The organism is Fuscovulum ytuae (genome assembly GCF_029953595.1).
GTDB classification, from domain to species: domain Bacteria; phylum Pseudomonadota; class Alphaproteobacteria; order Rhodobacterales; family Rhodobacteraceae; genus Paragemmobacter; species Paragemmobacter ytuae.
Genome location: NZ_CP124535.1, coordinates 1,438,952 through 1,496,015, shown reverse-complemented (window position 1 = coordinate 1,496,015; position 57,064 = coordinate 1,438,952). Strand labels below are relative to the sequence as shown.

The window sequence follows — 57,064 nt, the reverse complement described above, 5'->3', positions numbered from 1 at the left end:
CGAAGTCGAAAGCAATACGATCGAGGTTCATGTCAGCCGCCTGCGCAAAAAACTGGGCGCGGATGTCATCGTGACGGAGCGGGGTCTCGGCTACCGTCTGGGCGGCGCATGACGGGTGCCTCGATCCGCCTGCGGACGGCCGTCGCGCTGTCGCTGATCGTGACGCTGCTCTGGCTGGCCACGGCGGCGGTGACCGCGCGCCTTCTGTCCAGCGAATTGGACGAGGTGTTCGATTCTGCCCTTCAGGAAACCGGGCAACGCATCCTGCAACTGGCCGTGGTCGATATTCTGAACCGCGAAGAGGATGGCATCACCCGCCGCATCACGGGTTTGGCCGAACATGAGGAACATTTCACCTATGTCATCCGCGACGCCAACGGGGCCATCCTCCTGACCTCCCATCGCGCCGATCCTGCGGCTTTTCCAGCCTTCGATCAGCCGGGTTTCCATTCCGATGCCGACCGCCGTTACTACCACGAGGCAGCGGTGCGCGGCACGATCCTGCTGACGATCTCGGAACCCCTGTCCCATCGGCGCGAGGTTGGGGTCGAAACGGCGCTTGCGCTGGGCCTGCCGCTTTTGGTCACCATCCCCCTTAGCCTTCTGGCGATCTTCTCGGCGCTGGGCATCGGCCTGCGCCCGCTTGACCGGCTGCGCGAACAGGTGTCGCGGCGCGGAGCGGGGGCGCTGTCGCCCCTGCCGATGGACGGGCTGCCGGCCGAGTTGCAGCCCATCGCCGCCACGGTGAATGATCTTCTGGCCCGGCTCGACCGCGCCTTTGCCGCCGAACGCAGCTTTGCCGCCAATGCCGCGCATGAATTGCGCACCCCGCTTGCCGGTGCCTTGGCGCAGGTCCAGCGCCTGCGCCAGCAGACGCAGGATGCCGAACTGCGCCGCCGCGCCGACGAAATCGAGGCAACCCTGAAACGCCTGACCCGGCTTTCCGAACGGCTGATGCAACTCGCCCGCGCCGAAGGCGCACGCCTGCTGACCGATCAGCCCGCCGATATCCGCCCGGTCCTATCCCTTGTCCTGCGCGATTTCGGCCATGGCCCCGATGCCGCGCGCCTGCACCTTTCCCTGCCGAATGCGGCTATGCTGTCGCGCATCGATCCCGACGCGCTGGCCATTCTTGCCCGCAACCTGATCGAAAACGCCCTGCGCCACGGCGACGGGGGCGATGTTGATGTAAGTTTGGATGGCGGGGGACGGCTTTCCGTCACCAATGACGGCCCCGTTGTGCCCCCCGATCAACTGGCCGCCCTGACCGAACGCTTTGTCCGCGGCAGTCGGGCAGGAGAAGGCAACGGCCTTGGCCTTGCCATCGTGCAAACCATTGCGGGCCGGATCAACGTTCGTCTCGACCTCGTCTCGCCCGTGCCGGGGCGCACAGGGGGCTTTTGCGCCACCATCATCCTACCCGGTGCAGCACAGGTCCCCAGCTAAGCCGCCTTAGCCCGGCCCTTCCGACGCGCCCACGATGCCCCGCAACCCTTCCAAGGTCGTGGTGTAATGATCCGTCAGCAGCTTGCAGGCCAGATCGGCATCGCGGTCGATGGCGGCTTTCAGGATCGCCTCATGTTCCGCCGCTGCCCCCTCGCGCCGTTGCAGGCTGGGATGCACATTCATCGACAGGCTGCGATAACGCACCGCCTGATCCATCATCGTGGAACAGAACCCCAAAAGCCAACCCGACCCGCACCGATCCAACAGCAGAAGGTGAAATTCCTTGTGGCGCTGTTCCCATTCCTCGGAAAGCTCTCGCCCCGCCTCGGCCGGCATCCGCCGCGCCGTCCGCGCCAACCGATGGTATGACAGAACGAGCGCCTCCTCCCATGCCTCATCCGCCCGAGCGATGGATTCCCGCAGGGCCAGCGTCTCCAGCCAGATCCGCGTCTTCACCAGTTCTTCCAGCGAGGTCATGGAAATCTCGGCCACGAAGAACCCGCGCTGGCTCTTGCGTTCCACCAACCCTTCCGAGGAAAGCCGGTTCAGCGCCTCGCGCACCGGGGCGATCCCAATGGCATAGCGCTCCGAGATCGCCTCGATCTGCAACTTCTCACCGGGAAACAGTTCGCCATTCAGAATGTCCCGCCGGATACGCTCATGCGCCTGTTCCGACAGGTTTCTGGGATCGCTCAACCCCTTGTCAGAGGCATTCATCGTCACATCACTCCACCGGGCCGATCTGCCTTGTTCCAGAACACAAGCTTCTTCTGCAACCAGACGACCGTGAAATAAAGGGCCAAGCCCAGCAGGCTTAGATATAGGATCAGCGCGAACACACGCGGCGTATCCATCTGGCTGGCCGATTGCCGGATCAGCGCGCCAAAACCCTGCCCGCCGCCCAAGAACTCACCCGTGATCGCCCCAGCCATCACGCCGACGGCGGCGATCTTCAACCCCGTGAAGATATGCGGCAGGCCTGTGGGCAGCTTCAGCCGCACCAAGGTCTGCCAGCGCGTCGCCCCCATGGATTTGAACAACATGCGTTCATTCTCGCTCGCGGCATAAAGGCCTGCGGCGGTGGACACCACGATGGGAAAGGTCGCGATGAATGCCGCCAGCGCCACCTTGGATGAAATGTCGAACCCCAGCCACGCAATGAACAGTGGTGCGAAGGCCACTTTCGGCATGGTGTCGATGGCCACCAGATAGGGCATCACCGCCCGCTCGCCGAATTTCGTCTCGCCCACCAGAACGCCCAGCGAGAACCCGATCGCCCCAGCAATCAGAAAGGCCCAGAACACCGTCCGCGTCGTCGTCCATAGCGCGGCCAGCATGTAATCGCCCGACAAAAGGTTCTTGCCCACGAAGATCAGGTCCGACAGCGTCTCGGCCGGGCTGGGCAGGATGATGGGCGACACCCATCCCATCCGCGCCGTGGCCAGATCCCAGATCGTGATCACCACCACCGCCAGGGCCAGCATCGCCACCCAGCGCGGGATACGGTCAATAAAGGATTCGCGCTCTACCCAGACGGTATCGGCATTCGGATCGGGCAGGGTTGTCATTCATGGGCCTCCTTCCCCAGAAGGTCACGGATATGGGCAACGATCTCGCCAAAGCGCGGGGTGTTGATCATCTCCAGCGTGCGGGGGCGCGGCAGATCGACCACAATCTCCTCCACCACCCGCCCCGGACGCGGCTTCATCACAAGAATGCGGTCCGACAGGATCACCGCCTCGGCCAGCGAATGGGTGACCAGGAAGGCCGTCGCATTCTGTTCTGCACAGATGCGCTGCAATTCCATATTCATGAAATCGCGCGTCAATTCGTCCAGCGCCGAAAACGGCTCATCCAAGAGCAGCACCGCCGGGTTCGAAATCAGCATTCGGCAGATCGACGCCCGCTGCGCCATCCCGCCCGACAACTCGCCCGGATAGACATTGGCGAAATCGCCAAGCCCCACCAGCGTCAGCAAATCCTGTGCGCGGGGCAGGGCGGCTTTGGCCGCCGCGCGCCCTTCGCGAATTTCGATCGGCAGGACGATATTCTCGATCGTCGTCTTCCACGGCAGCAATGTCGCCTGCTGGAACATCATCCCGATATCGTCACGCGGGCCTGTGACGGGCCGCCCCGCCAACATCACCCGCCCCGTTGTAGGCGGCAAGAGCCCCGACATGATCTTCAGCAATGTCGATTTCCCGCAGCCTGACGATCCGACGACCGACACGAACTCCCCTTCATGCAGGGTCAGGTTCACATCGGTCAGCGCCGTCAGGCGGTTGCGGGCATAGGTCTTCGACAGCCGCGCGATCTCATAGACCGGTCGCCGCGGGGCGACCGGTTCTGCTGTCATGGGTCGGGGCTCTGCCATCGTCATCAGGCGTTCCAGCCTGCCACGAAATCATTCGTGTAGACAGCGGAAAGGTCCTCCAGCGGTGCCTCCAGCGCGCCCGAAGCCACGGCGCTGTCATGGATCTTCTGCCAATGCTCCGGCGGCTGATAGCCAAAGCCCTGCGCGGCAAAGGCCTCGGTCGGCGTCATGCGGAACACCACCCCGTCATAGAGCGAGGCCGCATAATCCTGTTCGCCTTCCTGCGGGTTGCCTGCCGCACAATGCGCCAGCGCCTTTTCCTTGTTCGCCGGATCGGACGCAAAACGCATCCCCCGCACCAGCGCTTTGCCGAATTTCGGCGCAAGATCGGGTGTGGCGGCCATCTGGCTTTCCAGCATGGCAATGCCGTTGCCGAAGAAGCCCAGATAGGCCTCGGGCGTGATTTCGCGCAAGGTCAGCCCGCGCGAGGCAAGGATCGCCGCATCCGACACCGCGCCCGCATAGGACCCCACCTCGTCACGCAGGAAGGCCACCGCCGCGGTGCCGCCATCACCGACGGGCAAGAAGCTGTAATCCGCGCCTTCTGCCATCCCCAGATCGGTCATGATCGCGCGGGTGAAGGACACTTCCGCCCCATCCGCCGTGCCCACGCCGATCACGGTTCCCTTCAGATCAGCCGGGGTCTGATAGGCGCTTTCATCCTTGACCAGCAGGCCGAAGACCGACTTGGGATAGAGGTTGTACAGGAACTTCACATCCACCCCGCGCGACCGCGCACCAAGGGTCGGCCCCGGTCCCGGCGCGCCGATCTGCGCCTGACCCGCCGACATCGCCTGCAGCACGGCGGAAGACCCGTCAATGGCCTCAAGCCGCAGGTCAAGGCCTTCCTCCCCAAAATAGCCTTCGCCCACAGCGACCCAATAGGGCAGCCAAGTCAGGGCGGACGGGTTGGGCACCGCAAAGGTCACCGCCGTCTGCGCCCGGACGATGGCCGGTGCACCAAGCACAAGGCCCGCCGCCCCCCCCGCAGTCAGCAAGCCAAAGCCGCGCCGCGTCAGTCTTGTCGTGGTCATGATGTCTCTCCTCCCTTTTGTTTCTTCGTCTTGTTCCCTTGGAACGCCGGTCCGGGTGGGCCGTCCGCGCGCTCTCCACCTCACGCTATACGATTCGTTGTGAAAATCAAAAAAATATACAAAACATCCGAAAATCAGTTTTCGTATCTTGATCTGCGCGGCGAAGCGGGAAATCCTTGCCCGAAGATTGAAGCGAATCCTCGGGCCGCCCGGCCCCCCTTTGCAGGAGACAGACATGGCGGCATTTGCCCTTACCCCCCCGGCGCAGGCCCATCTCGACATCACCGGATCGGATGAAAAATTCCCCGTCCGGCGCATCTACTGCATCGGCAAGAACTATCTGGCCCATATCCATGAGATGAACGCAGACGAGCGTGACCCGCCGGTGATCTTCATGAAGCCGACCGATGCCATCGTGAAAAACGGCGGCGAAATCCCCTATCCGGTCTTCACCAACAACTTCCATTACGAATGCGAACTTGTGGTCGCGCTGAAGTCGGGCGGCTACAACATTCCGGTCTCTGAGGCGAACAGCCATATCTACGGCTATGCCGTCGGCCTCGACATGACCCGCCGCGACCACCAGCCCGAAGTGATGGCCAAGGGCATGCCGTGGGAGGTGACGAAGGGTTTTGACATGTCCGCCCCCATCGGCCCCATCACCCCCGCCTCGGCCTGCGGCATCCTCACCAGCGGGCATGTCACGCTCAAGGTGAACGGCGACGTGCGGCAGGATGCCGATATCTCGCTGATGATCTGGAAGGTCGATGAGATCATCTCGAAGATCTCGGAACAGCACCGCCTGATGCCGGGTGACATCATCCTGACGGGCACGCCCGCAGGCGTAGGCGCCGTGGTCAGCGGCGATGTGCTGGATTGCTCGGTCGATGGGCTTGAACCGATGCAGGTCCGCATCGGCGGCAAGGCTGCGTGACCGATACCGCCATGACGGGCGCGGCCGATCTTCTGGCCCATGGGACGGCCACGCTCTGCGAGGCGTGGCCCTCTGCCACCCTGATCGACCGCCCCCTTCGCCCCCTTGCCCCCGGCATGGCGCTGGCAGGGCCAGCCCTTCCCGTGATCTGCCAGCCGGGGGACAACCTTGCCCTGCACCTTGCCATCGCCGCCGCCCGTCCGGGTGACGTGCTGGTGGTCGATTACGGCGGCAGCCTTGCCTCCGGCCCGTTCGGCGAGGTGATGGCCCTTGCCTGCACCCTGCGCGGTATCGCAGGCCTTGTCATAGACGGCGCCGTGCGCGACAGCGCCCAGATCGCCGCCATGGGCTTTCCCGTCTTCTGCGCAGGCCTGAACATCCGCGGCACAACGAAACGTCACCCCGGCACCATCGGCGCACCCATAACCCTTGGCGGGGCCACCATTCGCCCCGGCGACATCATTCTCGCCGACGCCGATGCCTTGGTCTGCCTGCCTGCTTCTGATCTTGCCCCCGCCCTCGCCGCTGCCGCCACCCGCACGGAAAAAGAGGCCCGGATGATGGACCGCCTCCGCGCCGGAGAAACCACCCTGCAAATATTGGGATTGAACGGAGCCACGCCATGACACAGACCATCGGCATCGCCGGAACCGGCCGCATGGGCACCGCCTTCGCCCGTCGCCTGATCGAAACGGGACATTCCGTCCGCATCTGGAACCGTAGCCCCGACCGGATGGCCGAGGCGATGGGGGCAGGGGCCGAGGCGGTCGATATCCCCCGCCTCGCCGCCTGCGACGCGATCCTTCTTTCGCTCACCGATGCCACCGCATCGACGGCTGTGATGGACGCCCTTGCCAGCGCCGGGATCAATGGGCGGCTTGTCATCGACATGTCCACGCTTCCCCCCGCCATGGCCGAAGCGCTTGCCGCGCAGGCCACCTCTGCCGGCGCGGATTTTGTGCATTGCCCCGTCGGCGGCACCGTGGCTCCCGCCCTCAAGGGGCAGCTTCTGGGCATGGCGGGCGGCACGGATGCCGCCATCGCCCGCGCCCGCCCGATCCTCGATAGCCTTTGCCGCCGTGTCGAAGCCGTGGGCAGCCCTGCCGCTGCTGCCCGCATGAAACTCGCCGTCAACCTGCCACTCGCAATCTATTGGCAGACCTTGGGCGAAAGCCTGCGCCTCTTGCGCGGCGCGGGCATCGACCCGGAACAGGCCATAAGCCTGATTGCCGACAGTTCCGCAGGCCCCACCGTGCTGAAGAACCGTGCGCAGATCGTGGTCGATACGCTGCGCGGCACCGATCACCCGGGCACCTTTGATCTGGCAGGGCTGGCCAAGGACTTGCGTCTCGCGCTCGATCTTGCCCAATCCGACGGCGCGGGGCTGCCTTTGGCCGCCGATGCCCTTGCCACCTATGAGGCCGCAATCGCCTCCGGCCTGTCCGGCTTTGACGGGGCCAGCCTCACCCGCCGCATCGCAGAAGGCTGATAGGGCAGAGGGCCACACGCCCCCCCCCCCAATCCAACCACCCTAATATTTCAAGCTTGAAGTTTCCGTTGACAGATCCGCCGCCCCCGTGAAACCTTAACTGCAAAGTTAAGAAATTCGCGCATGCGAATCGAATGAACAGGGATGGTGGCGATGCTTCGGGAACGCATCGAAGGCAAATGGCTTGCCGCCTTTCGGCGTGTCTTTGCGCTGAACGGCATAGGGCAGGGGACAGAGGTCGCGATCCTTTCGGAAACGCAGTCGCGCCCGGTTCTGGTGCATCTTTCCGAACTGGCCGCCCATGACCTTGGCGCGTCCTTCTGCATGATCTCCATGCCCACGCCGCCGCAAACCGCCCCCGTCCCGGTGAAATCCACCGGCACCTCTTGGGCGATCCAAGGCAACCGCGCCGTGATCGAGGCGCTCAAGCGTGTCGACATCATCGTCGATTGCACCGTCGAAGGCCTGATCCACGCCCCCGAATGGCCCGAAATCGAAGAGGCAGGCCGCACCCGCCTGCTCGTCATCACGAACGAACATCCCGAAATCCTTGAACGCACCGAACCCAAGGCCGAGGATGCGGTGAAACTCCAGATCGGCATCCAGATGCTGCGCGAGGCGTCCGAAATGCGCGTCACCTCCGCCGCTGGCACCGACCTGACCGTCAACCTGCGGGGCGCGCCCTGTGGCGGGACCGCAGGCTTTGGCACCACCGCCGGCGCGGTGGCGCATTGGCCGGGCGGCCTCTGCCTTGCTTTCCCCGGCAAGGATGCGGTCAACGGGCGCATCGTGATGGACGTGGGCGACATGAACCTGACGTTCAAAACCTTCCTCACCAGCCGCATCGATTTCACCATCGAAAACGATTTCGTCACCGCGATCCGTGGCGATGGCATCGATGCCCTCCACTTCCGCGAATATATGGAATCATGGGGCGACCGGAACGCCTATGGCCTGTCCCATGTGGGCTGGGGGATGAACCACGGCGCGAAATGGGTTTCCGCCGCGATGTATGACAAGCGCGACATGCAGGCCGTCGAATTCCGCGCCATTGCCGGATCGTTCCTCTGGTCCACTGGCGCCAATCAATATGCGGGCCGCTACACGCTAGGCCATTTCGACCTGCCGATGCGCAACTGCACCATCGCCCTCGACGGGCGCGTCGTCGTGCGCGACGGCGTTCTGCAAGGAGAGCTTGCCTGATGACCGAACAGCGCCCCATCGCCGCCGCCATGCCCATGAGCCATCCGGGCGATTACTACGACCTCTCGCGCATCCGGCCCGAAGTGCTGACAATGCTCGAAAAGGTCAATGCGATGGGCGCGACTTTCGCCGCCCGCGCCAAGGCCGTAGACGACGACGCCTCCTTCCCGGTGGACAATTACCGCGATCTGGCCGAGGCCGGTTTCCTCACCCTCTGCATCCCAGAAGAGTTTGGCGGCATGGGCTTTTCCATGTGGGAATACGCCATGGTCGGGGCCGAGATCGCGAAATATTGCGGGGCCACCGCACTGACCTTCAACATGCACAACTCGTCCATGGCATGGTCGCGCTTCATGTTCGAAATGCCCAATCTGACAGCGGAAGAGAAAGCCGCCTTCGCCCCCCTGCGCGAACGCCAGTTCCGCCGCGCCGTGGCCGAACGGGCGATCTATTCGCAGCCCATTTCCGAAGGCGGGCAGAACTGGACCTCGAAGCCGAACCAGACCCAATGCCGCGCCGTCGAAGGGGGATGGCGCATCAACGGCTTCAAGAAATTCGCCTCCCTCGCCGGCTATTGCGACTATTACACCATCGTCTGCACCGAAGTCTTTGAAGGTATCGAACCCCGGCACGAAGACACGATGCTTTTCGTCGTCCACAAGGATGCCCCCGGCCTGTCGGTCAAGGGCGACTGGGACCCGCTCGGCATGCGCGGCACCAACAGCCGCGACCTGATCCTCAAGGACGTCTTCGTGACGGCGGATGACCTGCTGATGCCGCGCGGCATCTTTGGCAAGACCCTGCCCAACTGGCCGCATATGATGGCAACCCTTTCGCCCACCTATATGGGCGTGGCACAGGGGGCCTTCGATTTTACCGTGGCCTATCTCAAGGGTCAGGTGCCCGGCCAACCCCCGATCGACCGTCGCATGTATGCCACCAAACGCATCGCGGTGGGCAAGATGTATGCCCGCCTCGCCAATATGCGCGCCCTCTGGTGGCAGGCCTTTTCCGAAGCCAAGGGCTTTCCGTCAAAGGCCGAGGTGATGCGCATGTACGCCGCGCAATATAACGTGATGGAGGGCGCGGCCGAGATGACCAGCATGGCCATCCGCACCTGCGGCGGGCAATCCATGCTGCGCTCTCTCCCCCTCGAACGGATGTATCGCGACAGCCGCTGCGGCGCGCTGATGCTGCCCTATACTTCTGAAATCATGGAAGATTACCTGTCCATCCTCACCCTCTACGACATGGACGAGATCGACGAAGCCCCCGGCGACGAAGGCGGCGCGCGCAACTCGCTCTGGCGCGGGGATGCGGGCGCTCTCAAGGGGCTGCGCTAGCGCCATGCCGCGCGAGGGCGTCCATGTCCACGGCCATTGCCCCGCCGACGCGGCGGCGGTCTGGGCCACGATCCGTGATTTCGCCGGGGCATGGCATCCATGGATCGACACGATCCGCGCCGAACGCGATGCGCAGGGCCACCTGATCCGCAGCTTCACCGTGAAGGGCGAGGCGACGCTTTACCGCGAACAGCGCAGCTATCTGTCCGACAGCGACCGCACGCTCGCCTATACCCATCTGGAAGGCATCGCCGGATGCGAGGCTTATGATGCCCGCGTCACCGTGACCCCGTCCGAAGCGGGTGGCTGCACCGTGACATGGACGGCCCAGATCGCCGCGCCCCAACCGCGCCTGCAAGCCATCTGCGACGGAACCCGCGCCGTGTTTCAGGCCGGGATCGCGGCCCTCGCACAGGGCGGGGGGGGGGGGGGGCCGCCCCCCCGGGGGGGGGGGGGGGGGGGGGGGGGGGGGGGGGGGGGGGGGGGGGGGGGGGGGGGGGGGGGGGGGGGGGGGGGGGGGTTGGGGGCCGCGGGGGGGGGGGGCGGGGGGGGGGGGGGGGACACCCCCCGGACCCCCCCCCGCACCCCCCCGCCCCCCCCACCCAGATCGAAGAGCGGGTGATCGACGATCTCCCCCGCCTCGGCCTTTCCCTGACCCCTGACCTTGGCGATGATCGCCTCTGCCTGTTTCTTCACGGCATCGGCGGCGGGCGCGGCAATTGGCGCGCCCAACTGGCCGCCGCCGCCCCCCATATCCGCGCCGCAGCGCTTGATCTGCGCGGTTACGGCGACAGCACGCTTGGCCCCCGTGGGTCCACCGTGGATGACTACTGCGCCGATATCCTGCGCATCTGCGATGTGCTGGGTGCCCGCCGCCTGACCTTCGTTGGCCTCTCCTACGGGTCGTGGATCGCCACTTCCTTTGCCATGCGCCACCCCGAAATGCTCGACGGCCTTGTCCTGTCCGGTGGCTGCACCGGCATGTCCGAGGCAGGGCCAGAAGAACGCGAAGCCTTCCGCCTGTCCCGCGAAGTGCCCTTGAACGCAGGCCAAGTGCCCGCCGATTTCGCCCCCGCCGTTGTCAAGGTGCTGGCCAGCCCCGATGCCACGGAAACGGTAAAGGCCGAACTTCTGGCCTCCATGTCCGCGATCACCGCGCCCACCTATCGTGACGCGCTCCTCTGTTTCACCAATCCGCGCGAACGCTTTGATTTCGCACGCCTCACCATGCCCGTCCTGATGATGACCGGGGAACATGACCGCCTCGCCCCACCGTCCGAGATTCGCGCCGTGGCAGGCCGCATCTGGGACAGCGCCCGCCGCCCCGATGTGCGGTTCGAGGTGATCCAAGGTGCGGGCCATGTCTGCAACCTTGAACAGCCGGGCCTCTATGCCCGCCACCTGACCGATTTCCTTCAGGGCCTGCCGAAATGACCGCCCTCTCGCGCCGCGAACAGAACCGGATGGAACGGACGCGGCGCATCCTCGACGGCGCGTTGCGCGTCTTTGCCGAGGCCGGCTATTCCGGGACCACCATGGACGCCATCGCCGCCGCCGTGGGCCTGTCGAAACCCACGCTCTACCAGTATTTCGACAGCAAAGAGACGCTGTTTCAGGCCATGATGCTGGGCCAGCGCGACCGCATGATGACTGTCTTCGAACACCCCTCAGCTCAGGGCATGGTCCATGACCTGCACGCCTTCGCATGGGATTATGCCGATGTGGTCATGCGCCCCGAAATGCTCTCGCTGGCCCGCCTCATCATCGGCGAGGTGCAGCGCTTTCCCGAAATCGGTCGCGCCTATCAAGCCAGCGGCCCGGATCGCCTGCTTGCGGGCATCATGGCCTATCTCGATGCGCAGCGCGCCGCAGATCGCCTTGCTTTCGACGATGCCGAACTCGCCGCGCAAGACCTGTGGGGTCTGATCCTCTCCGCCCCCCGCACACAGGCCCTCTATCGCCCCGATGCCATGCCGGGGCGGGATGATCTGGCACGATACATCACCAACGGCCTGCGCGTCTTCCTGCGCGCCTATTCCACCGATCCGCCACGCGATCTTGAACAGCTAGAGGCGCTTGCAAGCGCCCACACCACAGGGACAGGACCATGACACTCGACGACTATCTTTCCGATCCGTCCAGCCGCTTTGCCACCGTCGCCATGGCCGACACCAACGGCCTTCTGCGCGGGCAGATGGTTTCGGTCAAAAGCCTGCGGGGCATCGCGCAAAACGGCATGGGCATGGCCCCTGCGCAGCTTTCGCTCGACCCGACGGATGTCCTGCTCACCATCCCCGGCGTGAATGACGAAACGGGCGATTTCCACGACGACCCCCTGCAACTTGACCCCGCTACAACTCGCCGTCTGCCATGGTCGACGCCGGGGCATGATCTTCTGGTCCTGTCGAACTTCACCGGGGAAAGCGCGCGCCTCTGCCCCCGCGCGATCCTGAAATCCGTCCTCGCCCGCGCGGCCGAGGCGGGCTTCATCCCGAAATACGGAATGGAACTGGAATATACCCTCTTTGACGAAAGCGCCGAAAGCGCCCGCGCCAAGGGATACCGCAACCTCAAACCCGCGACGCAGCATGCCAGCCACGACCTGACGATCTATCAGGCCGTCCAGACAGAATGGTATGAATCCATCGCCCAGATGTGCGAGGCGCTGAAGATCGACCTTGCCAAGATGCATGAAGAGATCGGCGCAGGCTTCATGGAGGCCTGCATCGGCGCAGGCGAAGGGCTGGAACCCGCCGACCAGCTTGTGCTGCTGAAGAACTTCATCCGCGCGCTGGCCCTGCGTCAGGGAAGGTCCGTCACCTTCATGCCGCGCTGGAACGAACAGGCCGACAGCCAGTCGATCCATCTGCATATCAGCCTGAAAAACCGCGCGGGCCAGCCGCTGTTCCACGATCCGGGCGCGAAGAACGGCATCAGCCAGACGTTCCTGCACTTCCTCGGCGGCTTGCAGAAATACATCGGCGATATGACCCTGATCTTCCAGCCCACGGTGAACAGCTACCGTCGCTTTGCCCCCGGCACCTTCGCGCCCCCCGGCCTGACTTGGGGCTATGAAAACCGCACCACCTGCTTCCGTGTTGTGGGCCATGACGCGGGCAGCCTGCGGGTGGAAAACCGCCTGCCCGGGGCGGATACCAACCCCTATCTCACCACCGCCGCGACCCTTGCCGCCGGGGTGGCAGGGATCATCGAAGGGCTGGAGCCTGACCCCGAAACGCTGGGATCGGGCTATGCCCAGACACCGCCCCGCGATTTCGCGCGGTCGATGCCCGAGGCGATCGATCGCCTGCGGGGTTCCGATTTCGCCAAGGATTGGCTGGGCGCCCGCTTTGTCGAAGCCTTCACCTCCACCCGCGAAGGCCAATATGACGAATTCCGCCGCAAGGTTCCCGATGTGGAACTGGAACGCTTCTTCGATCTGGGATGACGGGTATGGAGGACCTCCGCGCCCGTTTCTTGGAAGGCATGAGCCGCGCCGCCACCTTCGTCGCCGTTGCCACCACCGATGGCGAAGGGGGTAGGGCAGGGGTCACCGTATCCTCGCTGACCTCCGTCGCGGCGGATGGGGATCAGCCCTCGCTTCTGGCCTGCCTCCACCATCAAAGCCCTGCCGCAGCCGCGATCCTGAGAAACCGCGCCTTCTGCGCCAATCTTCTGGCCGAAGACCAGCAGGCACTGGCCGACCTTTTCGCCGGGCGCGACGGCAAGGACCAATCCGCCCGCTTCGACCGCGCGGATTGGTCCCCCGGCAGGCTGGGCCAGCCCATCCTTGCGGGCGCGACCGCGGTTTTCGAATGCCGCCTCGCCACCACACTGCTGTGGGAGACGCATCACATCATCGTCGGGCGCGTCCACGCCGTCCGACTGTCAGACCACCCCGCCGCGCTGCTTTATGGCCAGCGCGCCTATCGCCGGGCGGTGCATCTTCCGGCACCCGAGGTCTGACGCAAACCATCCACCGGCCCGTCAGAGGCCGGGGTCACCCTGGGGCACGCGGCGCAAAGACCGTGGCCCATAACCAACAAGGAGCTTCGAATGGGACAAGGAACAGGGACTTCGGGAACAGGGACTTCGGGAACAGGGAACACGGGGGGCGGCGCAAACCAGTTGCGCCGAAACTCGCTGGGGCTATTGGCCGTCACCTTCATGGTGATCTCGGCGGCAGCCCCCCTCACCGGGGTGGCGGGGGCTGTGCCCATCGCCTTCCTCATCGGAAACGGCACGGGCGTGCCTGCGACCTTCCTTTTCATGACGCTGGTCATGCTCGCCTTCGCGGTGGGCTATGTGGCCATGTCGCGGCATGTCAAGAACGCGGGGGCCTTCTATGCCTATGCCGCGCGCGGCCTTGGCGGGCGCTGGGCGGGGGCCACGGCCTTCACCGCGCTGGCGGCCTATAACGCCATGCAATTCGGCCTGATCGGCCTCCTGGGCGGCATCTCGGCAGGCGTCTTCGGCAGCTTTGGCATCCACCTGCCCTGGTGGGGATGGAGCCTGATCGCCATCGCCCTTGTCGGCCTCCTCGGCTATCGACAGGTGGACCTCTCGGCCAAGGTTCTGATCGTCCTCGTGGCGCTGGAATACCTCATCGTCCTGATCGTCGATTTCGCCATCCTCGCCGCAGGTGGGGCCACGGATGCGGGCGGGCTGTCGGTCAATCTCTTTGACACCAACGCCATCTTCTCCGGCTCTCTCACCGCGGCCATCCTCTTCTGCCTTGGCTCCTTCATCGGGTTCGAGGCGACAACGATCTACGCTGAAGAGGCGCGCGACCCCGAAAAGACCATCCCCCGCGCGACCTATCTTTCCGTGCTGATGATCGGCCTGTTCTTCGTCTTCACCACCTGGCTGATGATCGCAGGCGTCGGGGCAGAGAACCTCATCCCCACCATCGGCGGTCTGGCCGACCCGACCGAATACTTCTTCATGCTGGCCGATATCTACGTGGGCGGCCCGGTCCCGCCCATCGCGGGGCTGCTGCTGGTCTCCAGCCTCTTTGCCGCGCTCTCGGCCTTTCACAACTACATCGCCCGCTACAGCTATGTCGCGGGGCGCGAGGGGCTTTTGCCCGCAGCCTTCGGCCGTACCCATGCCACCCATGCCAGCCCGCATGTGGGGTCCGTCGTGCAAACGGTGGGCGCGCTGATCGTGCTGGCGATCTTTGCAGGCCTTGGCCTTGATCCGATCCTGAACATGTTCACATGGATCAGCCAGATCGGCACCTTGGGCGTGCTGGGTATGATGGTCGTGACGTCGCTGGCCGTGATCGTCTTCTTCCGCCGTCAGCCGGCGGGCGAAGCCCCGGCAATGTCCACCCTGATCCTGCCGGCACTGTCCGGGGCGATCATGGCGGCGCTGTTCCTTTATATCTTCGCCAATTTTGGCGATCTGACGGGAACGGCGGGCGGCGGGCTGAGCTGGATGCTGCCCTCGATCATCCCGCTGGCGGCGGTGGTGGGCTGGCTGGCCGCGCTGCGGCTGGAAAAGGCGGACCCGGCAGGCTTTGCCCGCATGGGCGAAAACCGCGCCTGACCCCGTGACAAGGCGGGGGGGCGGCCATCCGCCCCCCCGCACCCCCCCCAGCTCTCCAAGGTGTGCCATGTCGTTCCAAACGCTCGGCCCTTCGGGCCACGAAGACAGCTTCACCCGCGACAACCTTCCCCCGCCCGACCAATGGCCCGAGCTGCGGCTTGATGGTTTTGCCTATCCCGAATGGCTGAACGCCGCGGTCGAACTGACGGACCGCATGGTGGACCGCGGCTTTGGTGACCGTATCGCCCTGATCGGCAATGGCCGCGCGCGCACCTACAAGGAACTGACGGACTGGTCCAACCGCATCGCCCATGCGCTGGTCGATGAGTACGGCATCCGCCCCGGCAACCGCGTCCTGATCCGCTCTGCCAACAACCCCGCCATGGTCGCTTGCTGGCTTGCGGCCACCAAGGTGGGGGCCGTGGTCGTCAACACCATGCCCATGCTGCGCGCGGGCGAATTGGCCAAGATCGTGGACAAGGCCCAGATCACCCACGCCCTCTGCGACACGCGCCTGATCGAGGACCTCGTCGCCTGCCAAAAGGACTCCCGCGTCCTCCACACTGTCGTGGGCTTCGACGGCACGGCCAACCATGATGCCGAACTGGACCGTATCGCCCTGAAGAAACCCGTCCGCTTCACCCCGCCGCCCACAGGCCGCGATGATGTGGCGCTTTTGGGTTTCACCTCCGGCACGACCGGGGAACCCAAGGCCACGATGCATTTCCACCGCGACCTTCTGATCATCGCCGATGGCTACGCGCGCGAGGTGCTGAACGTCACCCCCGACGATATCTTCGTCGGCTCCCCGCCGCTGGCCTTCACCTTCGGCCTTGGCGGGTTGGCGATCTTCCCTCTGCGTTTCGGCGCGGCGGCGGCCCTTCTGGAACAGGCCAGCCCGCCAAACATGATCGACATCATCCAAGAACACCGCGCCACGATCTGCTTCACCGCCCCCACCGCCTATCGCGTCATGCTGAAGGCCATGGCCGAAGGGGCCGATCTCTCCTCCCTCCGCGCCGCTGTCAGTGCAGGCGAAACCCTGCCTGCCCCGGTCTATGACGAATGGCAGGCCAAAACCGGCAAACCCATGCTCGACGGCATCGGCGCGACCGAGATGCTGCATATCTTCCTCACCAACCGCTTTGATGACCACCGCCCCGGCTGCACCGGCCGCCCCGTCAGGGGCTATGAGGCGCGCATCGTTGGCCCTGACATGCAGGAATTGCCAAGCGGAGAGGTGGGCCGCCTCGCCGTGCGCGGCCCAACCGGCTGCCGCTATCTGGCCGATGCCCGCCAGACCAGATACGTGCAGGATGGCTGGAACCTGACGGGCGACAGTTTCTGGCAAGATGACGAGGGGCGCTTTCACTTCGCCGCCCGATCTGACGATATGATCATCAGCGCGGGCTACAACATCGCAGGGCCAGAGGTAGAGGCCGCGCTCCTCTCCCATCCCGCCGTCCTCGAATGTGCCGTGATCGGCGCCCCGGACGAAGACCGTGGCCAGATCGTCGAGGCGCATGTCGTGCTCGCCGAAGGGCAGGCGGGCGACGCGCTGATGGTGAAACTTCTGCAAGACCACGTCAAATCCGTGATCGCCCCTTATAAATACCCCCGCCGCGTGATCTTCACCCCCGCCCTGCCCAAGACCCAGACCGGCAAGATCCAGCGTTTCCGCCTGCGCACCGACCCAACCTGACGGGGCCATCCGCGACTCAGGCCCTTTGCATCGGCAGGTTGCCGTGGCGAGGGGGCCTCTCAGTCGAGGTGAGCCGAAAAACCCTGCGACAAATCGTGCCGCCCCCGCAAAGCGACCCATGCGCCACCCTCCGGGCGTGGCTGCCGATTTCGCCTATTCCCGCGCGGTTACGGGCCATTTCGTAAAGAAATTTACATTAATTGGCCGTTTTCGTAAATTGATTTACAGAATTATTGATGGACATCAAAGGCTTGTTGTGGATTAACTGCGTTCAATTCTGATCGCGGGGGCGTGATCGCAGGGATCGGCGGGGGGCCGGAAAGACGGTCACCGCAAAGCCCCGACAGACTGGTGGAGGAACACAGATGGCGGATACCGTGCAGCAGACGGGGGTCTATTCGGCCCCCGCAGATTTCATTGCTAAGGCTCATGTCGACGCCGCGGCCTATGAACAGATGTATGCCGCATCCGTCGCGGACCCGGCGGCCTTCTGGGGCGAACAGGGCAAGCGGATCGACTGGATCCAAGGCTATACCAAGGTCAAGGACACCACCTTCGACTTCGGCAATGTCTCGATCAAATGGTATGAAGACGGCACCCTGAACGTCTCCGCCAACTGCATCGACCGCCACATGATGCAGCGCGCCAACCAGACCGCGATCATCTGGGAACCCGATGATCCCAAGACGCCCGCCCAGCACATCACCTATGCCCAGTTGCTGGAACAGACCTGCCGCATGGCGAATGTCCTGAAGAACCACGGCGTGAAAAAGGGCGACCGTGTCGTCCTTTACCTGCCGATGATCCCCGAAGCGGCCTATGCCATGCTGGCCTGCGCCCGTATCGGCGCGATCCATTCCGTCGTTTTTGGCGGCTTTTCGCCCGACGCGCTTGCCAACCGCATCAACGACTCCGAAGCCAAGGTCGTCATCACCGCCGATTTCGCCCCGCGCGGCGGCAAGAAGACCCCGCTTAAGGCCAATACCGATCAGGCGCTTCTGCACTGCTCGGACCGCGTGAAGTGCCTTGTCGTGAAACACACCGGCGACCAGACGCATTGGACCGATGGCCGCGACGTGGACCTCAAGGCCGAGATGGCGGAAACCTCGCCCTATTGCGCCTATACCGAAGTGGGCGCCGAAGACCCGCTCTTCATCCTTTACACCTCTGGCTCCACCGGCAAGCCGAAGGGGGTTGTCCACACCTCGGGCGGCTATCTGGTCTATGCCTCGCTCACCCATAAGATGACCTTCGACTACCATGATGGCGATGTGTTCTGGTGCACCGCCGATGTGGGCTGGGTCACGGGTCACAGCTATATCGTCTATGGTCCCCTCGCCAATGGCGCGACCACGATCATGTTCGAAGGCGTTCCGACCTACCCGGATGCCGGCCGCTTCTGGGAGGTTTGCGCCAAGCACAAGGTCACCCAATTCTACACCGCGCCGACCGCCATCCGTTCGCTGATGGGTCTGGGCACCGAATGGGTGGAAAAGCACGACCTGTCCAGCCTGCGCCTTCTGGGTTCGGTGGGCGAACCCATCAACCCCGAGGCGTGGAACTGGTACAACACCCATGTCGGCAAGGGCCGCTGCCCCATCGTCGATACCTTCTGGCAGACTGAAACCGGTGGCCACCTCATCACCCCGCTGCCCGGTGCCATCCCGCAAAAGCCGGGTTCGGCCACCAAACCCTTCTTCGGCGTGCAGCCCGTCATCCTCGACCCGGCCACCGCCGCCGTGCAGTCTGAAACCGCAGCCGATGGCGTTCTGTGCATCGCCGACAGCTGGCCGGGCCAGATGCGCACCCTCTGGGGCGATCACGCCCGGTTCGAAGAGGCCTATTTCTCCCAATATCGCGGCTACTACTTCACCGGCGACGGCTGCCGCCGCGACGAGGATGGCTATTACTGGATCACCGGCCGCGTCGACGATGTCATCAACGTCTCGGGCCACCGCATGGGCACGGCCGAGGTCGAATCCGCCCTCGTCGCCCATCCCAAGGTCGCCGAAGCCGCCGTCGTGGGCTACCCGCATGACATCAAGGGGCAGGGCATCTATGCCTATGTCACCCTGATGAAGGGCGAAGAGCCCTCCGACGCCCTCCGCAAAGAGCTGGAGACATGGGTCCGCACCGAAATCGGCCCCATCGCCAAGCCCGACCTCATCCAATGGGCCCCCGGCCTGCCGAAAACCCGTTCGGGCAAGATCATGCGCCGCATCCTGCGCAAGATCGCCGAGAATGACTTCGGCTCCTTGGGCGACACCTCGACGCTGGCCGACCCCTCCGTGGTCGATGAACTCATCGAAAACCGGATGAACCGCGGATGACCGAGGTTCTGGCCCAACCCGCCGTCTTGATCCTGCTCGGCCCCCCCGGGGCCGGCAAAGGCACGCAGGCGCGCATGCTTGAGGAAGATTTCGGTCTGGTCCAGCTGTCGACCGGCGATCTTCTGCGCGCCGCCGTTGCCGCTGGCACCGACGCAGGCCGTCAGGCCAAGGCGGTGATGGAGGCGGGGCAGCTTGTGTCAGACGACATCGTGCTGGCCATCCTCAAGGACCGCATGGCCGCCCCCGATGTGGCCAAGGGCGTCATCCTTGACGGCTTTCCCCGCACCGATGGGCAGGCCGCGGCACTCGACGCGCTGCTTGCGGCGGCAGGCCAGAAGGTCACCGCCGCCATCAGCCTTGAAGTGGATGACGAGGCGATGGTGGGCCGTGTGTCGGGCCGCTACACCTGCGGCACCTGCGGCGAAGGCTACCATGACGAATTCAAGCAGCCCGCCGTTGCGGGCACTTGCGACAAATGCGGCGGCACGGCGTTCAAGCGCCGGGCTGACGACAATGCCGAAACGGTGCGCGAAAGGCTGAAGGCCTATCACGCCCAGACGGCTCCGCTGATCGCCTATTACGAAGGCAAGGGCGTGCTGGAACGGATCGACGCGATGGGACCCATCCCGGCGATCCGCAGCGCGCTTTCCGCCATCGTAAGCCGCGTCTCAGCGTGAAGTGAAGGGAGGCTGCATCCCCCTCTTTCGGCGGGGGGTGCGGTAGTGGAGAAAAGAAACCTCAGGGAGTAGCACTCATGGCGGACAAGACATCGTCCAACGCCTATTGGGCAGCGAATATCCGGGTCATCACCATCTCGATGGTGATCTGGTTCGTCTGCTCTTTCGGCCTGGGCATTATCCTGCGTCCGGCGCTTTCGGGCATCCATATCGGCGGCGCCGATCTCGGATTCTGGTTCGCGCAGAACGGTTCGATTTACGTCTTTCTCGTTCTCATCTTCGCCTACGCGGCCAAGATGAACAAGATCGACAAAGAACACGGCGTCGAGGAGTAAGAGATGGATCAGTTTACCCTCAACCTCATCGTCATCGGCCTCAGCTTCGCGCTCTATTTCGGGATCGCCTTCTGGGCCCGTGCCGGATCGACCTCGGAATTCTATGCTGCAGGCCAAGGCGTTCCGCCGGTCATGAACGGCATGGCGACGGCGGCTGACTGGATGTCGGCGGCCTCCTTCATCTCGATGGCGGGTCTCATCGCCTTCGGTGGCTACAACAACTCGGTCTTCCTGATGGGCTGGACGGGTGGCTACGTGCTGCTCGCGCTGCTGCTTGCGCCCTATCTGCGCAAGTTCGGCAAGTTCACCGTGCCGGAATTCGTCGGCGACCGCTTCTACTCGACCTCGGCCCGCATGGTGGCGGTCATCTGCCTTATCGTCATCTCGGTCACCTACGTGATCGGGCAGATGGTGGGCGTCGGCGTGACCTTCGCGCGCTTCCTCGAAGTGTCGACGACGACGGGCCTTCTGATCGGCTCGGCGGTCGTGTTCGCCTATGCGGTGTTCGGCGGCATGAAGGGCATCACCTACACGCAGGTGGCTCAGTATGTCGTTCTCATCACGGCCTACACGATCCCGGCGATCTTCATCTCGCTCAGCCTGACCGGTAGCTTCCTGCCGCAGCTGGGCCTGATCGGGTCCTACGCGCCGTCGAATGGCGAACTGGCCTTCCTCGACAAGCTTGACCAAGTCGTGACGGAACTGGGCTTTGCCGCCTATACCGCCGACACGCCCAACATGTTCAACATGTTCCTCGTGACCATGTCGCTCATGATCGGGACCGCCGGTCTGCCGCACGTGATCATCCGCTTCTTCACCGTGCCGAAAGTGTCGGATGCCCGCACCTCGGCCGGCTGGGCGCTGGTGTTCATCGCGCTGCTCTACACCGTTGCTCCGGCAGTGGGCTCCATGGCCCGTCTGAACCTCACCACGACCTTCTGGCCGGGTGCGGAAACCGGAACCGCGCTCAGCGCCCCGGCTCTGTCGATCGCCGAGATCGAAAGCAATCCGGAACTGTCTTGGGTCAGCAACTGGCAGAAAACCGGTCTGCTCGCCTATTCCGACAAGAACGGCGACGGCCTGATCCAGTACTTCAGCGAGAAGAAGCCGGTGACGGACGCCACCAAGGCTTTGGCTGATGCCAAGGCCGCGCTGGAAGCCGCCGCTGCGGATGCCGACAAGGCCCCGCTCGAGGCTGCTGTTGCCGAAGCACAAACCGCGCTTGACGCCGCGCTGGCCGATCCGGCCAACGGTCTGGGCGGCAAGTCGCTGGCAGAACTTGGCTTCGTCGGCAACGAACTGACCACGGTGAACAACGACATCATGGTTCTTGCCAACCCGGAAATCGCCAAGCTGCCGGGCTGGGTCATCGCTCTGGTCGCCGCAGGCGGTCTGGCGGCGGCTCTGTCCACCGCTGCGGGCCTTCTCTTGGCCATCTCCTCGGCCATCAGCCACGACCTGATCAAGGGCGCACTCAAGCCCGATATCAGCGAAAAGGGCGAACTGCTGGCCGCGCGTGTCTCCATGGCCTTCGCGATCGTCCTGGCCACCTGGCTTGGTCTCAACCCGCCCGGCTTTGCCGCGCAGGTGGTGGCTCTGGCCTTCGGTCTGGCGGCTGCGACCATCTTCCCGGTGCTGATGATGGGGATCTTCTCGACCCGCATCAACAAGGAAGGCGCCATCGCGGGCATGCTCGTCGGTCTGGTTGCGACGGCGGTCTACATCTTCCTCTACCTGGGCTGGTTCTTCATCCCCGGCACGAACATGTTGCCGAACACGCCGGCGGCCCACTTCCTCGGCATCTCGCCCGCAGGCTTCGGCCCGGTTGGCGCTCTGCTGAACTTCGTGGTGGCCTATGTTGTCTCCGGCATGACCAAGGCTCCGCCGCAGGACGTGCAGGACCTGATCCAGTCGATCCGCGTGCCGAAAGGTGCCGGTGCGGCGCAGGCCCACTGATCAAGATTGGAAGCTCCGGCCCGCGTGGCCGGGGCTTCCCCCTTTCGATCAAAAGGATGGAACCGGAGAGTTGCGATGGATGACGGGCTTGCGACCATCATCGCCTTTCTCGAAACGGTGCATCCCTATGATGGCCTGCCGCAGGACGAACTGGCGCGTGTCGCCGGTTCCTTCAGCCGCAGGGAATTCGCCGCTGGGGAAGAGGTCTACCATGCCGGCGAACCGCTCAAGGGCCTCTATCTGGTGAAACGCGGCGCGGTCGAGGTGCTGGAACCCTCCGGCTCCATCGTCTCGCTTCTTGGCCCAAGGAACAGCTTTGGCGAACGCGGCTTGATGCGCAACGGGCTGGCCGTGACCACGGCGCGCACCACGCAGGCCTCTGTCTTGCTGATGTTGCCCGTGGCCGAATTCCGCCGCCTGATCGCCGATCACGCGGCCTTCGAACGGTTCTTCCAACGTGGCCGCAACGCCGAACAACGCGAATCCGACCTGACCGCGCAAAAGGTGGAACGGCTGATGGCGCGCGCGCCGATCACCGTCCCCGCCGATACCCCCATCCGCAGCGCGGCCCAGCAGATGCGCGATCACGGCGTGTCCAGCCTTGGGGTGATCGAGGAGGGCCGTTTTGCAGGTCTCGTCACCACCCGCGACATGACGGGCAAGGTTCTGGCCGAGGGTCTCTCGCCCGACCGCCCGGTATCCGAGGTGATGACCCGCGATCCCGTCACCCTGCCGCCCTCTGCGCTGGGCTCCGATGTCTTGCACGTCATGCTGGAACGCCGCATCGGCCATCTGCCTGTGGTCGAGAATGGCACCCTGGTCGGCATGGTCACCCAGACCGACCTGACCCGCTTTCAGGCCGTCTCCTCCGCCCGCTTCGTGCGCGATGCGGCCACGGCGAACCGGGTGGAGGATCTGGCCCGCGTCACCGCCCAGATCCCTCGCCTGCTTCTGCAACTCGTCGGCGCCCATAACGCGCATGAGGTGGTCACCCGCCTGATCACCGACATCGCCGATACCGTGACGCGCCGCCTTCTGTGGCTTGCCGAACGCCAATTCGGCCCTGCGCCCGTGCCCTATCTCTGGCTTGCCTGCGGCTCGCAAGGGCGGCAGGAACAGACGGGTGTCTCGGATCAGGACAATTGCCTGATCCTCTCCGACGACGCCACCGAAGAGGATATGGCCTATTTCGCCACGCTCGCCCGCTTCGTCTCCGATGGGCTGGATGCCTGCGGCTATGTCTATTGCCCCGGCGACATGATGGCCACCAACCCGCGCTGGTGCCAACCGCTGCGTGTCTGGCGCGACTATTTCGCGGGATGGGTCGCCACCCCCGACCCGACGGCGCAAATGCTCGCCTCTGTGATGTTCGACCTTCGCCCCATCGGCGGCGACGCGTCCCTCTTCCGCCGCCTGCAAGAGGAAACGCTCGACATGGCCTCGAAGAATTCCATCTTCGTGGCCCATATGGTGGCCAATTCCCTGAAACACGCGCCGCCCTTGGGCCTGCTGCGCGGTTTTGCGACCATCCGTTCCGGGGAACACAAGAACCAGATCGACATGAAGCATAACGGCGTCGTGCCCGTCACCGATCTGGGCCGGGTCTATGCGCTCATCGGACGGCTTGATGCCGTCAATACCCGCGCCCGGTTGGAAGCCGCCGCCGAAGCTGGCGTCATCTCGCCCTCCGGCGCGCGCGATCTTCTTGATGCCTATGATCTGATTGCCCGCACAAGGCTGGAACATCAGGCGCGACAGGTCCGCGCGGGGCTGAAGCCTGATAACTTCCTGCCCCCCTCCGACCTGTCGGATTTCGAACGCTCCCACCTGCGCGACGCCTTTGTCGTGGTCAGGACCATGCAATCCGCCGTGGGTCAGGCCCGCGGCGCCAGAAGCTGAAAGTTGCCGGAATGGCCATTGAACTGATCGCCGCCTTCGTATCCGCCATCGCCTTCGCGGGGATCGGTATGCTGTTGCGCAGGCTGTCGCGCGACCGGCTGCCGAAATGGTTCGTTCCCGCTTCGGCAGGCGCAGGCATGATCGGCTTTGCCGTCTTCATGGAATACGGCTGGTATCACCGTCAGGCCGATGCCCTGCCCGAAGGCGTCGCCGTCGTCTGGCAGGATCAGCGCCCACAGGCCCTGCGGCCATGGACCATGGTCTTTCCCATGACCACGCGCTTCATCGCGATGGATACCCGCTCGCTCGCCACCCATCCCGGCGGGGCCGATCTTGTCCTTGCCGAAATCTACGCCTTCGCCCGCTGGCAAGGGATTGAACAGGCCCTTCTCGTGGTCGATTGCGCGAATGACCGGTCCGTCCGACTGACGGCGGAAACCAAGATCGATGATGCCGGCGTCCTGACCGGGGGCGAATGGGTTCCGGTTGCCCAAGACGATGCCTCTGCCCAAGTGGCCTGCAAGGGAGTAAGCGATGGCTGACCGCACCAGACCTCCTTTCGTCCTGATCGTCGAAGACGAAGACAACATCGCTGTCGCGCTGGAATATGTGGTCAAGCGCGAAGGCTATGGCCATGCCCGCATCGCCGACGGGGCCGAGGTGATGCCCTTCATCCGCAGCCGCCACCCCGAGGTGGTGCTTCTCGACATCATGCTTCCTTCCGTTTCGGGATATGAGATCTGTCAGGAAATCCGCCTCGACCCGTCGCTCTCCGACGTCAAAGTGGTGATGATGACGGCGCGCGGCTCGGCCTTGGAGAAACGCAAGGCCATGGCCTTGGGCGCGGATGGCTTCGTGTCCAAACCCTTCGACCTTGGCACCCTGCGCGGTGAAATCAAACGCATCGTCGCCTCGGAGGAGGGGATGTGATCCACCGTCTCGGCCTGCGCCTGCGCGTCCTTCTCTTCTTCGCGGCCCTCGCGGGCGGGGCGCTGGTGGCGATAGGTCTGGGGCTCTGGGTCGCCCTCGCGCGCTTTCCCGCGCTTTCCGGGGAAATCAACGCCCTGATCCAGATTGGCCTGATCGCAGGCTTCCTCATCACGGGCCTCATCGCTTGGGTCTGGCTGCTCTTCGACACCAATGTTGCCCGCCCCATCGACCTGCTTGCCGGTGCCCTGCGCGCCCGCGCCCATTCCGATGTCGAAAACCCCCTAGATGCGCAGGTCGCGCGATATCTGGGCGACCTCGCCCCCGCCGCCTCTGCCGCCGCCGCCAGCCTGTCGGAAACCCGCTCGGCCTTGGCCGAGGCGATCGGCCGCGAAACCGCCCGCCTCACGCAGGAAAAGGCCCGCCTCGAACGGCTGTTGTCCGATGTCCCCGTGGGCGTCATCATCTGCGCCGCCGATCATCAGCTGGTCTTTTACAACTCGCAGGCCGCCGAATTCCTTGGCGCAGGCAGCCTTGACGTGGCCGATCAACCGGGCCTTGCCCGCAGCGTCCTTGGGTATCTGCGCGAAGGCCCGATCACCGATGCATGGCAGCGCCTGACAGAAACTGGCCAGCCTGACGCGGCCTCTGATCTTCTTTGCACCGCGATCCGGGGCAATCTCCTGCTCGCAGGCCGCATGCGGCTTCTCGATGGCGGGGCAGGGGGCTATGTCCTCACGCTGCGCGACGTGACGCAGGATTACGCCGTCTCGGCCCGGCGCGAGGCCTTTATCACGGACGCGCTCGAACGCATCTCTCGCTCGGTCGCGGGCATCGCCAGCCTCCGCGCCGCCGCCTCCGAATCCGGTGAGGCCGCGCTGGCTCAGGCCTTGGACAGCGAGGTCGCCGCCCTCGTCGCCACCATGCGCGACATCGGCAGCGCCAATCAGGACCGCCGTCCTGAAACGCTGCCCTTCGCGCTCCTGCGCGGCGAAGACCTGCTTGATGGCATCAAGGCCCGCGCCGAAGGGGCAGGGCTTTCCATCACCGCCGCCCCCTCGAACCTTCTCGTCGGCTGCAACGCCTATGAAATGGTCACCTTCGCCGCCCAGCTTTGCGAAGGCATCGCCGCCGCCCTGCATCCCGAAACCCTCACCCTGCGGTTGGATGAGGAATTCGGCGGCGCCTCCCTCCGCCTCATCTGGCAAGGCGCCCCCCTCACCGTCGCCACGCTGGAACGCCTGCTTGACCGCCCGCTCGACCCCGCCCTCCCCGAAGCGACAGGGCGCAGCGTTCTGGCCGAACATGCCACCGACATCTGGCCCGAAACCCTTCCCGACGGGACCGAAGCGCTCTGCCTGCCCATCCTGCAAGCCCGCCGCGCCGTGCGCCGCCCTGACCCCGTCATCCGCCGCGTCACCTATGATTTCGACCTGCTCTCGCAGGAAAAGCGCGGACATGTCCTGAAAAGCGGCCTCGACGCCCTGACCTATGTGGTCTTCGACACCGAAACCACCGGACTTCTGCCCCATCAGGGCGATGAAATCGTCCAGATCGCCGCCGTCCGCATCGTCAATGGCCGCCGGGTGGAGGGCGAGGTGTTCAACACCCTCGTCAATCCGGGCCGCGCCATCCCTGCCGCTTCCTCCGACGTGCATGGCATCTCCGATGCGATGGTCGCCGACGCCCCATCTGTAACCGACGCGCTGACCCGCTTTCACCGCTTTGCCGAAGGGTCGGTGCTGGTGGCCCATAACGCCCCCTTCGACATGACCTTTCTGCGCCGCGCCGAACCTGCCATCGGCAAGCGCTTCGACATGCCCATCCTCGACACCGTCCTTTTGTCGGCTGTCGTCTTCAGCCAGCACGCAGAACATACGCTAGACGCATTGACCCACCGCCTTGGCATCACCATCTCGGAAGAGGCGCGCCATACCGCGCTGGGCGATGCGGTGGCCACGGCGGATGCCTTCCTCAAGATGCTGACGATGCTGCGCGGTCGCGACATCCGCACCTTCGAGGAAGTTCTGGTCGAAGTGCGCAAGCACGGCCGCCTGCTTCAGGATCTCAACGCCTGATACGCTCGCCTCTTGATATATTCCAAACATGGAATATATAATCGCCACAGAACAGCGAGGTCCGTCCCCATGTCCGATTCCACGTCCGCCTATCCGCTCTCCCTCTCGACCCACCCCGAGGTTCACGGCTTCTTCGATCCGGCCACCAACACGATCAGCTATGTGGTCCGCGATCCCGCCTCCGATGCCTGCGCGGTCATCGATTCCGTGATGGATATCGACTATGCCGCAGGCCGCATCACCTATGAACATGCCGATGAGATCGTGGCTTTCATCACCGCGCGCGGCTGGCGGCTGGAATGGCTGATCGAAACCCATGTCCATGCCGACCACCTCTCTGCCGCGCCCTATATTCAGGGCAAGCTGGGCGGCAAGATCGGCATCGGCGAAAGGATCACCCTCGTTCAAGAAACCTTCGGCAAGATCTTCAACGAAGGCACTGAATTCCAGCGTGACGGGTCCCAATTCGACGCGCTGTTCAAGGATGGCGATACCTACAGCATCGGCAGCATGCAGGCCGTCGCAATGCACACGCCCGGCCACACCCCCGCCTGCATGACCCATGTCATCGGCGATGCGGCCTTCGTGGGCGATACCCTGTTCATGCCGGATGGCGGCTCGGCCCGCGCCGATTTCCCCGGCGGCGATGCGGGTGAACTTTATGACAGCATCCAGAAAGTGCTGGCCCTGCCCGATACGATGCGCCTCTTCATGTGCCATGATTACGGCCCCAACGGGCGCGATATCCGCTGGGAAACCACCGTGGCCGACGAAAAGGCCCATAACATCCATGTGGGCCAAGGCAAAACGCGCGAGGATTTCATCCGCTTCCGCACCGAACGCGACGCGACCCTTGCCATGCCGAAACTCATCATCCCCTCGCTTCAGGTGAACATGCGCGCGGGCGAAATCCCGACCGATACCTCGGGCCGACCCATGCTGAAAGTCCCGGTGAACGGGCTCTAGGACCACCGCCATGATACCCCGCCTTGCGCGCTGGCTCCCGATCCTCGATTGGGGGCGGCACTATGATCGTGCCACCTTCGGCAGCGACCTTCTGGCCGCCGTCATCGTCACGATCATGCTGATCCCGCAATCGCTGGCCTATGCGCTGCTGGCGGGGCTGCCCCCCGAGGCGGGGCTTTACGCCTCTATCCTGCCCATCCTGCTTTACACGCTTCTGGGATCGTCGCGCGTGCTGGCCGTGGGTCCGGTCGCCGTCGTCTCGCTGATGACCGCCGCCACCATTGGTCAGGTGGCCGAGGCAGGGACGGCAGGCTATGCCACCGCCGCCCTGACACTGGCCTTCCTGTCAGGGGCGATCCTTCTGGCGATGGGGGCGCTGCGCTTGGGCTTTCTGGCCAATTTCCTGTCCCATCCCGTGGTGGCGGGCTTCATCTCTGCCTCCGGCATCCTGATCGCGGCCAGCCAGATCGGCACGCTGACGGGGCTAAAGGCCGAAGGTCACGGCTTGCCCCATCAACTCGCGTCTCTGGCGGGTCAGGTGGGGCAGGTGAACCTGCCCACGCTCCTGATCGGCGCGGCAAGCCTTGGCTTTCTCTTCTGGGTCCGGCGCGGGCTGAAACCGCTTCTCCGGCGCGCAGGCCTTGGCCCTCGCCTTGCCGATATGGTCACCAAGGCTGGACCTGTCTTCGCCATCCTCGCCACCTCCCTTGCCGTCTGGTCGCTTGACCTCGGCGCGCAGGGCGTGGCGGTGGTGGGGGCCGTGCCGCAATCCCTGCCGCCCTTTACCCTGCCCAGCTTCGACCTCGCGCTGCTGCAAGACCTGATCCTTCCCGCCGCCCTCATCGCGCTGATCGGCTTCGTCGAATCCGTTTCAGTCGGCCAGACACTGGCCGCGAAACGGCGACAGCGGATCGATCCCGATCAGGAACTCGTGGCCCTTGGCGCGGCCAATCTGGGGGCCTCGGTCACCGGCGGCTTTCCCGTCACCGGCGGCTTTGCCCGGTCCGTCGTCAATTTCGACGCCGGTGCCCAGACCCCCGCTGCCGGGGCCTTCACCGCGCTGGGCCTTGCCCTTGCCGCGCTGTACCTGACCCCCTTCATCGCCTTCCTGCCCAAGGCCACGCTCGCCGCCACCATCGTAGTGGCCGTCCTTTCCCTTGTGGATCTGTCGATCCTCAAACGCGCCTTCACCTATTCTCGCGCCGATTTCGCCGCCGTCGCCGCCACCATGGCCGTCACCCTTCTGGCCGGGGTCGAGGCGGGGGTATCGGCAGGTGTCCTTCTTTCGCTCCTGCTCCACCTTTTGCGCACGGCGCGGCCCCATGTGGCCGAGGTGGGCCTCGTTCCGGGGACCGAGCATTTCCGAAACATCCACCGCTTTGACGTGGAAACCGATCCCGCGATCCTGACCCTGCGGGTGGATGAAAGCCTCTACTTCGCCAATACCCGCCATCTCGAAGACCTCATTCTTGCCCGCGTGCCGGGCGACGGTGCGCTGCGCCATGTCATCCTGATGTGTTCGGCGGTGAACGAGATTGATCTCAGCGCGCTGGAAACCCTTGAATCCCTTGATGAACGGCTGCGCGACATGGGCGTGACCCTGCACCTGTCCGAGGTGAAGGGTCCGGTGATGGATCGCCTGCGCCGCACCGATTTTCTTACCCATCTGTCGGGCCGCGTCTTCGTCTCGCAATTCGAAGGCTGGTGCAAACTGACCGGGCGCTGCACCGCAGGCGACCCGCAGCGCCACGCCCGCCCCATCGCGCCGGTTCCCGCCACTCCGTAAGCAAAGCGCCTCCCCGACAAAGGATCGATCCTGCGCCGCTGCGCCACCCCGGCCCATCCAACGGCGGTGGCAGTCCCCGCATTGCACAGGGATTGCCCAGAACCAGCCGCTTTTCAAACACAGAGAATTGCGAGTAAGTCTTGGTTAAAGGTCATCAGACAGGCATCCTTGGAACCGCTCTCCCCCCTTCTTCTCGGCGTTCTCGGCAGTTTCGCGGCTGGGTCGATGACGGCGCTGGGCGCGCTTCCCGTGTTGCGCGGTCAGGTGCCCCGTGCGGCGACGCGCGACATGCTGCTTGGCTTTGCCGCTGGTGTCATGCTGGCGGCGGCCTTCTTCTCGCTCATCATCCCGGCGCTCACACAGGCTGGCGTCACCCATGAAGGCCGCGTCGTCCCGGCGCTGATCGTCTGCCTTGCCCTATTGATGGGGATGGGCGCTATCGCCGCCTTGAACGAGGCACTGCCCCACGAGCATTTCGCCGCCGGACCCGAAGGCCCGGTCGCGCCCCGCCTGCGCCGAGTCTGGCTCTTCATCATCGCCATCACCATCCACAACATCCCCGAAGGCCTGGCCGTTGGTGTGGGCTTCGGTCAGGGTGGGATAGAAGGCGGCCTCCCCCTTGGCCTTGGCATCGGCTTGCAGAACCTGCCCGAAGGCCTTGCCGTGGCCGTCGCCCTGCGCGGCGAAGGCTATTCCGGCCGCCGCGCCTTCACCGTTGCGGCCCTCACAGGGCTGGTCGAGCCGATGGGTGGCCTGCTCGGTGCGGCCATCGTCACTGTATCAGCCGCCCTTTTGCCTTGGGGCCTCGCCTTCGCGGCAGGCGCGATGCTCTATGTCATCAGCCACGAGATCATCCCCGAAACCCACCGCTCCGGGCACCAAAACCGCGCGACCCTTGGCCTTGCCTTAGGCTTGGTCGTGATGCTTTTCCTTGATGTCACACTGGCAGGGTGACCAAAGCCCGCACCCCCTGCCGTTTCCGGCGGAAGACCGTTGCCAGCACTGCGCGAACCTGCCAACCATGGCATATTCGGTCGCTCAATGAGTTCTCCCATGATCCATCCCGTCCTCCTCTGCGGCGGCTCCGGCACCCGCCTCTGGCCGCTCTCGCGCAAAAGCTTTCCCAAACAGTTCACCCGGCTGGTCGACCGCGAAAGCCTGTTTCAGGCCTCCGCCCGCCGCCTGACAGGCGCGGATTTCGCGCCCCCCACCATCATCACGGGATCGGATTACCGCTTCATCGTCACCGAACAGCTGCACGCCGTGGGCGTTGATCCCGGCCCCATCCTGATCGAACCCAGCGCCCGCAACACCGCCCCCGCCGTTCTGGCCGCCGCCCTGCATCTGGCGAAAGCGGACCCCGAGGCGCTGATCCTTGTCGCGCCCTCCGATCACGTCGTCCCCGATGCGGCGGCCTTCCGCGCCGCCATCGCGGCAGGCCTGCCCGCCGCCCGCGCGGGCCATATCGTCACCTTCGGCATTCGCCCGACACGGGCCGAAACCGGCTATGGCTGGCTGGAACTCACCGCCCCCGCGCAGGACGGCCAGCCCGTCGCCCTGACCCGCTTTGTCGAAAAACCCGCCCGCCCCGCCGCCGAGGCGATGCTGGCCGCTGGCAATTACCTCTGGAACGCAGGCATCTTCCTCTTCACCGCCCGCACCATCCTTGCCGCCTTCACCGAACATGCGCCCGCCCTTCTGCCCCCGGTCACGGCTGCGGTCGATCAGGCACAGGTCGATCTGGGCTTCCTCCGCCTTGCCCCCGGCCCCTGGGCGGGGGCCGAGGCGATTTCCATCGACTATGCCGTGATGGAGCGCAGTTCCAACCTCATCGCCGTGCCCTTCGGCGCGGGCTGGTCAGACTTGGGCGGCTGGGATGCCGTGGCCAGCGAAATGGGCGGCGATGCGCAGGGCAATGCGCTTTCCGGCCCTGCCACGGCCATCGATTGCCGAAACAGCCTCCTGCGGTCCGAAGATAACAGTCTGGAGCTTGTCGGCATCGGCCTTGACGACATCATCGCCATCGCCACCCCCGATGCCGTGCTGGTGGCTCATAAATCCCGCGCGCAGGATGTGAAAAAAGCGGTCGAGGTGCTGCAAACCAAAGGCGCGAAACAGGCCGAAACCTTCCCCCGCGACCACCGCCCTTGGGGCTGGTTCGAAACGCTGGCCCTGTCGGACCGCTTTCAGGTCAAGCGCATCGTGGTCAAGCCGGGGGCCGCGCTGTCGCTGCAATCGCATATGCACCGGTCGGAACATTGGATCGTGGTGACAGGCACGGCCAAGGTGACGGTGAACGAAACCGTCCGCCTCGTGACCGAGAATGAAAGCGTCTATATCCCGCTCGGGGCCAAGCACCGCATGGAAAACCCCGGCAAGGTGCCCATGGTCCTGATCGAGGTGCAGACCGGCAGCTATCTCGGCGAAGATGACATCATCCGCTACGAGGATGTCTATTCAAGGGGCCAAGGCGCGAAAGGCTAGGGCGCGAAAGGGGGGTGGTGCGTGCCAGCACGCACTACCCCTCACCCCTCTGCCCAAAGCGCCTCATAGATCGCGGCGATCCCCGCCGCCTCGCCTTCGATGCTGAAGACCCGCTCCACCCGCGCTCTTGCCCGCGCCGACAGCCCGGCCCAGTGCGCCGCATCCTCCAGCGCCCAACGCACCGCATCGGCCACCGCCGCCACATCTTCGATCGGCACGATGCGCCCGGCCTCTTCCGGGTTGTCCGGATCGCCCACACATTCGGCAAAATGCCCCGTCGCCGTCGCCACGATGGGCAGGCCACAAGCCATCCCCTCCAAGGGCGTTACGCCAAAAGGCTCATAGCGCGGCGTCGCGCACAAAAGCCGCGACCCTTTCAGGATCGTCAGCAGCGCCTCATCCGATATGCTTCCGGAAAAGAAGATGCGCCCCTCCATCCCCGCCGCTGCAATCTCGGCCTTCATCTTGGCCACAAACCCCTGATCTTCCGGCTTGGCCAGCCCCACCAGCACCGCCGTGGCCCCCGGCAGATCGGGCAGCGCCCGGATCATCGCCTTGACAAAGATATCGCTTCCCTTAGAGGGCCGGATGCGCCCCACCGTGACGATCCCATACTCCCCCGGATAGCCCGTTTTGGCCCATTCCGCCGCCCGCTCCGGGGGCGGGCAAAACCGCACCGTATCCACCCCATGCGGGATCACCGTATCATGCCGCCCCACGCAGCGCGCGGCCTCATCGCTCGTCGCGATGATCCGGTCCATCCGCGAAATCAGGAACCTTGGCCAAGCCGAATGCCGATGCTTCGCGGCCGAGGTGAAGACCGTCCGTATCGGCAGCCGCAGCACGTCCCGCGCAAGGATCGCCAGTTGCATTTCGGTATTCCGCCGCACATGCCAGATCGCAAAGGGCCGCCCCGCAGGCCGTTCCCGCGACAGGCGCAAGGCCTCGCGCTTCGTGATCGGGTCGGGCAAACCCGGCAGACCCACCCCCACCAGCACGCTGCGATAACGCCCCAGATGCTGCTGCAGGACCGCCCGCAGCGTCGACGACACGCCAGTGAAGCGTTTGTTGAAATTGGTCACGTAAAGCTCGGGCACCCCGTCCGCCATCCGCCTGTCCTGCCTCTTTTTCGGGTCCACCCCATAGACCTCGCTTCCTGCCCCCTGTCAACGCAACGCACCCCTGAACAACCCATGACGGCGACCCATGACGGCGCCCCATGACGGCGGCCTATGAAGTCGGCCCATGAACTCGGGTTGTGACGGCAGGGTGGCGCGGCTATATCTCCCCCCGGTCCGGGGGCCGTGGCCCCCCTCAGACGGAACCGGACATGGCAGTGATCCAAAGCAGGGGCAAAAGGCTGGCCGACTGGGTCACGGATCGGCTGATCCGTGGCGCGCTCTGGCTCCTTCTGTGCCTGCCCTTCGACACCCGCCGCCACGTCGCCGCCGCCCTGATGGCCCATATCGTGGCCCCGCTGGCGGGCTGGCGCGCGCGCATCCGCGACAACCTTACCCTCGTCCGTCCCGACCTGCCCGCAGACCAACGCAAGGCCCTAGAACGCGCCGTCCCCCGCAGCATTGGCCGCACGCTGGCCGAGCTTTACTCCGGCCCCGATTTCGTCGCCCGCGTGGCAGGCGAACCCCTGCAAGGCCCCGGTGTCCCGGCGCTGGAAGAGGCGCTCCGCACCCGCCGCCCCGTCCTTTTGGTGACCGGACATCTGGGCAATTACGATGCGATCCGCGGCGGTCTCATCGCGCGCGGCTATCCGGTGGGCGGCCTCTACCGCCCGATGGACAACGCCTTTTTCAACGAACATTACGTCGCCGCCATCTCGCGCATCGGCACCCCCCTCTTCCCCCGTGGCCGCAAGGGTCTGGCCGAAATGATCCGCTTCCTGAAGGGCGGCGGCATGGTGGGCGTGGTGCTTGATCAATCCATGGGCGACGGCGCGGTGCTTTCCTTCTTTGGCCAACCCGCGCTTACCTCCCTCTCGCCCGCCGAAATGGCGCTGCGCTATGACGCGCTGGTCCTGCCCACCTATGGCCTGCGCCGCCCCGATGGCGGCTTTGACCTGCGGGTCGAGGCAGCGATCCCCCACAGCACAGCCGAAGCCATGACCCAAGCCCTGAATGACAGCCTCGAAGCGCAGGTCCGCGCGCATATGGACCAATGGCTCTGGACCCATCGCCGCTGGAAGATGACGAACCGGATTTACTGACCGCGCCCCGTGGTGGGCAGGCAGCCAAGGATCATTCCTGCCGTCGCGGCCACCCCATCCGCCTCGGCCTCCAGCACCCCACGCGCGGCCCGGATCATTGCTTCCCGCCGCCCCGCATCGGACCATAGCCCCGTCACCGCCGCCGCCAGCGCTGCGCCATCGGCCACCTGCTCGGCACCTCCCGCCGCCCCCAGCCGCGCATAAAGATCGGCGAAATTCCCAACCCCCGGCCCGTGCAGGATCGCCGATCCCATCACGGCGGGTTCATAGGCATTGTGCCCCCCCACATCCGCCACAAGCGACCCGCCAAGGAAACTGACCGGGGCCAGCGCGAACCACAGCCCCATCTCGCCCAAAGTATCGGCCAGATAGACCTCCGCCCCCTCCGGGCTTTCCCCCAAAGACCGCCGCGCCACGCGCAAACCTGCCGCCTGCACCAGCCCCGCAACCGCCTCGCCCCGCACCGGATGACGCGGCGCAAGGATCAGCCGCGCCCCCGGCACAGCCGCCTGCAAGGCGGCCTGTGCCGCGGCCACCGCCTCTTCTTCGCCCGGATGGGTCGACGCCGCCAGCCACAAGGGCGCCGCCCCGAACACCGTCGCCAGCCGCGCCCGTTCCCCCTCATCCACCGCCAAAGGCTCTGCCGCCCGCTTCAGCGTGCCCAGAACCCGCACCCGCCCCGCATCCGCCCCAAGCGACACAAGCCGCGCCGCCATCGCCGCATCCGGCGCCCCGATCACCGTGAAATGCTCCAAAAGCGCCCGCGAAACACCCCGCGCCCGCGCCCAACGCGCCGCCGACCGCTCCGATATCCGCGCATTGGCCAGAACCAGCGGCACCCCGCGCCGAACCACCGCCCGCATCAGCCTTGGCCAGAACTCGCTCTCCACCAGCACCGCCACATCTGGCCGCCAATGATCCAAAAACCGCGCCACCGGACCGGGCAGGTCCAGCGGCAGGAATTGCAGCACAACACCCTCCGGCAACCGATCCGCCAAAAGCCGCGCCGCCGTCACCGTCCCGCAGGTCAGCAGAACCATCGCGCCCGACCGCCCCGCACGAAGCGCCCGCACCAAAGGCAGAACCGACAATCCTTCCCCGACGCTCACCGCATGCAGCCAAATCACCTCACCCGAAGGCCGCGCCACCGACGCAACCCCCAGCTTCTCGCGCCAGCGGATCGCATCCTCCTTCCCGCGCCCCCGCCGCCAGCGCAGAAGCAGCGGCGCAAGCGGGGCCAGCGCAAAGGTCACCCCGCGCCAAATCGCCAGCAGGGGCGCATCAGGCGGCGATGACGGGGGCAGGGGGGCGGGATCAGTCATGCCCGACCCTTACACCGCCATCCCCAGCCTGTCACGGCGCTGTCGCGGCGGCCCTTTACTTGGTCAGGATCAACTTGCCCGCCCGCGTGATCCGCAGCGCATAGACCTGCCCATCCAGCACGATCCGCGCCTGTACCCCGCCGCGCGTCAAGACCCGCGCATCATGCAAAGGGGCCACCTCCAGCCCCGACCGCAGCGGCGCCACCGCACCCGCCGGAACCGGACACATCGCATCCCCCGTCAACCGCCTCGGATCGGAATGCAGTGTCATGCCCGCCCCTCCAACCGATCAAACAGCACTTCCAGCGACAGCCCGCCACTCATCGGCAATCCATCGCAAAGGGCAAGGCGCATCCATTCCAGCCAATCGGGCAGGGCAGGGGCAGGTGGGGAGTCTGGGGATCGGATCATGGGACCGGCCTCTTTGTGAAAAGGGGAAGGGCACCGGGCTGACCACAGGGGTTGGCTAAGCGTCTGCCAATTACCTTATTGAAACAGTCAGAAATGTAAAGCCGATTCTTTTACGCACCATATCGCCCCCTTCCCGTCACCGATGCCGCCTGCTACCACCCAAACCTGTCCGAGTGCATCAGGAGGCCCCAATGTCCGAACCGCTGACCTGCTTCAAAGCCTATGACATCCGCGGCCGCCTCGGGATTGACCTTGACGAAGGCATCGCGCGCCGCATTGGCCGCGCCTATGGGGAAACGCTCGCCGCGCGCCGCGTCGTGCTGGGCCGCGACATCCGCGCCTCCTCCGAAAGCCTCGCCGCCGCCGTCGCCCAAGGCCTGATGCAAGCGGGGGTCGAGGTGCTGGACCTCGGCCTCTGCGGCACGGAAGAGGTCTATTTCGCCACCGGGCATCTGGCGGCCGATGGCGGCATCTGCGTCACCGCCTCGCATAACCCGATGGATTACAACGGGATGAAACTGGTGCAGGCCGGGGCCGCCCCCCTCGACCCCGCCACCACAATGGCCGCGATCCGGGCCTTGGCCGAAACGCAAGCCTTCGCGCCGGCCCAACCCGGCGGCACCCTCACCGACGCCGGCGCCACCCGCGCGGCTTACGTGGACCGCGTCCTTTCCTTCGTGGATATCGCCGCACTCCGCCCCCTCCACATCCTCGTCAATTGCGGCAACGGTGCCGCAGGCCCCACCTTCGACGCACTCGCCACAGCGCTCATGGCCAAAGGTGCCCCCCTCCGCTTCACCCGGATGCATCACGCGCCCGATGGCAGCTTCCCCAACGGTATCCCAAACCCGCTCCTGCCCGAAAACCAGCCCGCCACCGCCCAGGCGGTAATCGCGGCCCGCGCCGATCTGGGCGTCGCCTTCGACGGCGATTTCGACCGCTGCTTCTTCTTCGATCACGAAGGCCGCTTCGTCCCCGGCGAATATGTCGTGGGCCTTCTGGCCGAGGTGTTCTGCGCCAAGGAACCGGGGTCCACCATCATCCACGACCCCCGCGTGATCCTTGCCACCCAAGCCGCCATCGCCACTGCCGGGGGCCGCGCCGTCATGGCCCGGACGGGACACGCCTTCCTCAAACAGGCGCTCCGCGACACCGGTGCCGTTTATGGCGGCGAAATGTCGGCCCATCACTACTTCCGCGACTTCTACGCCTGCGACAGCGGCATGATCCCGTGGCTTCTCCTCGCCGAACTCATCGGCCGCACGGGCCAACCCCTCGCCACGCTGCTGGCCGACCGCCGTGCCGCCTTTCCGTCCTCGGGCGAGATCAACTTCCGCGTGGCCGACGTCCCCGCCGCCATCGCCCGCATCGACGCGCTCTACACCCCCCGCGCCGAAAGCCGCGACCTGACCGACGGCCTCTCGCTCGATTTCGGCACATGGCGGATGAACCTGCGCGGCTCGAACACCGAACCGCTCCTCCGCCTCAACGTCGAATCCCGCGCCCGCCCCGATCTGGTAGAGGCAGCGGTGGCCGAGATCACCGCCCTCCTCCCCTGACCGCGCGCCCGGCCCCGCCGTCGCAAGATGAGTATTTGGGCCAAGATGAAGACCAATTCCGTGGCGCGTCATCCCCGCCGAACCACGCGTAGGGCGTAATGCCTCGCGCCCATAGACCCTCCCGCCACCCCCAGCCGGTCGCCCGGTCCAGCAACCCCTCCACTCGCTACTTCACCCAAGTTCCCTGATGAGACACACCCACGTCTATCGGCATCTCATTCGGATCCAGCGCATAGTCGATGGTGGTGGACCGGACGTTCTGACCTGCCACGGGATTACCGCGGTGCGGACCATAGAGCGGTCCTTTCCCTTTCGTCTTCCAAACGAAAGAATAGTCGTAGACCGACATGCCCTGTCGGCCATAACGCACCCCTCCTGAGCCGTCGCCACCATCCTTCCCCATTTCCAGGCCAGCCTCGCTCAACCATGCCGCTATCCCTTCGGCGGACCCGATGGAGGCGAAGGCATGGTGCAGGCAGACGGTGAGTTCCGCATCGTCGCGCATCCCTTCCCAGTCAAAGGAAGAGGGCTCCACCGGATATCCCGGTTTCAGGCAATCCAGAATGCCCGGCCGTGCCATCAACGCCGGCACCGCGTTGACCCGACCGGAAAGGTAGATCTGGCGCGTTCCGGGCAGGATCTGCTTACCGCGCACCTGAACCGGATAGGTCTTCTGGTCGCTCAGGCGCTGGAAGCGGACGGGATCAACCGTATCCGCCCCACTCTCATCCGCCATCGCCAGGCTGCCTGCCAGCGCAGCGGAAAACCCGACCAGAAACCCCAACACAGCACGCAAGCACATCGTCACACACAACCCTCTGGTTGTGGAAAGGCTAGGGATAGCCAGACGACCCGTCAAGCGCGGCCCCTTCGCTCGGCTCCCGCATCCCCGCCCGGAACCCGCCGCGAACCAGCCCCCTTCATCTTGGCGAAAAATACTCGCAGGGGGTGAATGGCCGCGTCTGCGGCCAGAGGGGGCGGCACGCCCCTTGACGCGGAGCGGGACGCGCCCCCGCGCGGCCCGCGACCCAAAAGGCTCGCGCGTCCCCCGACAGGGGGGCGCGCTCCGCCGGATCACCGTCCCCCGCCGCGCCCCGCGTTAACCTTAACGCCCCATCAACCCAGCGCCCGCTGCGTGCCCACAAATTGCTGCACAAAAGGCGGCACAAAACAGGGCACAGCCGTTACATCACCGCTCCGATCTGCCACGGCACGAACTCCGCCCCGCCAAATCCCAACTCTTCCGACAGCGTCTTGCGCCCCGACGCCACCTCGACGATCCGCCGCAGGATCTCTTCCCCCTTGGCCTCGATGCTGACCCCGTCGGTCAGGATATCCCCGCAATTGATGTCCATATCCTCGGCCATCCGCGCATACATCTCGGAATTCGTGGCCAGCTTGATGCAAGGGCTGGGCTTATAGCCCGACACCGACCCCCGCCCCGTGGTAAAGACGATCATCGTCGCCCCCGATGCAATCTGCCCGGTCACCGAACAGGGGTCATAGCCGGGGCTGTCCATATAGACAAAGCCATTTGTATCAATGGGTTCCGCGAATTTATAGACGCCCGCCAATGGCGCCGTCCCGCCCTTTGCCACCGCCCCCAGCGACTTTTCAAGGATCGTGGTCAGCCCGCCCTTCTTGTTGCCGGGGCTTGGGTTGTTGTCCATCTCCCCCTCGTTCCGCGCGGTATAATCCTCCCACCACCGGATGCGGTCTATCAGCTTCTCGCCCACCTCGGCCTTGACCGCGCGGCGCGTCAGCAGATGCTCCGCCCCATAGATTTCGGGCGTCTCCGACAGGATCGTCGTTCCCCCCATTCTGACCAGCAGATCGCTCGCATGGCCCAAAGCCGGGTTCGCCGTGATCCCGGAATACCCGTCCGACCCCCCGCATTGCAGCCCGATGATCAGCTTGGACACAGGCGCCGGACGTCGCGCCACCTTCGACGCGACCTCTGCCATTTCTCGCAATATCTCCAAGGACTTGGCAATCGTCGCCCGGGTGCCCCCGGTGCCTTGGATCGTCATGTAGCGGAAATTCCCGTCCGGTCGCAGCCGCCCTTGCCCCACAAGGTCCGGCACCTGCATCACCTCGCATCCCAGCCCCACCAGCAGGATGCCCCCGAAATTTGCATTCCGGGCATAGCCCTTCAAGGTTCGCATCAGGGTCTGATAGCCCTCATTCGTCCCCGACATGCCGCAGCCCGTCTGATGCACGATGGGCACGATGCCATCCACATTGGGCATGGCATTCAGCACCGGGTCCTTTTCTGCCGCCTCCGCGATGAAGCGCGCGACCGATCCGGAACAGTTCACGCTTGTCAGGATGCCGATGTAATTGCGCGTTCCCACCTGCCCGTCGGCGCGATGGTATCCCATGAATTCAAGGGGTTGAAGCGTGGGCAGGGGCCGACATTCCGTCCCGATGGCGTAATCGTCCGTATGCGGTGCCATCCCCAGATTATGCGAATGCACATGCGCTCCGGCCGCGATATCCTCGGTCGCCTGCCCGATGATCTGGCCATAGCGCAGCACATTCTCGCCCCGCGCAATCGCCCGCGCCGCGATCTTGTGGCCGCGCGGCACGGCCCCCGGCAGGGCCACCCCCTCAACCAGCGTCCCCTTGCCCAGATCGGCCAGCGCGATCACAACATTATCCGCCCCGTGCAACCGGATCACGCTGCCCGTTTCCATCACATCCCCCGCTTCCAGCCCTTCCTTGACAGGGGGCCGCGCATGTCTAACATGTTAGCATGTTACAGCCCCCCGAACCCCCTTCACAAGTGCCTTCCGAGATGCGTCTTGCGCCTCTGGACCGTTTCACGGGCTCTCTCGGCCAGCGTGTCTATCAAACCCTGCGTGAGGCGATCCTATCCCTCACCTACCGCCCCGGCGAAATCCTAAGGAAACCAGAGATTTGCGATGCGCTCGGCGTCTCGCGCAGCCCCGTCGCCGATGCCGTCGCCCGCCTTGCCGCCGAGGGCCTTGTCGATGTGGTGCCGCAGGCAGGCACCTTCGTCGCCCGCTTTTCCATGGAGGAAATCCGCGAAGGCGCCTTCCTGCGCGAGGCGATCGAAGTCGCCGCCATCGAACGCGTGGCCCAGACGATCACCGAAGATCAGCTGACCCAGCTCCGCCGCAACCTCACCGTGCAGGCCGCGTTGATCGCCGATGGCGATGTGCCGGGCTTCTACCAAACCGATGCCGCGATGCATGAGTTGATCCTGTCCTTCACCGGTTTTCGCAAACTCGCACAGGTCAGCGAAACGGCATGGCTCCATGTCAACCGCGCGCGGCAGTTGATCCTGCCCGTCCCCGGCCGGATCGAAGCCACGCTGGACGAACACCGCGCCATCCTTGCGGCGCTCGAAGCGCGCGATCCAGATGCCTCCCGCTTGGTCACGCGCGCGCATCTGCGCCAGCTCATCACCTATCTTGAACCGCTTGAACGCGACCGGCCCGATCTCTTCGATCCGACCTGAAAGGCAGCCATGATCCTTGCAAACCGCCCGCGCTATGCCGCGCGCCTGAACGCCTTCAAGACAAAGGGCGACACGGTGGCCGACATGCTGGCAAAGGCCGGACAGGTGGGCGGCATCGATGCCGCCGACTTGAACTTTCCCGACCATTTCGACCATCACACCCCGGCAGAACTGACCGAAATCTTGCAACAAAACGGTATGGCCCTGAATGGCCTTGCCATGCGCTACTACACCGATCCGGGCTTCCGCCTTGGGGCCTTCACCCATCCCGACCAAACCATCCGCCGCGCTGCGATCGACATCACCAAGCGCGGCCTTGACGCCTTGGCCCAGATGGGCGGCACAGTCATGACCGTCTGGCTCGGCCAAGACGGTTTCGATTACAGCTTTCAGGGCGATTACACCCGGATGTGGGATGACACCCTCTCCGCCTTGGCCGAGGTTTGCGACCACAACCCCGCCCTCGACATCTCCATCGAATACAAACCCAACGAACCCCGCTCGTGGTCTGTCCTGCCTGACATGGCCACCACCCTCCATGCCATCCGCGACCTCGCCCGCCCGAACCTCGGCGTCACGCTCGATTTCTGCCACATGCTTTTCGCGGGCGAGATGCCAGCCAAATCCGCCGCCCTCGCCGCCCGCCATTGCCGGATCATGGGTGTCCATCTGAATGACGGTTATGCCAAGCGCGATGATGGCCTGATCGCGGGCACCGTCCACCCGGTCCAGACAGTGGAACTCTTCTGGCTGCTTGACCGTCTGGGCTATGACGGTGTGATCTATTTCGACACCTTCCCCGATCACGGCGGCATGGACCCGGTTCAGGAATCCCGCGCCAACCTTGCCCTTACGGAACGGCTCCGCGCCATCGCGGCAGGCCTGCGCGATGACCCCGACCTTCTAGACGCGATGTCCCGACAGGACGCCGCCGCCGCCACCCGCCGCATCGCCAAAGCCCTCTATGGCGCCTGATTTACGTAAATTACGTAAAACATAGCCCCTTCATCTTGGGGAAAATACTCCACGGGGGTCCGGGGGTGTGAAACCCCCGGCCTGAGCCGAAGCGGCGCAGCCGCGCAGGCGAGGCAAAAGGCTTGCGCCGCGCCCTTCGCGCGGCGCTCCGCATTCACAACCCGTAAAACCCGACCGCCGTCCCGCCATAGATCAGCGCCCGGTCCACATCCGTCAGCCCCTCGGTCAAACGTTCCGCCGCCGCGCGCCAATCGGCATATTCCCCACGCAACCGGCAGACTGGCCAATCAGACCCCCACATCACCCGCTCGGGGCCAAAGACGGCAAAGACGTGATCGACATAGGGCTTCAAATCCTCAACCGTCCAATCGGCATCGGCCTCCGTGATCAGGGCCGAGAATTTCACCACCGCCGCCGTCTCGCCCGCGATCCGGCTCATCCCTTCGGCCCAATGCCGGAAATGCGCCTCTGATTTCTCACGGATTTGCGGCTTCATGCAGTGATCCACCACCACTTCAAGCCGGGGATAACGCTTCAAGATCGTCAGGAAATTCGCCAGATGGCGCGGAAAGCCAAGCGCGTCAAAGCGCAGCCCCAGATCGCACATGGCGCGAAAGGCCCATTGCACATCCTCCCGCAGCATCCAGCCATCATCGGGAATGTCCTGGATCATGGGCCGCAGACCCTTCATCTTCGGATGCTGTGCCAGCCGCCGCATCTCGGCCAGATCGGCGGGGCGTTCGAAATCCACCCAACCCACCACGCCCAGAACCCAAGGCGTCGCATCCGCGATGCCCAGCATATATTCCGTCTCGGCCACCGTCGGTGCCGCCTGCACAAGGATCGTCCCCTGCACCCCCGCCGCCTGCAACTGCGGCCAAAGCTCCGCCGGACCATAGGGTCGCGACAGCACCGGGTCATCCTTCGGCATCCAGCCGTAATCCCCCCGCGCGGGGTGCCAGAAATGTTGATGCGCATCGATCTGCATATGCCGCCCTCTCACACTGGCGCGTCGGGGTGGATCAACCCCTCGGCCTTCATCGCACCCCACAGCGCCGCCGGAATATCGGCTGCCGCAGCCTGAAGATTGCTTTCCATCTCGGTCAGGCTTTGCCCGCCGGGGATCACCGACAGGACCGCCGGATGCCGCGCGCAGAACTGAAAGGCCGCATCCACCAGCCGCACCCCATGCGCCTGACACAGCGCCTGCAACCGCCCCGCCATTTCCATCGCCCAATCCGGCGCATCCTCATAGCGATACTGCGCCCCCGGACGCGGCCCCGTGGCAAGGATGCCGGAATTATACGGGCCCCCGACGACCACCCCCACCCCCCGTGCCGCCGCCGGGTCCATGAACCCCTCAAGCGAGTCGGTCCGCAGCAGCGAATACTCCCCCGCCAAAAGGAAGATGTCGAAATCCCCTCGATCCAGCAGCCAGCGACAGGGCTCCCATTCATTCACCCCGGCCCCGAAGGCGCGGATGACGCCCTCATCCCGCAGCTTGACCAAGGCGCGGTATCCGCCTGCCATGAACTCGGCCAACCGCGCATCCAGCGCTGTCTGCGACCCGTGATTGAAGATGTCCAGATCATGCGCATAAAGAATGTCGATCCGGTCTATCCCCAACCGCTCCAAGGAAAATTCGACGGATCGGAACACGGCATCATAGCCGTAATCATAGATTTCATTGCGCGATGGCACGTCGAACCATTTGCCGAACCCGTCCCGCTTGTCCGGTGTCGTGGCCCGGAACAGCCGCCCGATCTTGGTCGAGATGACATAGGCCTCGCGCGGCTTGCCCCGCAAAAACCGGTTCAGCCGGGTCTCCGACAGGCCAAGGCCATAAAGCGGCGCCGTGTCGAAATAGCGGATGCCCCCTATCCAAGCGCGCTCCAGCACCGCATGCGCGTCGTCATCCGAAATTGCCCGGAACAGGTTTCCGATCGGGGCGGACCCAAAGCCCAGCGTGGTAAAGTCAAGGCCGCCATTCCCCAGCCTGTCCCAGTGTCGCCGTTCCTGCATGTTCCCCCCCCGAAAGACACTGACATGCTAGTATGTTCCCCCTTCCGGTCAAATCCCTTTCCGTCTAGCCTTCGCCCAGTCGAGGAGGATGCAATGTCGCGTTTCGAGAAAGTCTTCGGTGCCGGACGCAAGCCCGTCATCGCCATGGTGCATCTGGGCGCGCTGCCCGGCACGCCGCTGCATGACAAGGCAGGTGGGGTGGAGGCGATCCTGGACGGTGCCGCGCGCGACCTTGCCGCCCTGCAGGCAGCGGGCGTGGATGCCGTGATGTTCGGCAACGAAAACGACCGCCCCTATGAGCTGAAGGTCGACACTGCTTCGACCGCGACCATGGCCTATGTGATCGGCCGCCTGCGCGACCGCATCACCGTGCCCTTCGGCGTCAATGTCCTTTGGGACCCTATGGCCTCGGTCGCCCTTGCCGCCGCCACCGGGGCGGCTTTTCTGCGCGAGATTTTCACGGGAACTTATGCGTCGGATATGGGCATCTGGGCCCCCGATGCAGGCGCGGCACAGCGCTATCAGCATCGGCTGGGCAATTCCGATTGCGCGCTGCTTTACAACGTCTCGGCGGAATTCGCGGGCAGCCTCGACCCACGCTCCTTGCCGGATCGGGCGCGATCAGCGGTGTTTTCTTCGATCCCCGATGCGGTGCTTGTCTCTGGCGCCATCACCGGCGAAGCGGCAGAGATGCGCGATCTCGAAGGCGTCAAGCGCGTCCTGCCGAAGACGCCCGTCCTTGCCAATACGGGCGTGAAACACGCAACCATCGCCGATGTCCTGCGCGTGGCCGATGGCTGCATCGTGGGGTCTGCCCTGAAGATCGGAGGCGACACCTGGGCCGCCGTCGACCCGGACCGCGCGAAGGATTTCATGGACCGCGCCCGCGCTGCGAGGGGCTATTGATGCGACCTAAACGGAGCGCTGACGCGCAAGCCTTTCCTGTCGCCTCCGCGCTGGCGCGCTCCGGCTCCGCGTTCAGGGGGCGCACACGCCCCCTCTTGGCCTGCGGCCAATTCACCCCCTGTGAGTATTTGGGCCAAGATGAAAGGGCAGGGGGCTGCAATGGCACTGCATGATCTGATCCGTGATTACATGCTGATCCCCGGCCTTGCCGGGCATGAGGATCGCATCCGCGCCCGGATCAAGGCCGATCTCGATGGGTTGGGGATCGCCCATCGCACCGACCGGTTGGGCAACCTTTCCGCCACGCTGGACGGCGACCCCGCCGCGCCCTCGGTTCTGGTCTTTACCCATATGGACCAGTTGGGGTTCATCCTGCGCAAGATCGAAGCCAATGGCCTGATCCGGCTGGAACGGCTGGGCGGCGTGCCCGAACGCGCGCTGGCGGCGCAGGCCGTTGTGATCTGTACGCGGGCGGGCGATGTGCCGGGGCTGATCGCCAATAAAAGCCATCATGCCACCACGCCGGAAGAAAAATACCGCGTCCTCCCCTATGCCGAGCTTTACGTCGATGCCGGTTTCACCTCAAAGGCCGAGGCCGAGGCGGCAGGCCTGCGCATCGGTGACCCGGTCGTCTATCGCCCCAATGTGATCGCGCTAGCGAATGGCCGCTTGGCTGGAACCAGCGCCGATGACCGCGCGGGATGCGCCGCTTTGGTGGACCTTGCCGCACGTCTGAAGGACCGCAATACCGGGCCGACGGTTCACCTCGTCTGGTCGGTGCAAGAGGAATACAACCTGCGCGGCGTCCTGCCCGCCGCCGCCGCCGCAAGACCCGACATCGCGTTCCAGATCGATCTGCTCTTGGCCTGCGATACGCCGGATATGGCATCGCGCGGGGATGTCACCTTGGGCGGCGGCCCCGGCATCAGCCTGTATTCCTTCCACGGGCGCGGCACGCTGAACGGGGTGATCCCGCATCCCGCCCTTGTTGCGCTGATGGAAGAGGTGGCCGCCGCCGAAGGCCTGCCCCTGCAACGCTCTGCTCATACCGGGGCGCTCACCGATCTCAGCTATATCCAGTTCATGGGGGAGGAGGGGGTGGCCTGCCTCGATGTCGGCTTCCCCATGCGCTATACCCATTCCGCGCTCGAGGTGGTGGACCCCGCCGATGTGGCGCAGATGGTCACGCTGCTTGAGGCGGCGCTGACCCGCATCACCCCCGGCTTCAATCTGATCCGGTGATCCCCATGACCCACACACTTGGCATCGACATCGGCACGTTTGAATCCAAGGGCGTTCTGGTGGATGGCGCGGGGCGCATCGTCGCCACCGCCACAAGGCCCCACAAGATGCTCGTCCCGCGCCCCGGCTGGGCCGAACACCGCGCGGATGAGGATTGGTGGGGCGATTTCGTCCACATCACCCGTGCGCTTTTGGCCGAGTCCGGCGTGAACCCAAAGGATATCGCCTGCATTGCCGCCTCTGCCATCGGGCCCTGCATGCTGCCCGTGGATGCGACAGGCGCACCCCTGATGAATGGCGTCCTGTACGGCGTCGATACCCGCGCGGCGGTCGAGATTGACCACCTCACCGCCACCATCGGGGCAGACCGCATCATGGCCGCCTGCGGCAACGCGCTCACCTCGCAATCGGTGGGGCCAAAGATCCTCTGGCTCAAGAACCACCACCCCGACCTTTATGCCCGGACGGCGAAGGTTCTGACCTCCACCTCTTACATCACGTGGAAACTGACGGGCGTTTACGCCATCGACCATTACACGGCGGCCAATTTCTCGCCCCTTTATGACGTCAACACGCTGAACTGGACCGATGCGCTGGCACCCGACATCCTGCCCTTGGACAAGTTGCCAAAGCTGATGTGGTCCACCGAGATCGCAGGCCATGTGACAGCGCAGGCCGCCGCCGAGACGGGTCTTGCCGAAGGCACCCCCGTCACCTGCGGCACGATCGATGCGGCGGCCGAGGCCGTCAGCGTGGGCGTGCAGCGCCCCGGCGAGATGATGATGATGTATGGCTCTACCATCTTCATCATTCAGGTCACGTCGGACCCCGTTCGCGACCCGCGCCTGTGGTATGCGCCATGGCTCTGGCCCGGGATGCATGCCTCCATGGCGGGGCTGGCGACATCCGGCACGCTGACCCATTGGTTTCGCGATCAATTCGCCCGCGATACCAGCTTTGGCGACCTCGCAGCCGAGGCAGCAGCCAGCCCCAAGGGCGCCAAGGGCCTCATCTGCCTGCCCTATTTCAGCGGAGAGCGGACGCCGATCCACGACCCCTTGGCCAAGGGGGCCTTCTTCGGCCTAGATCTGACCCATACGCGCGGCGACATGTTCCGTGCCGTCTTGGAAGGCATCGCTTCGGGGACCGCCCATGTCCTTGACACCTATCGCGAATTGGATGCCTTTCCCCAGCGCATCCTTGCCGTGGGTGGCGGGACGAAGAACGCCGTCTGGATGCAGGCCACGTCGGATATCGGCGGGGCAGGGCAGATCGTCTGCGAAAAGACGGTGGGGGCCAGCTATGGCGACGCCTTCCTTGCCGCCACCGCCGTTGGCATGGCCATGCCGGATGAGATCGTCGAATGGAATCCCGTCGCCCGCACCGTGCGGCCCGAAACGGTGGCGGCCTATGCGCGGCAATATCCGTTGTTCAAGCATCTCTACACGCAGACGCGTCAGATCGCGCATGAATTGGGGCGCGCCTGATGCGCTATGACCGGATGCGCCCCCATCAGGTGCAGGCGGCCATCGCTGCGGGAACGCCCGTCATTCTGCCATTGGGCGTGATGGAACATCACGGCGGCCACCTTCCCGCCGGGGTGGATCTGCTTGCCGTGACCGAAATTCTTGATCGGCTTGGGGATGAGGTCATCACCCTTCCCCCCTTCGCCTATGGCGCGGCCAGTCACGCCGTTGCAGGGCCAGAGCATGGCACCACGCTGCATATCGACGCCACAGCCCTGACCCCGTTTTTCGAGGCGCTTTGCGCATCGCTCCTCAAGGCGGGCTTTCGCAACATCCATGCCGTGATCCATCACCAGTCGGAAAACATCGCCCAAGGGATGCCCACCGACCTGTCCTTCCGCCTTGCCGCCCGCAACGCGATCTTCCGGCATCTCGAGGCGGAGCGGGGCGCAGGCTGGTGGGGCAGGCGGGACATGGCCGATTACTACGCCCAGCACGCCGAAGGGTCAGACCCGTTCAACTGGATCCGTCTCCATCCGCTTTTCCCGAAAAACGATGTTTTCCCCTTCGATCACGCCGGTGAGGGCGAAACCGCCCTCATGCTGGCGCTTGCGCCCGACACCGTGGCGATGGACCGGGTGGCAGAAGGGCACCCGTGGTGGACCGAAACCGCCCCCCGTGCAACGGCAGCAAAAGGGGAAGAGGGCATCGCCCTTGCGCTGGCGCATCTGCGGCAGGTTCTGGGGCTGACCCCGTAGGCAGGGCAATATTGCCCATCCTACAGTTCAGCCAAATCCACCACGCCCTTCTTCAGGATGAAACAGCCGTAAGGCCCGCTGTCACTGGTGCGGATGATGGCAAAGGCCCGCTTCGCCGCCTCGTAAAAGGCAAACCGCTCCAGCGCCTCTATCTCCACCCGCCGTCCCTCGGCGGCATCGACCACTGCCTGCATCCGGCCAAAGATCGGCACCACGCCCTCAGGATTCCCCACCACCTGCATCCGACGCACGGGGGCAGGAACGAACGTATCCAATGGCATCAACGACAATATCGCCCGCGCCGCCGTCGGGATATCGCAACCCGCCATATCCACCAACCGCCCATAGGTCGTTTCCGCAGCAATCGTCGCCGCCGGATGGTTCACATCGCAGATCACCAGATCGTCGCCATGCCCCATCAGCATGAGGACATGCACCACCTCTGCCGACAGCCGCTGGTCGATCCCCTTCAGCACGTCACTTCACCGCGCCCGCCGCCATGCCCTTGATGATGTATTTCTCCAAGACGACCCCAATCACGATCAATGGCAGGATCGCCGCGAAAGACAGCGCCGCCATCGACCACCATGAAATCCCTTGGCTCCCGGTCTGGCTCGCCACCATCACGGGCAGCGTATTGGCATGCGTCGATGTCAGCAGCGCCGCGAAGAAATACTCGTTCCATGTCAAGACCAAGGACAGGATGAAGGCCGCCACCATCCCCGGCAGGGCAATCGGCAGGATGATCGTGGCGAATGCCCCCCAAACCGACAGCCCATCGACCAACGCCGCCTCCTCCAACTCGGTCGGGATCGATCCGAACTGGTCGCGCATGATCCAGATGACGATGGGCAGCACCGAGAGCGTATAAAGCAGGATCAACCCCACCCGCGTGTCCAGAAGCGCCAACTCCTTGTAAAGCACAAGGAAGGGCAGGGCCAAGACAACGGGCGGCAGGATCAACTGGCTCAGGAAGAAAAAGCTGATGTCGGAATTCTTCATAAAGCCGAAGCGATAATTGAACCGCGACAGGCCATAGGCCGCAAGACTGCCCAGAACCACGGCCAATCCGGATGAGGTGACCGAGATCACCGCCGAATTCATGAAACGCTTCATGAACTCCGCCCGCACCGTGCTTTCGTTCCAGATCGTGTCGGGCGACAGGCCCAAGGACCGCCAACCCAGCCATGCGGGCTGATAATCCACCCAAGGGATCATGTTCCCCTTCATCACATTGGGCGCCATCTTAAAGCTGGTGGTGATCGTCCAATAGATCGGGAACATGCAGATGATCGCCCACAGGATCAGCACGCCATAGATGGCCACCCGGCTTGTCCACCATTTCGCGCGGTGGCGACGGTCGGCCTCGCTGTCCCGGAAAATTTGCGCGCTCGCAGTCATGTCCGGGGCCTCATCCAGCGGTCGGCAAGTTTCATCAGGATGGTCATCGCGATGACGATGATCACCAGATAGACGAAGGCCAGCAGGGTGCCGTAACCCACATTCGAACGTTCTCTATATTCCCGGAAGATAAAGCTGGTGACCGTATCCGTCGCGCCGCCCGGCCCGCCCGAAGTGACGTTGATCACCACATCCGCCAGCTTCAGCTTGAATATGATGCGGATCAGGATCGCGGTGATCGACACAGGCAGCATCAGGGGGAATGTCACCTCCCAGAAATTCCGCCAGCCATTCGCACCGTCAACCTTGGCCGCCTCGTTCAACTCCTTGGGGATGGCCTGAAGCCCCGCAAGGATCATGATCATCATGAAGGGGATATAGGTCCAGGCGTCCATCACCATGATCGTCGCCCGCGCAATCTCAGGCGACCCGAAGAAGGACGGGTTCTCCACCCCGAAGAACCGCGCCAGCCGCGAAAGCGGCCCGAACCGCGCCTCCAGCATCGACTTCCCGATCATCCAAGACACGGCGACAGGCGACAGCATCAAGGGCAGCAGGAAGACCACCCGAAAGAACTTCCGCGCCCGGATCTGCGCGTTCAGCAGCAGCGCCAACCCAAAGGCGATGGCATATTCCACAAGGATCGCCGCGCTATAAAGACCCATATTCCCCAGCGCGTTCCAGAAGAACGGGTCGCCCCACATCTGCCGGATATTGTCCAGCCCATTGAACTGCCGCCCCGTCGGGCTGGAAAGGTTCCAGTCGCTGAATGCGATGATCAGACCGAAAAGCAGCGGAAAGATCGTCAGCGCCGCCACAAAGATCGCGGCAGGCAGCACGAACAGCGTCCGCTTCCCATGCTCCCCACGGATCAGAACCTGCCCCCAGCACAGCGCGACCGCCCATGTGCAAAAGGCATAAAGGGTGGGCCGCCAATTGGTGAAGCCGAAATCGCCATTCCCCGTGGCCTGCATCACCTGCAAAGCGGCAACCAGCACGGTCAGCGCCGCCGTGCCCCAGATCATCGCGCGCCCGAACCGCTTGCGCCCGTCCGAGATGTTGTCGTTCGTGACGACGTGAAGAAGGTCACCGTTGCTCATGCTAGCATGTTAGCTTGCCCTTTCCCGTCTGGAAAGTGCTTTCCCCGCTTCACGGCGTGCAACCGACTCGGGCATCGAATCACGGTCTGTCACGGCCTTGGGCGCGGGCCCATTTGTCACCCGGAAATCATTCTTCATGCAGCAAAGGTTGCCCGATCCGCGCCTGCGCTGTGGCGACGCACTGCGGTCCTGCACCCCCTCCGACGAGAAAAAAATCAAGAATATGAATTTGGTATCGATGCTGCCCTAGCAGGCCGTATCAGCGGCGCCACTCGCATGTGTAAAGTTTTTGTTACAGTTGAAAATGTAATTCAAAAATGACAGTCTCAGGCTGGGACCTGATGCTGACAGAAAGCAATTCGCTGGCGGCAAGGCCGAGGTGGGCGGAATGTCGTCAACCCACCACTGCACCCACGACGACGAGGGCACGGAGGAGCAGCAATGTCCAACGATCCTGACAAGGTATGGCCGACTGGCCTCACCTTGAGAGAAGCTGAAGAAGTCCACAGTTACCTCATCGACGGCACGCGCGTGTTTGGGGCGATCGCCCTGCTCGCGCATATACTCGTCGCCGTCACAACGCCTTGGCTCGGCTGAGGAGAACAGAATGAACAACGCAAAGATGTGGCTTGTCGTCAAGCCGACCGTTGGAGTTCCGCTGTTCCTTTCAGCTGTCGCCGTTGGGTCCTTCGCTGTCCATGTTGCCGTCCTAAGCAACACGTCATGGGTGGCGGATTTCCTTTCGGGCAAACCCCTTGGGACGGGCACGGCTGCCGCCGCGCTCGTGCTGCCGGAAGATGGGGTCGCCAAAGCGGCCTACATACCCGGTGGTGCGCAAGAGGTGCTGATCACCATGCCGGATGGCACGACGGCCCACGCCGTTTTGCAGACATCCGAAATAATGGCGGCTCTCGACTGACACCGTCGCGCGCGGGTCCGACAGGGCTTGCGCGCGACGCAATCAGGCGTGGGGTTCCCTGTCCTCCGGCAGGCGGACCTCACCCTGCCCCCGCACCCGGCACGCGAACGACGGCCGGATCACAACATGGGTGTGTCGGCGATGTTTGACTACAAACGGTTCGCACTCGGGCGTCTCGCGGCCATGGCACCGCAATACCTGCCCTTTGCCGATGCGGCCTCGGATGAAGTGCCACTTTCCCGTCTCTTGCGCCTGTCGCTCTTCCAGATGACCGTCGGCATGGCGCTTGTCCTGATGGTCGGCACGCTGAATCGGGTGATGATCGTCGAACTGCAGGTGCCGGCCACGCTGGTCGCGCTGATGCTGGCCTTGCCGCTGGTCTTCGCGCCCTTCCGCGCCTTCATCGGCTTCAAATCCGATACGTTCAAATCAGCCCTCGGCCTGCGCCGCCTGCCATGGATTTTCAAGGGCACGATGTATCAGTTTGGCGGTTTCGCGATCATGCCCTTCGCCCTTCTGGTTCTGTCGGGCTATGGCGAGGCTGTCGATGCCCCGCGCTGGATCGGGCTTTCCGCGGCGGCGCTCTCCTTCCTGCTGGTCGGGGCAGGGATGCACATCGTGCAGACGGTCGGCCTCGCGCTCGCCACCGACTTGGTCCCGCAAGAGGATCAGCCAAAGGTCGTTGGCCTGATGTATGTCATGCTTCTCATCGGCATGATCCTCGCCGCTCTCGTCTACGGTGCGCTGCTCTCGACCTACACGCCTGGCCGTCTGATTCAGGTGATCCAAGGCACAGCCGTCGTCACGATCGTTCTTAACGGTCTCGCGATGTGGCAGCAGGAAGCGCGCAACCGCAACCGTGCCAACGCACCTCGGCGCGAGATCGCCTTCACAAAGGCCATGAAGCAACTCTCTGCACAGCCCGGCATGCTGCGCCTGCTCGCCGTCATCGCACTCGGCACGGCTGGCTTTGGCATGGCTGATGTCTTGCTTGAACCCTTCGGTGGGCAGGTTCTCGGCATGACTGTGGCACAGACCACCCGCCTCACCGTGGTTCTGGCCTGCGGCAGCCTTGTGGGCTTTGCGCTGGCATCGCGGTGGCTGGGTCGCGACGGCTGGCAGCCGATGACCGTGGCCTCCCTCGGTGCCCTGATCGGCATTCCGGCTTTCCTGATGGTCATGGTCTCGGCGGCCCTGCTGACCGTACCGCTCCTGATTGCGGCCACGCTGATCGCGGGTTTCGGCGCAGGCCTCTTCGGACATGGCACATTGACGGCCACGATGCGCGCCGCGCCGCGTGAACAGATCGGCCTCTCGCTTGGCGCTTGGGGCGCGGTGCAGACCACCGCCGCCGGTGCCGCCGTCGCCCTCGGCGGCGTGATCCGCGACGTGATGCTTCTTGCCCCAGATGCTGCACATGGTGCCGCAGCATCACCCTACATGCCCGTCTTCGGGCTGGAGGCGGGGCTTCTCCTCCTTGCCCTCGCTCTGGCGCTGCCATTGCGACGGCAGGATGTCGACACGGGGCAGGGCAGTGCTACTTCCCCCTCCAAAGGCAGTGCCACCGCGCAAAACGGCTTGGCTGAGCCCCTACAATGACGTGACAGGCACATACCGGCCGTTCAGCAAAAGGGACAGGAAATGACGACGATCATCACCAGACTTTACCCTGACGTGACCGCTGCACAGGCGGTGGTCGCGGCCCTCACGGGCAGTGGGCACAACCCTGCAACGATCGAGGTGATCACGCGGGACGGACCAACCGCTGCCACAGACCGGATGCGCGCGGCCCGCGTGCCCTCTGCTTCGGCGGCGGCTTATGCCTCGGCCATCGCCGAAGGCCGTGCCCTTCTGGTGGTCAACGCCCCCTTCGCCCCGATGGGGACGGCGCGCCATGCCATCAAGACGGTAAACCGCTTCCCGGCCCTCTCCGTCGGGCTGGCGAATGAGGATGTCTATATCCGCGAAGACCCGAAGGTCGATCTGTCGGGCAAGATTTACTCGGGCAAGACCTTCTTCATGTCCAACCCCTACCGCCCGATGGGCCATGGCCACATCTTCGGCAACAACCCGATCTCGCCCAGCAAGCCGCGCACATCGGCGATCCGGGGCGGGGCCTACATGTCCACGAAATTCTGGCCGGGCAAGCTGCTTTCGGCCCCCAAGGCGCGGGATTCGGTCATCCGGGGTGGCTGGCTGGCCTCCTCCCTTTTCGGCCTGCCCACAACCATCCGCGAATGGCCCTCGCGCGACCTCTATACCAAGATCTAACCCCCCAACCTCCGCAAAAAAGAACGGCGCGCGGGCAACCGCGCGCCGTTCGCTTTGGTGTGGAAGGGGCGCGCAGCAAACTGCGCGCCACCGATGGGTCACATCCCCAAAGACGCCTTGTACAGCGCGATCTGGCTCTCCCGCCCGATCTGGTCGGTGATCTTCTCCCACGCAGCAGCGATGGCATCCGCCGTCTCCTGCGCGCTGGCATACTGGCCGGCAAAGCCCTTGGACAATTCGTCCTCGGCCACCGAATAGTACTGGAAGATGCCCGGGATACGCGGTTCGATCGCGGCGTTCGGGTGGTTGTAGCTGTCCGCGTTCGACCCAAGGTAATCCTCGACGAAGGCGCGGTCATAGCCTGCCGCTTCCCACTCTTCATAGTTGAAGTGCGAGTTGCGATAGGGCTGGAAGCCCGACGGATAGGCCGCCGTCCACAGCGACAGGTCCTTGCCGCCCAGATGGGCCGCCGCCGACCATGCCGCTTTGCGCTTCTTCTCGTCGCCCGACACGCGGGAGGTGACGTAGATGCCCCAGCCGATATAGGCCATCAGCGGTGCCTCGTTCGCGGTTTCTTCCCACGCGCCCGCGGCCGAGTTGTAGCGGCGGGTCGAACCGGGGTTGATCCCGAAGCCCACCACATCCCCCACGACCGAGGTGTCGGATGTCCGCGCCGAAGACCCGATATCGCCCCACCACATCAGCATCGAACCCGTACCCGCCAGGAACTGGCTGAAGCCGGTCGTGCCGGGGTCGGCGTTGATCTGGTCGGCCGGATAGGCACCCGGCGTCGCGATCAGGTCCATCACATCCTGAATGGCCTGCACCCAGCCCGGATTGTTGACGCGCGGCTTCATCGTGTCGGGGTCGAACAGCCATGCCGGATCGTCCGGATGCTTCACATAGGCCGCTGCGCGGTTGGCGATGAAGTACATGCCAAAGCCACCCCAGCCCTTCAGCGGGTCCAGATAGCCATGCGCCGGTTGCCCCGTCAGCGGGTCGGTCTGCCCGACCAGCGCCTTGGTCACCGCATTCACCTCTTGCCATGTCGTGGGCACGGTGGCCCCGCCAATCGCGCCCTCGCCGAAGTAATCGGTCCGGTAGGCGAAGGTGTGGCAGTCGCCGTCGATGGTGATCCGGTAGGACTTGCCATCCCAGGTGCCGACCGGCGGTTGCAGGTAACCCACAAGGTCATCCGCCTCGATCTGCGTCTTCACCCAATCGGGCATCTCATCCAGCAGGCCCTTGCCCGCGGTGTCCCCCTCGAAGGGCGCGCCCATTTCCAGAATGTCGAAATCGACCGTACCGGTCGCGATCGACTGCTGCAGACGCGCATTGTAATCGGCCTGCGCAAGGTCGATCCAGTTGATCTTGGCACCCGTATAGGCCTCCCACGGCTTGAGGAAGCCACGGAACAGGAAGTTGTGCAGGTTCTGGTTGTTCAGACCCATGAAGGTCAGCTCAACCCCGGCGAATTCGCCTTCCGCGACGCTGGCCTTGGTCGCGCCAAGGCACATCTCGCCCACCTTCTGCCAATCGGCATCGGTCGGGGACCCCATCCCAACGCCCGGGATCTTCAGGATTTCGGCCCGCAGGTTTTCCTGCGCCGAAGCCGCGCGCAGCCCGCCCAGAGGCCCCATCGCCGCCACGGCGGTCATCGCCGTCGCCCCCTGCAACATGCGGCGGCGGCTCATCCGCGCCTGCATGATCTCATACGCTCCAACCTTCACGTCTTTATCCTCCCTAGGATGATCTCCGGATGCGATAACGCCCCGGTTTTTCATGATTGATCGTGACCCTCGGAATGCCACTCCCGCGCGCGCCCCGGCGCGGCTCAAAGGAAGATGGGGCCTCCCAACCCCGTGCGGCAGCACTCCCTGTTGCAAACCTTGGCGCGCCCCCGGCCCCCTGTCAAGTTTCTAACATGTTAGTATGATTAGTCCGTGGACAGGCCCCCACCTACCCGTTACCTATCACTAAGAACCTTGGGAGGGGTGCATGGCCGAAGTCACGATCCGCGCGCTGAAAAAGTCCTATGGCGGGTTGCAGGTCGTCCACGGGCTGGACCTGGATATCACGGATGGCGAATTCGTGGTGCTGGTCGGCCCCTCGGGCTGCGGCAAATCCACCCTTTTGCGCATGATCGCAGGTTTGGAAGAGGTCACCTCTGGCGATATCCGCATCGGCGAGCGGCGGGTGAACAACCTTCCCCCGTCGGAACGCGACATCGCGATGGTGTTCCAGAACTACGCGCTCTATCCCCACAAAACCGTGGCCGCCAATATGGGCTTCGCGCTGAAAATGCGCGGGATGGACAAGGCCGAGATCGACAGCCGCGTCAAACGCGCGGCCGAAGTCCTCGGCCTCACCCCCTATCTCGACCGATATCCCCGCGCCCTTTCGGGCGGTCAGCGCCAGCGCGTCGCCATGGGCCGCGCCATCGTGCGCGACCCGCAGGTCTTTCTCTTCGATGAACCGCTCTCCAACCTCGACG

The 57,064-nt window shown here is 64.6% G+C and carries 55 protein-coding genes (2 of these 55 cut by a window edge); 39 read left to right on the top strand and 16 right to left on the bottom strand.

Translation table 11 applies throughout. The annotated features are described in order from the left end of the window. On the top strand, positions 1-112 hold the end of the coding sequence (locus tag QF092_RS07195) for a response regulator transcription factor (protein WP_281468977.1). The gene continues 548 nt to the left of window position 1, outside the view; only the last 112 of its 660 coding nucleotides appear in the window; its start codon lies off the left edge, out of view; its stop codon occupies positions 110-112. Then, positions 109-1,446 carry an ATP-binding protein gene (locus QF092_RS07190; protein ID WP_281468976.1) on the top strand — a complete coding sequence of 446 codons (1,338 nt, stop codon included), beginning with the start codon at positions 109-111 and terminating at the stop codon, positions 1,444-1,446. Before QF092_RS07195 ends, QF092_RS07190 begins: the two co-directional genes overlap by 4 nt. A 6-nt stretch (positions 1,447-1,452) precedes the next feature. Here QF092_RS07190 and QF092_RS07185 read toward each other — a convergent pair whose 3' ends face one another. The 4 genes from QF092_RS07185 to QF092_RS07170 are packed head-to-tail and all read right to left on the bottom strand — an operon-like array spanning position 1,453 to position 4,857. Next, positions 1,453-2,163 (bottom strand): GntR family transcriptional regulator, encoded by a 711-nt coding sequence (locus QF092_RS07185; protein WP_281469824.1) that lies wholly within the window; start codon positions 2,161-2,163, stop codon positions 1,453-1,455. Between the two features lie 2 nt (positions 2,164-2,165). Continuing rightward, a complete protein-coding gene (locus QF092_RS07180; protein ID WP_281468974.1) occupies positions 2,166-3,014 on the bottom strand; it encodes an ABC transporter permease in 849 nt (282 codons plus the stop codon). Then, positions 3,011-3,826 carry an ABC transporter ATP-binding protein gene (locus QF092_RS07175; protein ID WP_281468972.1) on the bottom strand — a complete coding sequence of 272 codons (816 nt, stop codon included), beginning with the start codon at positions 3,824-3,826 and terminating at the stop codon, positions 3,011-3,013. The genes QF092_RS07180 and QF092_RS07175 overlap by 4 nt, the downstream gene beginning before the upstream one ends. Further along, entirely contained in the window at positions 3,826-4,857 is a 1,032-nt protein-coding gene (locus tag QF092_RS07170; RefSeq protein ID WP_337250662.1) for an ABC transporter substrate-binding protein, read from the bottom strand. Before QF092_RS07170 ends, QF092_RS07175 begins: the two co-directional genes overlap by 1 nt. A 232-nt stretch (positions 4,858-5,089) precedes the next feature. Here QF092_RS07170 and QF092_RS07165 point away from each other — a divergent pair, with 232 nt between their 5' ends. The 24 genes from QF092_RS07165 (at position 5,090) to QF092_RS07050 (ending at position 32,513) form a co-directional block, all read left to right on the top strand. Next, on the top strand, positions 5,090-5,788 hold the full coding sequence (locus QF092_RS07165) for a fumarylacetoacetate hydrolase family protein (RefSeq protein WP_281468968.1): 699 nt from the start codon (positions 5,090-5,092) through the stop codon (positions 5,786-5,788). Further along, on the top strand, positions 5,785-6,414 hold the full coding sequence (locus QF092_RS07160; protein ID WP_281468966.1) for an RraA family protein: 630 nt from the start codon (positions 5,785-5,787) through the stop codon (positions 6,412-6,414). The genes QF092_RS07165 and QF092_RS07160 overlap by 4 nt, the downstream gene beginning before the upstream one ends. Continuing rightward, positions 6,411-7,277, top strand: a complete 867-nt coding sequence (locus QF092_RS07155) for an NAD(P)-dependent oxidoreductase (protein WP_281468965.1) — start codon at positions 6,411-6,413, stop codon at positions 7,275-7,277. The genes QF092_RS07160 and QF092_RS07155 overlap by 4 nt, the downstream gene beginning before the upstream one ends. Positions 7,278-7,430: 153 nt before the next feature. Next, on the top strand, positions 7,431-8,480 hold the full coding sequence (locus QF092_RS07150; RefSeq protein ID WP_281468963.1) for a 2,5-dihydroxypyridine 5,6-dioxygenase NicX family protein: 1,050 nt from the start codon (positions 7,431-7,433) through the stop codon (positions 8,478-8,480). Next, the gene (locus QF092_RS07145; RefSeq protein ID WP_281468962.1) at positions 8,480-9,823 is read left to right on the top strand and encodes an acyl-CoA dehydrogenase family protein; all 1,344 of its coding nucleotides are present in this window, start codon (positions 8,480-8,482) and stop codon (positions 9,821-9,823) included. The genes QF092_RS07150 and QF092_RS07145 overlap by 1 nt, the downstream gene beginning before the upstream one ends. 4 nt (positions 9,824-9,827) lie before the next feature. Next, positions 9,828-10,445 carry an SRPBCC family protein gene (locus QF092_RS07140; protein WP_281468959.1) on the top strand — a complete coding sequence of 206 codons (618 nt, stop codon included), beginning with the start codon at positions 9,828-9,830 and terminating at the stop codon, positions 10,443-10,445. Then, entirely contained in the window at positions 10,442-11,257 is an 816-nt protein-coding gene (locus tag QF092_RS07135; RefSeq protein WP_281468957.1) for an alpha/beta fold hydrolase, read from the top strand. The genes QF092_RS07140 and QF092_RS07135 overlap by 4 nt, the downstream gene beginning before the upstream one ends. Then, positions 11,254-11,934 carry a TetR/AcrR family transcriptional regulator gene (locus QF092_RS07130; RefSeq protein WP_281468956.1) on the top strand — a complete coding sequence of 227 codons (681 nt, stop codon included), beginning with the start codon at positions 11,254-11,256 and terminating at the stop codon, positions 11,932-11,934. The genes QF092_RS07135 and QF092_RS07130 overlap by 4 nt, the downstream gene beginning before the upstream one ends. Next, a complete protein-coding gene (locus tag QF092_RS07125; protein WP_281468955.1) occupies positions 11,931-13,271 on the top strand; it encodes a glutamine synthetase family protein in 1,341 nt (446 codons plus the stop codon). Before QF092_RS07130 ends, QF092_RS07125 begins: the two co-directional genes overlap by 4 nt. Before the next feature lie 38 nt (positions 13,272-13,309). Beyond that, positions 13,310-13,789, top strand: coding sequence for a flavin reductase family protein (locus QF092_RS07120; protein WP_281468953.1), 480 nt, complete (start codon positions 13,310-13,312; stop codon positions 13,787-13,789). 162 nt (positions 13,790-13,951) lie between these two features. Next, positions 13,952-15,373 (top strand): APC family permease, encoded by a 1,422-nt coding sequence (locus QF092_RS07115; RefSeq protein ID WP_281468951.1) that lies wholly within the window; start codon positions 13,952-13,954, stop codon positions 15,371-15,373. Between the two features lie 67 nt (positions 15,374-15,440). Continuing rightward, on the top strand, positions 15,441-17,075 hold the full coding sequence (locus tag QF092_RS07110; protein WP_281468949.1) for an AMP-binding protein: 1,635 nt from the start codon (positions 15,441-15,443) through the stop codon (positions 17,073-17,075). Positions 17,076-17,440: 365 nt separating this feature from the next. After that, the gene (gene acs, locus QF092_RS07105; protein WP_281468947.1) at positions 17,441-19,405 is read left to right on the top strand and encodes an acetate--CoA ligase; all 1,965 of its coding nucleotides are present in this window, start codon (positions 17,441-17,443) and stop codon (positions 19,403-19,405) included. Beyond that, positions 19,402-20,082, top strand: coding sequence for an adenylate kinase (locus QF092_RS07100; protein ID WP_281468945.1), 681 nt, complete (start codon positions 19,402-19,404; stop codon positions 20,080-20,082). The genes acs and QF092_RS07100 overlap by 4 nt, the downstream gene beginning before the upstream one ends. A 77-nt stretch (positions 20,083-20,159) precedes the next feature. After that, positions 20,160-20,417: a DUF4212 domain-containing protein gene (locus QF092_RS07095; RefSeq protein WP_281468943.1), complete on the top strand. Its 258-nt coding sequence runs from the start codon at positions 20,160-20,162 to the stop codon at positions 20,415-20,417. 3 nt (positions 20,418-20,420) lie between these two features. Then, complete coding sequence (locus QF092_RS07090) at positions 20,421-22,373, top strand: sodium:solute symporter family protein (RefSeq protein WP_281468941.1); 1,953 nt, start codon at positions 20,421-20,423, stop codon at positions 22,371-22,373. 75 nt (positions 22,374-22,448) lie between these two features. Further along, positions 22,449-24,272 carry a DUF294 nucleotidyltransferase-like domain-containing protein gene (locus QF092_RS07085; protein ID WP_281468939.1) on the top strand — a complete coding sequence of 608 codons (1,824 nt, stop codon included), beginning with the start codon at positions 22,449-22,451 and terminating at the stop codon, positions 24,270-24,272. Between the two features lie 11 nt (positions 24,273-24,283). Continuing rightward, positions 24,284-24,814, top strand: a complete 531-nt coding sequence (locus QF092_RS07080) for a hypothetical protein (RefSeq protein ID WP_281468937.1) — start codon at positions 24,284-24,286, stop codon at positions 24,812-24,814. Further along, positions 24,807-25,202, top strand: a complete 396-nt coding sequence (locus QF092_RS07075; protein ID WP_281468935.1) for a response regulator transcription factor — start codon at positions 24,807-24,809, stop codon at positions 25,200-25,202. The genes QF092_RS07080 and QF092_RS07075 overlap by 8 nt, the downstream gene beginning before the upstream one ends. Continuing rightward, positions 25,199-27,277, top strand: a complete 2,079-nt coding sequence (locus QF092_RS07070; RefSeq protein ID WP_281468933.1) for a 3'-5' exonuclease — start codon at positions 25,199-25,201, stop codon at positions 27,275-27,277. Before QF092_RS07075 ends, QF092_RS07070 begins: the two co-directional genes overlap by 4 nt. A gap of 69 nt (positions 27,278-27,346) precedes the next feature. Continuing rightward, positions 27,347-28,243: an MBL fold metallo-hydrolase gene (locus QF092_RS07065; protein WP_281468931.1), complete on the top strand. Its 897-nt coding sequence runs from the start codon at positions 27,347-27,349 to the stop codon at positions 28,241-28,243. Between the two features lie 10 nt (positions 28,244-28,253). After that, complete coding sequence (locus tag QF092_RS07060; protein WP_281468929.1) at positions 28,254-30,029, top strand: SulP family inorganic anion transporter; 1,776 nt, start codon at positions 28,254-28,256, stop codon at positions 30,027-30,029. 168 nt (positions 30,030-30,197) lie between these two features. Continuing rightward, a complete protein-coding gene (locus QF092_RS07055) occupies positions 30,198-30,983 on the top strand; it encodes a ZIP family metal transporter (protein WP_281468927.1) in 786 nt (261 codons plus the stop codon). 99 nt (positions 30,984-31,082) lie between these two features. Further along, positions 31,083-32,513, top strand: coding sequence for a mannose-1-phosphate guanylyltransferase/mannose-6-phosphate isomerase (locus QF092_RS07050; RefSeq protein ID WP_281468924.1), 1,431 nt, complete (start codon positions 31,083-31,085; stop codon positions 32,511-32,513). Positions 32,514-32,554: 41 nt separating this feature from the next. On the opposite strand, the gene QF092_RS07045 is transcribed toward QF092_RS07050, so the two are convergent. Continuing rightward, the gene (locus QF092_RS07045) at positions 32,555-33,622 is read right to left on the bottom strand and encodes a glycosyltransferase family 4 protein (RefSeq protein WP_281468922.1); all 1,068 of its coding nucleotides are present in this window, start codon (positions 33,620-33,622) and stop codon (positions 32,555-32,557) included. Between the two features lie 221 nt (positions 33,623-33,843). On the opposite strand from QF092_RS07045, the gene QF092_RS07040 reads away from it, so the two are divergent. Then, complete coding sequence (locus tag QF092_RS07040) at positions 33,844-34,734, top strand: lysophospholipid acyltransferase family protein (protein ID WP_281468920.1); 891 nt, start codon at positions 33,844-33,846, stop codon at positions 34,732-34,734. On the opposite strand, the gene QF092_RS07035 is transcribed toward QF092_RS07040, so the two are convergent. The 3 genes from QF092_RS07035 to QF092_RS07025 are packed head-to-tail and all read right to left on the bottom strand — an operon-like array spanning position 34,728 to position 36,467. Further along, complete coding sequence (locus QF092_RS07035; RefSeq protein ID WP_281468918.1) at positions 34,728-36,056, bottom strand: 3-deoxy-D-manno-octulosonic acid transferase; 1,329 nt, start codon at positions 36,054-36,056, stop codon at positions 34,728-34,730. The genes QF092_RS07040 and QF092_RS07035 overlap by 7 nt on opposite strands. 55 nt (positions 36,057-36,111) lie before the next feature. Beyond that, complete coding sequence (locus QF092_RS07030; protein WP_281469822.1) at positions 36,112-36,285, bottom strand: hemin uptake protein HemP; 174 nt, start codon at positions 36,283-36,285, stop codon at positions 36,112-36,114. Between the two features lie 38 nt (positions 36,286-36,323). After that, positions 36,324-36,467, bottom strand: a complete 144-nt coding sequence (locus QF092_RS07025; protein ID WP_281468916.1) for a hypothetical protein — start codon at positions 36,465-36,467, stop codon at positions 36,324-36,326. Positions 36,468-36,658: 191 nt separating this feature from the next. Between QF092_RS07025 and QF092_RS07020 the strand changes: the two genes are divergently transcribed. Beyond that, positions 36,659-38,026, top strand: coding sequence for a phosphohexomutase domain-containing protein (locus tag QF092_RS07020; protein ID WP_281468914.1), 1,368 nt, complete (start codon positions 36,659-36,661; stop codon positions 38,024-38,026). 166 nt (positions 38,027-38,192) lie between these two features. On the opposite strand, the gene QF092_RS07015 is transcribed toward QF092_RS07020, so the two are convergent. Together QF092_RS07015 and QF092_RS07010 are read right to left on the bottom strand one after the other, a co-directional pair. Next, positions 38,193-38,828, bottom strand: a complete 636-nt coding sequence (locus QF092_RS07015; RefSeq protein ID WP_281468912.1) for a hypothetical protein — start codon at positions 38,826-38,828, stop codon at positions 38,193-38,195. A gap of 382 nt (positions 38,829-39,210) precedes the next feature. After that, positions 39,211-40,722, bottom strand: coding sequence for a UxaA family hydrolase (locus QF092_RS07010; protein ID WP_281468910.1), 1,512 nt, complete (start codon positions 40,720-40,722; stop codon positions 39,211-39,213). Positions 40,723-40,823: 101 nt separating this feature from the next. Here QF092_RS07010 and QF092_RS07005 point away from each other — a divergent pair, with 101 nt between their 5' ends. Together QF092_RS07005 and QF092_RS07000 are read left to right on the top strand one after the other, a co-directional pair. Continuing rightward, positions 40,824-41,510, top strand: a complete 687-nt coding sequence (locus QF092_RS07005) for a GntR family transcriptional regulator (RefSeq protein WP_281468908.1) — start codon at positions 40,824-40,826, stop codon at positions 41,508-41,510. A gap of 9 nt (positions 41,511-41,519) precedes the next feature. Next, the gene (locus QF092_RS07000) at positions 41,520-42,485 is read left to right on the top strand and encodes a sugar phosphate isomerase/epimerase family protein (RefSeq protein ID WP_281468906.1); all 966 of its coding nucleotides are present in this window, start codon (positions 41,520-41,522) and stop codon (positions 42,483-42,485) included. Positions 42,486-42,639: 154 nt separating this feature from the next. On the opposite strand, the gene QF092_RS06995 is transcribed toward QF092_RS07000, so the two are convergent. Both QF092_RS06995 and QF092_RS06990 read right to left on the bottom strand, forming a co-directional pair. Then, on the bottom strand, positions 42,640-43,473 hold the full coding sequence (locus QF092_RS06995) for an amidohydrolase family protein (protein ID WP_281468904.1): 834 nt from the start codon (positions 43,471-43,473) through the stop codon (positions 42,640-42,642). Between the two features lie 11 nt (positions 43,474-43,484). Further along, complete coding sequence (locus QF092_RS06990) at positions 43,485-44,507, bottom strand: aldo/keto reductase (RefSeq protein WP_281468902.1); 1,023 nt, start codon at positions 44,505-44,507, stop codon at positions 43,485-43,487. Between the two features lie 93 nt (positions 44,508-44,600). Here QF092_RS06990 and QF092_RS06985 point away from each other — a divergent pair, with 93 nt between their 5' ends. The 4 genes from QF092_RS06985 to QF092_RS06970 all read left to right on the top strand — a co-directional run bounded on the left by QF092_RS06985 (position 44,601) and on the right by QF092_RS06970 (position 48,879). Then, on the top strand, positions 44,601-45,413 hold the full coding sequence (locus QF092_RS06985) for a BtpA family protein (RefSeq protein ID WP_281468900.1): 813 nt from the start codon (positions 44,601-44,603) through the stop codon (positions 45,411-45,413). Positions 45,414-45,572: 159 nt separating this feature from the next. Beyond that, the gene (locus tag QF092_RS06980) at positions 45,573-46,655 is read left to right on the top strand and encodes a M42 family metallopeptidase (RefSeq protein WP_281468898.1); all 1,083 of its coding nucleotides are present in this window, start codon (positions 45,573-45,575) and stop codon (positions 46,653-46,655) included. A 5-nt stretch (positions 46,656-46,660) separates the two neighbouring features. Beyond that, on the top strand, positions 46,661-48,142 hold the full coding sequence (locus QF092_RS06975) for an FGGY-family carbohydrate kinase (RefSeq protein WP_281468896.1): 1,482 nt from the start codon (positions 46,661-46,663) through the stop codon (positions 48,140-48,142). After that, a complete protein-coding gene (locus tag QF092_RS06970; RefSeq protein ID WP_281468894.1) occupies positions 48,142-48,879 on the top strand; it encodes a creatininase family protein in 738 nt (245 codons plus the stop codon). The genes QF092_RS06975 and QF092_RS06970 overlap by 1 nt, the downstream gene beginning before the upstream one ends. 20 nt (positions 48,880-48,899) lie before the next feature. Here QF092_RS06970 and QF092_RS06965 read toward each other — a convergent pair whose 3' ends face one another. Genes QF092_RS06965 through QF092_RS06955 form a run of 3 tightly spaced genes read right to left on the bottom strand, consistent with a single transcriptional unit; the run spans position 48,900 to position 51,380 of the window. After that, the gene (locus QF092_RS06965; RefSeq protein WP_281468892.1) at positions 48,900-49,355 is read right to left on the bottom strand and encodes an RbsD/FucU family protein; all 456 of its coding nucleotides are present in this window, start codon (positions 49,353-49,355) and stop codon (positions 48,900-48,902) included. A gap of 1 nt (position 49,356) precedes the next feature. After that, positions 49,357-50,280 (bottom strand): carbohydrate ABC transporter permease, encoded by a 924-nt coding sequence (locus QF092_RS06960; protein WP_281468890.1) that lies wholly within the window; start codon positions 50,278-50,280, stop codon positions 49,357-49,359. Then, positions 50,277-51,380, bottom strand: coding sequence for a carbohydrate ABC transporter permease (locus QF092_RS06955; protein ID WP_281468888.1), 1,104 nt, complete (start codon positions 51,378-51,380; stop codon positions 50,277-50,279). Before QF092_RS06955 ends, QF092_RS06960 begins: the two co-directional genes overlap by 4 nt. Before the next feature lie 441 nt (positions 51,381-51,821). Here QF092_RS06955 and pufB point away from each other — a divergent pair, with 441 nt between their 5' ends. From pufB to QF092_RS06935, 4 genes are all read left to right on the top strand, one after another. Beyond that, positions 51,822-51,977 (top strand): light-harvesting antenna LH1, beta subunit, encoded by a 156-nt coding sequence (gene pufB / locus QF092_RS06950; protein ID WP_281468885.1) that lies wholly within the window; start codon positions 51,822-51,824, stop codon positions 51,975-51,977. Between the two features lie 10 nt (positions 51,978-51,987). Beyond that, positions 51,988-52,299 carry a light-harvesting protein gene (locus QF092_RS06945; RefSeq protein ID WP_281468884.1) on the top strand — a complete coding sequence of 104 codons (312 nt, stop codon included), beginning with the start codon at positions 51,988-51,990 and terminating at the stop codon, positions 52,297-52,299. A gap of 141 nt (positions 52,300-52,440) precedes the next feature. Next, positions 52,441-53,898 carry a PucC family protein gene (locus QF092_RS06940; RefSeq protein WP_420026533.1) on the top strand — a complete coding sequence of 486 codons (1,458 nt, stop codon included), beginning with the start codon at positions 52,441-52,443 and terminating at the stop codon, positions 53,896-53,898. 42 nt (positions 53,899-53,940) lie between these two features. Next, the gene (locus tag QF092_RS06935; RefSeq protein ID WP_281468880.1) at positions 53,941-54,570 is read left to right on the top strand and encodes a hypothetical protein; all 630 of its coding nucleotides are present in this window, start codon (positions 53,941-53,943) and stop codon (positions 54,568-54,570) included. Positions 54,571-54,668: 98 nt separating this feature from the next. On the opposite strand, the gene QF092_RS06930 is transcribed toward QF092_RS06935, so the two are convergent. Further along, the gene (locus QF092_RS06930; RefSeq protein ID WP_281468878.1) at positions 54,669-56,300 is read right to left on the bottom strand and encodes an extracellular solute-binding protein; all 1,632 of its coding nucleotides are present in this window, start codon (positions 56,298-56,300) and stop codon (positions 54,669-54,671) included. Between the two features lie 268 nt (positions 56,301-56,568). Here QF092_RS06930 and QF092_RS06925 point away from each other — a divergent pair, with 268 nt between their 5' ends. After that, positions 56,569-57,064, top strand: the 5' portion of a protein-coding gene (locus QF092_RS06925; RefSeq protein WP_281468876.1) for an ABC transporter ATP-binding protein. Its footprint extends 557 nt past the window's final position; 496 of the gene's 1,053 nt are visible here — the first part of the coding sequence; its start codon is at positions 56,569-56,571; its stop codon lies beyond the right edge, outside the window.

Bases quoted from the DNA above. Each gene is read 5' to 3' on its own strand.
- QF092_RS06960 (WP_281468890.1), bottom strand. From the start codon at position 50,280: ATGACTGCGAGCGCGCAAATTTTCCGGGACAGCGAGGCCGACCGTCGC.
- QF092_RS07040 (WP_281468920.1), top strand. From the start codon at position 33,844: ATGGCAGTGATCCAAAGCAGGGGCAAAAGGCTGGCCGACTGGGTCACG.
- QF092_RS07000 (WP_281468906.1), top strand. From the start codon at position 41,520: ATGATCCTTGCAAACCGCCCGCGCTATGCCGCGCGCCTGAACGCCTTC.
- QF092_RS07120 (WP_281468953.1), top strand. From the start codon at position 13,310: ATGAGCCGCGCCGCCACCTTCGTCGCCGTTGCCACCACCGATGGCGAA.
- QF092_RS06990 (WP_281468902.1), bottom strand. From the start codon at position 44,507: ATGCAGGAACGGCGACACTGGGACAGGCTGGGGAATGGCGGCCTTGAC.
- QF092_RS07050 (WP_281468924.1), top strand. From the start codon at position 31,083: ATGATCCATCCCGTCCTCCTCTGCGGCGGCTCCGGCACCCGCCTCTGG.
- QF092_RS07035 (WP_281468918.1), bottom strand. From the start codon at position 36,056: ATGACTGATCCCGCCCCCCTGCCCCCGTCATCGCCGCCTGATGCGCCC.
- QF092_RS07020 (WP_281468914.1), top strand. From the start codon at position 36,659: ATGTCCGAACCGCTGACCTGCTTCAAAGCCTATGACATCCGCGGCCGC.
- QF092_RS07015 (WP_281468912.1), bottom strand. From the start codon at position 38,828: ATGTGCTTGCGTGCTGTGTTGGGGTTTCTGGTCGGGTTTTCCGCTGCG.
- QF092_RS06980 (WP_281468898.1), top strand. From the start codon at position 45,573: ATGGCACTGCATGATCTGATCCGTGATTACATGCTGATCCCCGGCCTT.
- QF092_RS06945 (WP_281468884.1), top strand. From the start codon at position 51,988: ATGAACAACGCAAAGATGTGGCTTGTCGTCAAGCCGACCGTTGGAGTT.
- QF092_RS07140 (WP_281468959.1), top strand. From the start codon at position 9,828: ATGCCGCGCGAGGGCGTCCATGTCCACGGCCATTGCCCCGCCGACGCG.
- QF092_RS06995 (WP_281468904.1), bottom strand. From the start codon at position 43,473: ATGCAGATCGATGCGCATCAACATTTCTGGCACCCCGCGCGGGGGGAT.
- QF092_RS07110 (WP_281468949.1), top strand. From the start codon at position 15,441: ATGTCGTTCCAAACGCTCGGCCCTTCGGGCCACGAAGACAGCTTCACC.
- pufB (WP_281468885.1), top strand. From the start codon at position 51,822: ATGTCCAACGATCCTGACAAGGTATGGCCGACTGGCCTCACCTTGAGA.
- QF092_RS07125 (WP_281468955.1), top strand. From the start codon at position 11,931: ATGACACTCGACGACTATCTTTCCGATCCGTCCAGCCGCTTTGCCACC.
- QF092_RS07045 (WP_281468922.1), bottom strand. From the start codon at position 33,622: ATGGCGGACGGGGTGCCCGAGCTTTACGTGACCAATTTCAACAAACGC.
- QF092_RS07180 (WP_281468974.1), bottom strand. From the start codon at position 3,014: ATGACAACCCTGCCCGATCCGAATGCCGATACCGTCTGGGTAGAGCGC.
- QF092_RS07145 (WP_281468962.1), top strand. From the start codon at position 8,480: ATGACCGAACAGCGCCCCATCGCCGCCGCCATGCCCATGAGCCATCCG.
- QF092_RS06970 (WP_281468894.1), top strand. From the start codon at position 48,142: ATGCGCTATGACCGGATGCGCCCCCATCAGGTGCAGGCGGCCATCGCT.
- QF092_RS07030 (WP_281469822.1), bottom strand. From the start codon at position 36,285: ATGTGTCCGGTTCCGGCGGGTGCGGTGGCGCCGCTGCGGTCGGGGCTG.
- QF092_RS07075 (WP_281468935.1), top strand. From the start codon at position 24,807: ATGGCTGACCGCACCAGACCTCCTTTCGTCCTGATCGTCGAAGACGAA.
- QF092_RS07190 (WP_281468976.1), top strand. From the start codon at position 109: ATGACGGGTGCCTCGATCCGCCTGCGGACGGCCGTCGCGCTGTCGCTG.
- QF092_RS06940 (WP_420026533.1), top strand. From the start codon at position 52,441: ATGTTTGACTACAAACGGTTCGCACTCGGGCGTCTCGCGGCCATGGCA.
- QF092_RS07150 (WP_281468963.1), top strand. From the start codon at position 7,431: ATGCTTCGGGAACGCATCGAAGGCAAATGGCTTGCCGCCTTTCGGCGT.
- QF092_RS07155 (WP_281468965.1), top strand. From the start codon at position 6,411: ATGACACAGACCATCGGCATCGCCGGAACCGGCCGCATGGGCACCGCC.
- QF092_RS07185 (WP_281469824.1), bottom strand. From the start codon at position 2,163: ATGAATGCCTCTGACAAGGGGTTGAGCGATCCCAGAAACCTGTCGGAA.
- QF092_RS06935 (WP_281468880.1), top strand. From the start codon at position 53,941: ATGACGACGATCATCACCAGACTTTACCCTGACGTGACCGCTGCACAG.
- QF092_RS07130 (WP_281468956.1), top strand. From the start codon at position 11,254: ATGACCGCCCTCTCGCGCCGCGAACAGAACCGGATGGAACGGACGCGG.
- QF092_RS07080 (WP_281468937.1), top strand. From the start codon at position 24,284: ATGGCCATTGAACTGATCGCCGCCTTCGTATCCGCCATCGCCTTCGCG.
- QF092_RS06985 (WP_281468900.1), top strand. From the start codon at position 44,601: ATGTCGCGTTTCGAGAAAGTCTTCGGTGCCGGACGCAAGCCCGTCATC.
- QF092_RS07010 (WP_281468910.1), bottom strand. From the start codon at position 40,722: ATGGAAACGGGCAGCGTGATCCGGTTGCACGGGGCGGATAATGTTGTG.
- QF092_RS07095 (WP_281468943.1), top strand. From the start codon at position 20,160: ATGGCGGACAAGACATCGTCCAACGCCTATTGGGCAGCGAATATCCGG.
- QF092_RS07005 (WP_281468908.1), top strand. From the start codon at position 40,824: ATGCGTCTTGCGCCTCTGGACCGTTTCACGGGCTCTCTCGGCCAGCGT.
- QF092_RS06975 (WP_281468896.1), top strand. From the start codon at position 46,661: ATGACCCACACACTTGGCATCGACATCGGCACGTTTGAATCCAAGGGC.
- QF092_RS07175 (WP_281468972.1), bottom strand. From the start codon at position 3,826: ATGACGATGGCAGAGCCCCGACCCATGACAGCAGAACCGGTCGCCCCG.
- acs (WP_281468947.1), top strand. From the start codon at position 17,441: ATGGCGGATACCGTGCAGCAGACGGGGGTCTATTCGGCCCCCGCAGAT.
- QF092_RS06955 (WP_281468888.1), bottom strand. From the start codon at position 51,380: ATGAGCAACGGTGACCTTCTTCACGTCGTCACGAACGACAACATCTCG.
- QF092_RS07090 (WP_281468941.1), top strand. From the start codon at position 20,421: ATGGATCAGTTTACCCTCAACCTCATCGTCATCGGCCTCAGCTTCGCG.
- QF092_RS07065 (WP_281468931.1), top strand. From the start codon at position 27,347: ATGTCCGATTCCACGTCCGCCTATCCGCTCTCCCTCTCGACCCACCCC.
- QF092_RS07025 (WP_281468916.1), bottom strand. From the start codon at position 36,467: ATGATCCGATCCCCAGACTCCCCACCTGCCCCTGCCCTGCCCGATTGG.
- QF092_RS07100 (WP_281468945.1), top strand. From the start codon at position 19,402: ATGACCGAGGTTCTGGCCCAACCCGCCGTCTTGATCCTGCTCGGCCCC.
- QF092_RS07165 (WP_281468968.1), top strand. From the start codon at position 5,090: ATGGCGGCATTTGCCCTTACCCCCCCGGCGCAGGCCCATCTCGACATC.
- QF092_RS07085 (WP_281468939.1), top strand. From the start codon at position 22,449: ATGGATGACGGGCTTGCGACCATCATCGCCTTTCTCGAAACGGTGCAT.
- QF092_RS07060 (WP_281468929.1), top strand. From the start codon at position 28,254: ATGATACCCCGCCTTGCGCGCTGGCTCCCGATCCTCGATTGGGGGCGG.